General features: G+C 70.2%; 50 protein-coding genes, 5 tRNA genes and 1 pseudogene (1 of these 56 cut by a window edge). 20 read left to right on the forward strand and 36 right to left on the reverse strand.

The window, feature by feature from the left end; genetic code table 11:
- Positions 1 to 144: 144 nt before the first annotated feature.
- Complete coding sequence (locus tag ACFVYF_RS29815; RefSeq protein WP_389460314.1) at positions 145 to 1,620, reverse strand: hypothetical protein; 1,476 nt, start codon at positions 1,618 to 1,620, stop codon at positions 145 to 147.
- 446 nt (positions 1,621 to 2,066) lie between these two features.
- Here ACFVYF_RS29815 and ACFVYF_RS29820 point away from each other — a divergent pair, with 446 nt between their 5' ends.
- A complete protein-coding gene (locus ACFVYF_RS29820; RefSeq protein ID WP_389460316.1) occupies positions 2,067 to 2,729 on the forward strand; it encodes a bifunctional DNA primase/polymerase in 663 nt (220 codons plus the stop codon).
- A 243-nt stretch (positions 2,730 to 2,972) separates the two neighbouring features.
- Here ACFVYF_RS29820 and ftsY read toward each other — a convergent pair whose 3' ends face one another.
- Complete coding sequence (gene ftsY, locus ACFVYF_RS29825; RefSeq protein WP_389460318.1) at positions 2,973 to 4,187, reverse strand: signal recognition particle-docking protein FtsY; 1,215 nt, start codon at positions 4,185 to 4,187, stop codon at positions 2,973 to 2,975.
- 176 nt (positions 4,188 to 4,363) lie between these two features.
- Between ftsY and ACFVYF_RS29830 the strand changes: the two genes are divergently transcribed.
- Together ACFVYF_RS29830 and ACFVYF_RS29835 are read left to right on the forward strand one after the other, a co-directional pair.
- Positions 4,364 to 5,815, forward strand: coding sequence for a cytosine permease (locus tag ACFVYF_RS29830; protein WP_389460320.1), 1,452 nt, complete (start codon positions 4,364 to 4,366; stop codon positions 5,813 to 5,815).
- 87 nt (positions 5,816 to 5,902) lie between these two features.
- Complete coding sequence (locus tag ACFVYF_RS29835; RefSeq protein ID WP_389460322.1) at positions 5,903 to 6,883, forward strand: LLM class flavin-dependent oxidoreductase; 981 nt, start codon at positions 5,903 to 5,905, stop codon at positions 6,881 to 6,883.
- Between the two features lie 117 nt (positions 6,884 to 7,000).
- Here ACFVYF_RS29835 and ACFVYF_RS29840 read toward each other — a convergent pair whose 3' ends face one another.
- From ACFVYF_RS29840 to ACFVYF_RS29855, 4 genes are all read right to left on the reverse strand, one after another.
- Positions 7,001 to 8,413 carry a sugar porter family MFS transporter gene (locus tag ACFVYF_RS29840; protein WP_389460324.1) on the reverse strand — a complete coding sequence of 471 codons (1,413 nt, stop codon included), beginning with the start codon at positions 8,411 to 8,413 and terminating at the stop codon, positions 7,001 to 7,003.
- 310 nt (positions 8,414 to 8,723) lie between these two features.
- The gene (locus ACFVYF_RS29845) at positions 8,724 to 12,377 is read right to left on the reverse strand and encodes an AAA family ATPase (RefSeq protein ID WP_389460325.1); all 3,654 of its coding nucleotides are present in this window, start codon (positions 12,375 to 12,377) and stop codon (positions 8,724 to 8,726) included.
- A 204-nt stretch (positions 12,378 to 12,581) separates the two neighbouring features.
- Positions 12,582 to 12,782, reverse strand: a complete 201-nt coding sequence (locus ACFVYF_RS29850; RefSeq protein WP_389460327.1) for a hypothetical protein — start codon at positions 12,780 to 12,782, stop codon at positions 12,582 to 12,584.
- 380 nt (positions 12,783 to 13,162) lie between these two features.
- Positions 13,163 to 13,444, reverse strand: coding sequence for an acylphosphatase (locus ACFVYF_RS29855; RefSeq protein WP_383281508.1), 282 nt, complete (start codon positions 13,442 to 13,444; stop codon positions 13,163 to 13,165).
- A 142-nt stretch (positions 13,445 to 13,586) separates the two neighbouring features.
- On the opposite strand from ACFVYF_RS29855, the gene ACFVYF_RS29860 reads away from it, so the two are divergent.
- Positions 13,587 to 14,543, forward strand: coding sequence for a CAP domain-containing protein (locus tag ACFVYF_RS29860; protein ID WP_389460329.1), 957 nt, complete (start codon positions 13,587 to 13,589; stop codon positions 14,541 to 14,543).
- 164 nt (positions 14,544 to 14,707) lie between these two features.
- The gene (locus ACFVYF_RS29865) at positions 14,708 to 15,136 is read left to right on the forward strand and encodes a winged helix-turn-helix transcriptional regulator (RefSeq protein ID WP_389460331.1); all 429 of its coding nucleotides are present in this window, start codon (positions 14,708 to 14,710) and stop codon (positions 15,134 to 15,136) included.
- Here the strand turns inward: ACFVYF_RS29865 and mutM are convergent.
- From mutM to ACFVYF_RS29910, 9 genes and pseudogenes are all read right to left on the reverse strand, one after another.
- On the reverse strand, positions 15,133 to 15,993 hold the full coding sequence (gene mutM, locus ACFVYF_RS29870) for a bifunctional DNA-formamidopyrimidine glycosylase/DNA-(apurinic or apyrimidinic site) lyase (RefSeq protein ID WP_389460332.1): 861 nt from the start codon (positions 15,991 to 15,993) through the stop codon (positions 15,133 to 15,135). The two genes, ACFVYF_RS29865 and mutM, sit on opposite strands and share 4 nt — an antisense overlap.
- 64 nt (positions 15,994 to 16,057) lie before the next feature.
- The gene (gene rnc, locus ACFVYF_RS29875; protein WP_389460334.1) at positions 16,058 to 16,975 is read right to left on the reverse strand and encodes a ribonuclease III; all 918 of its coding nucleotides are present in this window, start codon (positions 16,973 to 16,975) and stop codon (positions 16,058 to 16,060) included.
- Between the two features lie 19 nt (positions 16,976 to 16,994).
- Complete coding sequence (gene rpmF / locus ACFVYF_RS29880; protein ID WP_028802425.1) at positions 16,995 to 17,168, reverse strand: 50S ribosomal protein L32; 174 nt, start codon at positions 17,166 to 17,168, stop codon at positions 16,995 to 16,997.
- Between the two features lie 2 nt (positions 17,169 to 17,170).
- Positions 17,171 to 17,824: a YceD family protein gene (locus ACFVYF_RS29885; protein ID WP_389460335.1), complete on the reverse strand. Its 654-nt coding sequence runs from the start codon at positions 17,822 to 17,824 to the stop codon at positions 17,171 to 17,173.
- Between the two features lie 149 nt (positions 17,825 to 17,973).
- Positions 17,974 to 19,029: an ATP synthase F0 subunit B gene (locus ACFVYF_RS29890; protein WP_389460337.1), complete on the reverse strand. Its 1,056-nt coding sequence runs from the start codon at positions 19,027 to 19,029 to the stop codon at positions 17,974 to 17,976.
- A 99-nt stretch (positions 19,030 to 19,128) separates the two neighbouring features.
- Positions 19,129 to 19,608 (reverse strand): pantetheine-phosphate adenylyltransferase, encoded by a 480-nt coding sequence (coaD, locus tag ACFVYF_RS29895; protein WP_389460444.1) that lies wholly within the window; start codon positions 19,606 to 19,608, stop codon positions 19,129 to 19,131.
- A 26-nt stretch (positions 19,609 to 19,634) separates the two neighbouring features.
- Positions 19,635 to 20,228, reverse strand: a pseudogene (gene rsmD / locus ACFVYF_RS29900) (16S rRNA (guanine(966)-N(2))-methyltransferase RsmD); the annotation flags it as partial.
- A gap of 147 nt (positions 20,229 to 20,375) precedes the next feature.
- Entirely contained in the window at positions 20,376 to 22,592 is a 2,217-nt protein-coding gene (gene recG, locus ACFVYF_RS29905; protein WP_389460339.1) for an ATP-dependent DNA helicase RecG, read from the reverse strand.
- Positions 22,593 to 22,761: 169 nt separating this feature from the next.
- Positions 22,762 to 24,639 carry a DAK2 domain-containing protein gene (locus ACFVYF_RS29910; RefSeq protein ID WP_389460341.1) on the reverse strand — a complete coding sequence of 626 codons (1,878 nt, stop codon included), beginning with the start codon at positions 24,637 to 24,639 and terminating at the stop codon, positions 22,762 to 22,764.
- A 258-nt stretch (positions 24,640 to 24,897) separates the two neighbouring features.
- Between ACFVYF_RS29910 and rpmB the strand changes: the two genes are divergently transcribed.
- Positions 24,898 to 25,083: a 50S ribosomal protein L28 gene (gene rpmB / locus ACFVYF_RS29915; RefSeq protein WP_107021922.1), complete on the forward strand. Its 186-nt coding sequence runs from the start codon at positions 24,898 to 24,900 to the stop codon at positions 25,081 to 25,083.
- A gap of 272 nt (positions 25,084 to 25,355) precedes the next feature.
- Here the strand turns inward: rpmB and ACFVYF_RS29920 are convergent, their stop codons facing one another.
- On the reverse strand, positions 25,356 to 26,321 hold the full coding sequence (locus ACFVYF_RS29920; protein WP_389460343.1) for a thiamine-phosphate kinase: 966 nt from the start codon (positions 26,319 to 26,321) through the stop codon (positions 25,356 to 25,358).
- Between the two features lie 298 nt (positions 26,322 to 26,619).
- Here ACFVYF_RS29920 and ACFVYF_RS29925 point away from each other — a divergent pair, with 298 nt between their 5' ends.
- Positions 26,620 to 26,853, forward strand: a complete 234-nt coding sequence (locus tag ACFVYF_RS29925; RefSeq protein ID WP_017947604.1) for an Lrp/AsnC family transcriptional regulator — start codon at positions 26,620 to 26,622, stop codon at positions 26,851 to 26,853.
- 20 nt (positions 26,854 to 26,873) lie between these two features.
- Complete coding sequence (locus tag ACFVYF_RS29930) at positions 26,874 to 27,365, forward strand: DUF3515 domain-containing protein (RefSeq protein ID WP_389460345.1); 492 nt, start codon at positions 26,874 to 26,876, stop codon at positions 27,363 to 27,365.
- 120 nt (positions 27,366 to 27,485) lie between these two features.
- Here the strand turns inward: ACFVYF_RS29930 and ACFVYF_RS29935 are convergent, their stop codons facing one another.
- The 3 genes from ACFVYF_RS29935 to ACFVYF_RS29945 form a co-directional block, all read right to left on the reverse strand.
- Entirely contained in the window at positions 27,486 to 28,643 is a 1,158-nt protein-coding gene (locus ACFVYF_RS29935; RefSeq protein ID WP_389460347.1) for a D-alanine--D-alanine ligase family protein, read from the reverse strand.
- 158 nt (positions 28,644 to 28,801) lie between these two features.
- Complete coding sequence (locus ACFVYF_RS29940) at positions 28,802 to 29,812, reverse strand: NAD(P)H-dependent glycerol-3-phosphate dehydrogenase (protein WP_389460348.1); 1,011 nt, start codon at positions 29,810 to 29,812, stop codon at positions 28,802 to 28,804.
- Positions 29,809 to 30,579, reverse strand: coding sequence for a lysophospholipid acyltransferase family protein (locus ACFVYF_RS29945; RefSeq protein WP_389460350.1), 771 nt, complete (start codon positions 30,577 to 30,579; stop codon positions 29,809 to 29,811). The genes ACFVYF_RS29940 and ACFVYF_RS29945 overlap by 4 nt, the downstream gene beginning before the upstream one ends.
- Before the next feature lie 144 nt (positions 30,580 to 30,723).
- Here ACFVYF_RS29945 and cofC point away from each other — a divergent pair, with 144 nt between their 5' ends.
- Positions 30,724 to 31,371, forward strand: coding sequence for a 2-phospho-L-lactate guanylyltransferase (gene cofC, locus ACFVYF_RS29950; protein ID WP_389460352.1), 648 nt, complete (start codon positions 30,724 to 30,726; stop codon positions 31,369 to 31,371).
- Positions 31,372 to 31,458: 87 nt separating this feature from the next.
- Positions 31,459 to 31,662, forward strand: a complete 204-nt coding sequence (locus ACFVYF_RS29955) for a hypothetical protein (protein WP_383281566.1) — start codon at positions 31,459 to 31,461, stop codon at positions 31,660 to 31,662.
- Positions 31,663 to 31,759: 97 nt separating this feature from the next.
- On the opposite strand, the gene ACFVYF_RS29960 is transcribed toward ACFVYF_RS29955, so the two are convergent.
- The 4 genes from ACFVYF_RS29960 to leuC form a co-directional block, all read right to left on the reverse strand.
- A complete protein-coding gene (locus ACFVYF_RS29960; RefSeq protein WP_383281569.1) occupies positions 31,760 to 32,422 on the reverse strand; it encodes an HU family DNA-binding protein in 663 nt (220 codons plus the stop codon).
- A gap of 138 nt (positions 32,423 to 32,560) precedes the next feature.
- Entirely contained in the window at positions 32,561 to 32,791 is a 231-nt protein-coding gene (locus ACFVYF_RS29965; protein WP_365428986.1) for a hypothetical protein, read from the reverse strand.
- Between the two features lie 277 nt (positions 32,792 to 33,068).
- Complete coding sequence (gene leuD / locus ACFVYF_RS29970) at positions 33,069 to 33,662, reverse strand: 3-isopropylmalate dehydratase small subunit (protein WP_389460355.1); 594 nt, start codon at positions 33,660 to 33,662, stop codon at positions 33,069 to 33,071.
- Positions 33,663 to 33,668: 6 nt separating this feature from the next.
- Positions 33,669 to 35,099 (reverse strand): 3-isopropylmalate dehydratase large subunit, encoded by a 1,431-nt coding sequence (gene leuC / locus ACFVYF_RS29975; RefSeq protein WP_389460357.1) that lies wholly within the window; start codon positions 35,097 to 35,099, stop codon positions 33,669 to 33,671.
- A 190-nt stretch (positions 35,100 to 35,289) separates the two neighbouring features.
- On the opposite strand from leuC, the gene ndgR reads away from it, so the two are divergent.
- Positions 35,290 to 36,006 (forward strand): IclR family transcriptional regulator NdgR, encoded by a 717-nt coding sequence (gene ndgR / locus ACFVYF_RS29980; RefSeq protein WP_028806673.1) that lies wholly within the window; start codon positions 35,290 to 35,292, stop codon positions 36,004 to 36,006.
- A 203-nt stretch (positions 36,007 to 36,209) separates the two neighbouring features.
- Here ndgR and ACFVYF_RS29985 read toward each other — a convergent pair.
- From ACFVYF_RS29985 to ACFVYF_RS30025, 9 genes are all read right to left on the reverse strand, one after another.
- A tRNA-Glu gene (locus ACFVYF_RS29985) sits at positions 36,210 to 36,282 on the reverse strand.
- Between the two features lie 20 nt (positions 36,283 to 36,302).
- Positions 36,303 to 36,374, reverse strand: a tRNA-Gln gene (locus tag ACFVYF_RS29990).
- A gap of 27 nt (positions 36,375 to 36,401) precedes the next feature.
- Positions 36,402 to 36,474, reverse strand: a tRNA-Glu gene (locus ACFVYF_RS29995).
- 62 nt (positions 36,475 to 36,536) lie between these two features.
- A tRNA-Glu gene (locus ACFVYF_RS30000) sits at positions 36,537 to 36,609 on the reverse strand.
- Between the two features lie 41 nt (positions 36,610 to 36,650).
- A tRNA-Gln gene (locus ACFVYF_RS30005) sits at positions 36,651 to 36,722 on the reverse strand.
- Between the two features lie 91 nt (positions 36,723 to 36,813).
- Positions 36,814 to 37,548: an HAD family hydrolase gene (locus tag ACFVYF_RS30010; protein WP_389460359.1), complete on the reverse strand. Its 735-nt coding sequence runs from the start codon at positions 37,546 to 37,548 to the stop codon at positions 36,814 to 36,816.
- Positions 37,549 to 37,655: 107 nt separating this feature from the next.
- Positions 37,656 to 39,131 carry a glutamate--tRNA ligase gene (gene gltX / locus ACFVYF_RS30015; RefSeq protein ID WP_389460361.1) on the reverse strand — a complete coding sequence of 492 codons (1,476 nt, stop codon included), beginning with the start codon at positions 39,129 to 39,131 and terminating at the stop codon, positions 37,656 to 37,658.
- Positions 39,124 to 39,900, reverse strand: a complete 777-nt coding sequence (locus tag ACFVYF_RS30020; RefSeq protein WP_389460363.1) for a fumarylacetoacetate hydrolase family protein — start codon at positions 39,898 to 39,900, stop codon at positions 39,124 to 39,126. The genes gltX and ACFVYF_RS30020 overlap by 8 nt, the downstream gene beginning before the upstream one ends.
- 198 nt (positions 39,901 to 40,098) lie before the next feature.
- Positions 40,099 to 40,287: a hypothetical protein gene (locus ACFVYF_RS30025; protein WP_389460365.1), complete on the reverse strand. Its 189-nt coding sequence runs from the start codon at positions 40,285 to 40,287 to the stop codon at positions 40,099 to 40,101.
- 594 nt (positions 40,288 to 40,881) lie between these two features.
- Here ACFVYF_RS30025 and ACFVYF_RS30030 point away from each other — a divergent pair.
- The 8 genes from ACFVYF_RS30030 to ACFVYF_RS30065 all read left to right on the forward strand — a co-directional run bounded on the left by ACFVYF_RS30030 (position 40,882) and on the right by ACFVYF_RS30065 (position 51,536).
- On the forward strand, positions 40,882 to 44,766 hold the full coding sequence (locus ACFVYF_RS30030) for a nitrate- and nitrite sensing domain-containing protein (RefSeq protein ID WP_389460367.1): 3,885 nt from the start codon (positions 40,882 to 40,884) through the stop codon (positions 44,764 to 44,766).
- A gap of 9 nt (positions 44,767 to 44,775) precedes the next feature.
- The gene (locus tag ACFVYF_RS30035; protein ID WP_010984127.1) at positions 44,776 to 45,189 is read left to right on the forward strand and encodes a roadblock/LC7 domain-containing protein; all 414 of its coding nucleotides are present in this window, start codon (positions 44,776 to 44,778) and stop codon (positions 45,187 to 45,189) included.
- Between the two features lie 111 nt (positions 45,190 to 45,300).
- Entirely contained in the window at positions 45,301 to 45,699 is a 399-nt protein-coding gene (locus tag ACFVYF_RS30040) for a DUF742 domain-containing protein (protein ID WP_389460369.1), read from the forward strand.
- Positions 45,680 to 46,258 carry an ATP/GTP-binding protein gene (locus ACFVYF_RS30045; protein WP_383281597.1) on the forward strand — a complete coding sequence of 193 codons (579 nt, stop codon included), beginning with the start codon at positions 45,680 to 45,682 and terminating at the stop codon, positions 46,256 to 46,258. Before ACFVYF_RS30040 ends, ACFVYF_RS30045 begins: the two co-directional genes overlap by 20 nt.
- 364 nt (positions 46,259 to 46,622) lie before the next feature.
- Positions 46,623 to 49,862, forward strand: a complete 3,240-nt coding sequence (locus tag ACFVYF_RS30050) for a nitrate- and nitrite sensing domain-containing protein (RefSeq protein WP_389460371.1) — start codon at positions 46,623 to 46,625, stop codon at positions 49,860 to 49,862.
- 10 nt (positions 49,863 to 49,872) lie between these two features.
- On the forward strand, positions 49,873 to 50,286 hold the full coding sequence (locus tag ACFVYF_RS30055) for a roadblock/LC7 domain-containing protein (protein ID WP_005479603.1): 414 nt from the start codon (positions 49,873 to 49,875) through the stop codon (positions 50,284 to 50,286).
- A gap of 94 nt (positions 50,287 to 50,380) precedes the next feature.
- On the forward strand, positions 50,381 to 50,974 hold the full coding sequence (locus ACFVYF_RS30060; RefSeq protein WP_389460373.1) for a DUF742 domain-containing protein: 594 nt from the start codon (positions 50,381 to 50,383) through the stop codon (positions 50,972 to 50,974).
- Positions 50,955 to 51,536 carry an ATP/GTP-binding protein gene (locus ACFVYF_RS30065; RefSeq protein WP_026248371.1) on the forward strand — a complete coding sequence of 194 codons (582 nt, stop codon included), beginning with the start codon at positions 50,955 to 50,957 and terminating at the stop codon, positions 51,534 to 51,536. Before ACFVYF_RS30060 ends, ACFVYF_RS30065 begins: the two co-directional genes overlap by 20 nt.
- Before the next feature lie 179 nt (positions 51,537 to 51,715).
- On the opposite strand, the gene ACFVYF_RS30070 is transcribed toward ACFVYF_RS30065, so the two are convergent.
- From ACFVYF_RS30070 to ACFVYF_RS30085, 4 genes are all read right to left on the reverse strand, one after another.
- Positions 51,716 to 51,910 (reverse strand): acyl-CoA carboxylase subunit epsilon, encoded by a 195-nt coding sequence (locus tag ACFVYF_RS30070; protein ID WP_383281605.1) that lies wholly within the window; start codon positions 51,908 to 51,910, stop codon positions 51,716 to 51,718.
- Between the two features lie 57 nt (positions 51,911 to 51,967).
- A complete protein-coding gene (locus ACFVYF_RS30075; RefSeq protein ID WP_389460375.1) occupies positions 51,968 to 53,560 on the reverse strand; it encodes an acyl-CoA carboxylase subunit beta in 1,593 nt (530 codons plus the stop codon).
- A gap of 154 nt (positions 53,561 to 53,714) precedes the next feature.
- Positions 53,715 to 56,045: a polysaccharide lyase 8 family protein gene (locus ACFVYF_RS30080; protein WP_389460376.1), complete on the reverse strand. Its 2,331-nt coding sequence runs from the start codon at positions 56,043 to 56,045 to the stop codon at positions 53,715 to 53,717.
- Positions 56,046 to 56,097: 52 nt separating this feature from the next.
- On the reverse strand, positions 56,098 to 56,595 hold the full coding sequence (locus ACFVYF_RS30085; RefSeq protein ID WP_389460378.1) for a hypothetical protein: 498 nt from the start codon (positions 56,593 to 56,595) through the stop codon (positions 56,098 to 56,100).
- 294 nt (positions 56,596 to 56,889) lie between these two features.
- Between ACFVYF_RS30085 and ACFVYF_RS30090 the strand changes: the two genes are divergently transcribed.
- On the forward strand, positions 56,890 to 56,922 hold the 5' portion of the coding sequence (locus tag ACFVYF_RS30090) for a YceI family protein (protein WP_389460380.1). 582 nt of this gene lie beyond the right edge of the window; the window shows 33 of its 615 coding nt (coding positions 1–33); the start codon lies at positions 56,890 to 56,892; its stop codon lies beyond the right edge, outside the window.

Raw genomic sequence — 56,922 nt, forward strand, 5'->3', positions numbered from 1 at the left:
CGGGGGGCAAACTCTTGGGTTTCTACAATCGCACGGGGCGGGGCCGGGGGTTCTTTTGCCGGGGTGGGGGGGCGGGGGGGGGGCCTTTGGGGCCGGGGCGGCCGGCCCCGGCGTACTGGGGCGGGCCGCTCGCGCGGCCCGCTGTCAGACCGCCTCGGCGGTCTCGGGCAGGTCGATGGCGAGCTGGTCGGTGAGGTCCACGACCTCGGCCAGCTCACCGAAATCGCGTACAGCCGTGTCGACGGTCTTTCGAATACGAGTGTTCACCCGCTCGGAGCGCACCTTCTTGGCGACCACCATGGCCTCCTTGGCCAGCACCGCGCTCCGCTCGGGCTCACGCTGGAGCAGATGCACCGTGGCCATGCCGATGAGATTGAGTGCGTACGAACGCTGGTGCTCGGTGTCCTTGGCGAAGAGGTCGACGGCCTGCTGCATCACGGGCTCCGCCATGGACGCGTAGGTGGGGCTGCGGCCCGCGACATAGGCGAGGTCGCGGTAGGAGTGGGAGTTCTCGCCGTGCAGCTCGGCCTCGGAGAAGAAGCGGACCCAGTCGGGGTCCGGGTCGTCCCACTCGTGGACGTCGGCGAAGGTGTCCTCGGCCATCCGGACGGCCCGCTTGCACTTTCCGGGCTGTCCCATGTTGGCGTAGGCGCGCGCCTCCATCGCATACAGCATGGCCTGGGTGCGCGGACTCGCGCAGTCCCGGCTGCCGTACTGAGCGAGATGGATGAGCTCCAGCGCGTCGTCGGGCCGCCCGAGGTGGATCATCTGGCGGCTCATGCTGGACAGGATGTACGACCCCAGCGGCTTGTCGCCCGCTTCCTTGGCGGCGTGCAGGGCGAGCACGAAGTACTTCTGCGCGGTGGGCTGGAGCCCCACGTCGTAGCTCATCCAGCCGGCCAGCTCGGCCAGCTCGGCCGCGACCTTGAAGAGCCGCTTGTTGGTGGCCTCGGGCTGGGGCTCCTGGAGCAGGTCCGTCACCTCGTGCAGCTGGCCGACGACCGCTTTGCGGCGCAGGCCGCCACCGCACTGGGCGTCCCACTGTCGGAACATCACCGTGGTGGACTCCAGGAGGTCCAGCTCGGGCCGGGAGAGCCGGCCGCCGCGGCGGGCGGAGGCGGGCGGTTCGGGCTCGCTGCGCGGGGCCGACGGGGTGGGCACGAGCCAGCGCTGCAGGGGCTCGATGAGGCTCGGGCCGGCGGCGAGGGCCAGTGAGCTCCCGAGGAAACCGCGCCGCGCCAGCATCAGGTCGCTGCGCGAGAACTCGCTGATCAGCGCCACTGTCTGCGGGCCGGTCCAGGGCAGGTCGACCCCGGACACGGACGGTGACTGATGAGGGGCGCGCAGGCCCAGGTCCTCTACGGCGACGACACAGCCGAAGCGCTCGGAGAACAGCTCGGAGAGGATTCGCGGGATCGGTTCCCGGGGGTTCTCGCCGTCCAGCCAGCGGCGGACGCGCGAGGTGTCCGTGGAGATGTGACTTGCGCCCAACTGGCGTGCTCTGCGGTTGACTTGACGCGCGAGCTCACCCTTCGACCAGCCGCTGCGCACGAACCACGAGCCCAACAGCTCATTGGGGCGCTTGTCAGCGTTCGTCCCGCCTCCGCCGTTGCCGCCCACTGGAACGCCCCCATCCCTGAGACCACTTGTACGCTGAGTGCGCCAAGCCCTATCAGAATGCCGGTAAATACGGCCGCCCGTCCGCTACTTCTCACCCTTCGAACGGGATACCGAGTTGCCTCCGGCATACCCACGAGTACATGCGTCCCCAGGACTCGTGCACTCAAAGTAATCCTACGATCACGGGTCCAGCCATGGCGATCGGGGAAACGCCACCATTCGCCACCCCTTCGAATGAACTCCCGCTCCCCTCCACGCGATTCACTTGACACATGACGGCCGGAGGTGGGCGGAGCGGTGTGCGCAGGGGCGCGCGCGGCCGAGCGCACCACCCCGGACACTTCCGCGCGCTGCCTGGACCGCGCAGGGCGGGGAAGCCGGAAACACAGAGTCACGTTCCGCATCCGTCACGTAACCACCCGCGCGCTGGACCCGTTGGAGGGGGCATGGGCTTCACGATCGGCGGCACTCGGGGGATTCGCGACATCCGGTCCGGCACACGTCGGCGCGGCCGCTCGTCGGAGTGCACCGCCGTGGCCGAGTTCACCGGACTGTGGGGCTGGGACGTGATCCCCGGTGCCCGGGCCGCGGGGGGTTCCTGCTCGTGCGGAAAGACCGACTGCCCCGCCCCTGGCGCACATCCGCTGGACTTCGCCTCGCCCGTCCCGGCCGGCGCCACCCTCGACCAAGTGTCCCAGGCCTGGGGTGAGTTCCCCGGCGCGGCGATGATGCTGCCCGTGGGCCGCGCGTTCGACGTGATCGAGGTCGCCGAGCCGGCCGGTCGCCGCGCGCTCGTCCGCCTCGAACGCATGGGGCTCCCGCTCGGCCCGGTCGCGGCGACTCCGGACGGCCGCGCCCACTTCTTCGTCGCCCCCGGCGCGGCGGCCGAACTTCCCGAGCTGCTCTACCGCATGGGCTGGGACGACGCCGCGCTCGACCTGCACGCCCTGGGCCCCGGCGCGTTCGTCACGGCCCCGCCCTCCGACCGCGGCGGCCTCGGTCCGGTCCGCTGGCTGCGCCCGCCCGAGCTGGACTCGGCGACGCGACCGCCGCAGGCACGGCTGCTCCTGGGGACGCTGGCCTACGTGGCCCACCGCTCGCGCGTGTAGCGCCGACCGGCACCGCACGCGAAGCGGCCCCGACCCCCTCGACCGTGTCACTCGGCGCCCGTTGCGCCCACCGGCACGGAACAGCGAAGCGCCGGCCGTCACCGCTCAACGAAGCGCCCGCCACCCCCTCGCACCGTGTCACTCGGCGCCCGTAGCGCCCCCGGCACCGCACACCGAAGCGCCCGCCCCCTTGCACCGTGGGGACGGGCGCCTCTTCGATCGCCTACCGGTCGCGGCAGGTGATCACTCTCCGATAAGGGCGTCAACGAACGCCTCCGGCTCGAACGGCGCCAGATCGTCCGCGCCCTCGCCCAGGCCCACCAGCTTGACGGGCACGCCCAGTTCGCGCTGTACGGCGATGACGATGCCGCCCTTGGCGGTGCCGTCGAGCTTGGTCAGCACGATGCCGGTGATATCGACGACCTCGGCGAACACCCGAGCCTGCACCAGGCCGTTCTGCCCGGTCGTGGCGTCGAGGACGAGCAGCACCTCGTCGAGCGGCGCGTGCTTCTCGACGACGCGCTTGACCTTGCCGAGCTCGTCCATGAGGCCGGTCTTGGTGTGCAGCCGGCCCGCGGTGTCGATGAGGACGACGTCCGCGCCCTCCGCGATGCCCTCCTTGACGGCGTCGAAGGCGATCGAGGCGGGGTCACCGCCCTCGGGGCCGCGCACGGTGCGGGCGCCGACGCGCTCGCCCCAGGTCTGCAGCTGGTCGGCGGCGGCGGCACGGAAGGTGTCGGCGGCGCCGAGCACCACGTTCTTGCCGTCGGCGACGAGCACGCGGGCGAGCTTGCCGGTGGTGGTGGTCTTGCCGGTGCCGTTGACCCCGACGACCATCACGATGCCCGGGGTGTCCAGGTTCGAGTCGGTCTTGACCTCACGGTCGAACTCGGGGACGAGGAGCGTGAGGAGCTCCTCGCGCAGCAGGGCGCGCAGTTCCTCGGGGGTCCGCGTGCCGAGCACCCGGACGCGCTCGCGCAGCCGCTCGACCAGTTCCTGGGTGGGCAGCACACCGACGTCGGCGGTGAGCAGCGTGTCCTCGATCTCCTCCCAGGTGTCCTCGTCGAGGTGCTCGCGCGACAGGAGCGTGAGCAGCCCCTTGCCGAGTGCGTTCTGGGAGCGGGAGAGCCGGGTGCGCAGGCGCACCAGGCGTCCGGCGGTCGGCTCCGGGACCTCGAGGGCGGGAGCCTCGGCCGGCGGCGCGGGTTCCTCGACGACGGGGGCCGACGGCTCCGGCTCGACGAGGGGAAGATCCACCTCCTCTATCGTGCGGCGCGGTTCGTCGCGCGGCGTCTCGGCCTCGTCGCCGACGTGCGGCTCGGCCGGCGGGGCGGTGAGGTCGGGCGCGGCGGGGGGCGGCGGGGGCAGCTGCTTCTTACGGCGAGTGCCGACCACGAGCCCGCCGAGCGCACCGATCACGACCACGGCGATGACTACAGCAAGGATGACGGTTTCCATAACCCACCCAGTATCGGCCATGGCTCTCGCGGTGACCCAGCCTGTGTTTTCCTCCAGGGCACATAAGCCGATCAGAGGAACCACTCGGCCTAAAGTACGATGATTCCTGCCCTTCGGCCCCCACTCCCCCCACCGGCTCCCCCGCCGAGCCGAGCGAGAGGTACGGACCCCGCTACATGAGCACCACCGCAGCATCCGATGGCGCCCTCGAAACCCGTGGCATAGAGCCGGTCCCCCGCGCCGAGCGCACCGCCAGGACCAGGGAACTGTTCCCCACCTGGGTCGCCGCCAACATCAGTGTCCTGCTGCTGACGATGGGCGCGAGCCTGGCCGTCACGTACGGGCTCAACTTCTGGCAGGCCCTCGCCGTCGGCGTCGCGGCGCCGGTCGTGTCGTACGGCCTGGTCGGGCTGATCGGCATCGCCGGCAAGCGCGGTGGCGCCCCCGGTATGGCCCTGTCCCGCGCGGTCTTCGGGCAGCGCGGGAATCTGCTCCCCGGCTCGCTGATCTGGATCGCCCGCTGGGGCTGGGAGACGATCAACGCGGTGACCGGCGCCTACGCCCTGCTCACCGTCCTGGACATCGTCCTCGGCATCAGGAGCAGCACGCTCCTGATCATCGTGACCCTGCTGTCCTTCGTGGTCACCACGTTCGCGATCTCGGGCCTGGGCATCAGCGCAGTCCAGAAGTGCAACAAGTGGGCGACGTACCTCTTCGGCGGCTTCTCCGTCCTCGTCCTCGGCTATCTGGTCGTGGACACGGACTGGGGCACGGTCTTCGACCGGCCGGCGGGTCCGACGTCCCTGATGATCACGGGTGTCGGCCTGATCGCCGCGGGCGGCATCAGCTGGGTGCCGTCGTCGCCGGACTTCACGCGCTATCTGCCGCGTACGGCGTCGTCCGCGGCGATCGTGCGCAACTCCATCGGCGGTGCCGGCATCGTCGTCCTGCCCATGGTCCTGATGGGCGCGGTGATGGCGGTCTCCACGCCGGACCTGGCCTCGGCGGCCGACCCGGTCTCGTTCCTCGGCGAGATCCTGCCGCTGTGGATCGCGGTGCCGTACCTGCTCATCGCCGTGGTCGGGATGCTGTTGATCAACGCGATGTCGATGTACTCGGCGGGCTTCACCGCGCAGACCCTCGGCTTCAAGGTGCCGCGCCACTGGGCGGTCTCGGTCAACGCCGTGATCTCGCTGGTCTTCGGCGGTGTCCTGATGCTGGTCGCCACCTCCTTCATGGGTTCCTTCATCGCCTTCCTCTCGCTGCTGGCGGTCGCGTTCTCGGCCTGGGTCGGCGTCTTCGGCGCGGACATGCTGCGCCGCGAGGAGTACGACGCCGAGGCCCTGCTCGACACCACCCGCACCAGCGCCTACTGGTACCGCGGCGGCTTCAGCCCGGCGGCGGTCGCGGCCTGGGCGGCGGGTCTCGGTTCGGGCCTGCTGTTCACCACGTCCGACTGGTTCACCGGGCCCCTGGCGTCGAACAACCCCGTCGGCGAGTACGGCCTCGGCTGGGTGGCCACCGTCGTGGTCTCCTTCCTGCTGTACGCCGTCCTGCCGAAGCTGGCGGTCGTCCCGGTCACCGCTCCGGCCGGCGCGCCGCAGGAGCCGGCGCCCGCGGCCGTCTAGACCGCCACACCCCTGGCCGTCTGACGCCCCGTCAGCTACCGTCCCCCTTCACCGGCACCCCGCCGCTCGGTGAAGGGGGACTTCTCCATGCCCGTAACGGTCGTACGTTTCAACCTCGTCGAGCCCGACGCCACGCCCGCGTCGCTGAGCGCCCGCTACCGGGCGGCGGTCGAGATGGCCGCGTACGCCGACGATCGCGGGATCACCACCGTGCAGACCGAGGAGCACCACGGCGTCGCCAACAACTGGCTGCCCGCGCCCTTCGCCTTCGCGGGCGCCGTCTTCGGTGCGACCCGGCACATCGCGGTCACCGTCTCGGCGGTCATCGGCCCGCTGCACGACCCGCTGCGCCTCGCCGAGGAGATCGCCGTCCTGGATCTGCTCAGCGGCGGCCGGCTCATCACGGTCGCGGGCATCGGCTACCGGCCCGAGGAGTACGCGCTCTTCGACGTCGAGTGGAAGCGGCGCGGCAAGCTCCAGGACGAGCTGCTGGAGACGGTGCTGAAGGCCTGGACGGGCGAGGAGTTCGAGTACCGCGGCCGCCGGGTGCGGATCACCCCGCGCCCCTTCTCCGACCCGCACCCCCTGCTGCTGGTGGGCGGCTCCTCGAAGGCGGCGGCACGGCGGGCGGCCCGCCTCGGGCTGCCGTTCTTCCCGAGCGCGCATCTGCCCGAACTGGAGGCGTACTACAAGGAACAGCTGATCGAGTACGGCACCGAGGGCTGGACCATGATGCCCTCGGCCGTCACACCGCTGCTGCACATCGCCGAGGATCCCGACCAGGTGTGGGCCGAGTACGGCGAGCACTTCCTGCACGAGGCGCGGACGTACGCCTCCTGGCAGTCCGGCGACATCCGCTCGGCGGTGAAGTCGGCGGCCACGACCGTCGACGAGCTGCGCGCCGAGGGCGTCTACCGGATCCTCACGCCCGGCCAGTGCGTGGAGCTGGGCCTGGACAGCCATGTCCTGCACCCGCTGTCCGGCGGGATGCCCGTCGACGAGGGCTGGCGCAGCCTGCACCTGTTCTGCGAAAACGTACTGCCCCGGCTCAAGGACCTCGAAGGCTGAGCCGGGGCGGTACGTCTCTTACGAGTACGAGGAGAGGGGCAGCGGGGACTTGGCCCTTCTCCCCGAGCTTCGGGGAGCCTGCGCGGGACTCCCGGGGAGTCCCGCGAAGCCGATGGGTCAGCCCATCTCCTCCAGGGACTTGCCCTTGGTCTCCTTCACGAACTTGAGCACGAAGGGGATGGAGAGGGCGGCCATGACCGTGTAGATCACGTAGGTCGCGGAGAGGTTCCAGTCGGACAGCGACGGGAAGCTCGCGGTGATGGCCCAGTTGGCGATCCACTGCGCGGAGGCAGCGACACCGAGCGCGGCGGCACGGATCTTGTTCGGGAACATCTCGCCGAGGAAGACCCAGACGACCACACCCCACGAGAGGGCGAAGAACAGGACGAAGACGTGGGCGGCGATCAGGGCGACCCAGCCCTGCGTGGCCGGCAGCTTGCCGTCGACGAGGTGGTAGGAGAAGGCCCAGGCCTCAAGGGCCAGACCGACGACCATGCCCACGGAACCGATGAGCGCGAGCGGCCGGCGGCCGACCCGGTCCACGAAGATCATGGCGATCACGGTGCCGATGATGTTGATGATCGACGTGGTGAACGAGTAGAAGAACGACTCCGACGGGTCGACACCGACCGACTGCCACAGCGTCGAGGAGTAGTAGAACGCGACGTTGATGCCGACGAACTGCTGGAAGACCGAGAGTCCGATACCGACCCAGACGATCGGCTTGAAGAAGAAGGTGCCGCCCAGCAGGTCCTTGAAGGTGGACTTGTGCTCGCGCCTCATGGCGAGCTCGATCTCGGCGACGCGGGCGTCCAGGTCGATGTGGTCGCCCTCGACCTCGGCGAGCACCTCACGGGCGCGTACGTCCTTGCCCGCGGAGATCAGGTAGCGCGGCGACTCGGGGATCGCGAAGGAGAGCAGACCGTAGAGCACGGCCGGGACGACCATCACACCGAGCATGACCTGCCAGGCCTCGAGGCCCATCACCTTGCCGCGCTGGTCACCGCCGGCGGCGTTCAGGATGCCCCAGTTGACCAGCTGGGAGATGGCGATGCCGACGACGATCGCGGCCTGCTGGAAGGAACCGAGACGGCCGCGGTACGCGGGAGGCGCGACCTCGGCGATGTAGGCGGGGCCGATCACGGAGGCCATACCGATGGCGAATCCGCCGATGATGCGCCAGAAGGCCAGGTCGTACAGCGCGAAGGGCAGCGCCGAACCCACGGCGCTGACCGTGAACAGCACGGCGGCGATCTGCATACAACGGATACGGCCGATGCGGTCCGCGATGCGGCCGGCGGTCGCGGCGCCGATGGCACAGCCGATCAGCGCGACGGCGATGACCTGGGCCAGGGTTCCGGAACCGATGTCGTAGCGGCTCCGGATCGCCTCTACGGCGCCGTTGATCACGGCACTGTCGTAGCCGAAGAGGAAACCGCCCATCGCGGCCGCTGCCGCGATGAAGATGACGTGCCCGAGATGATCGGGGTGAGCCGCCCTGGCTCCTGACTCCTGCGCTGTGCTGGTCACGTGAACTCCTCGGGCCACCGGCCTCACTGCCGGGGGTGGGGGCGAAGCCCTTCAGTGGTCCTACCAGTGGCGCATAACTTCGCGACACCCACCACCTGAAGGTAAAGGCAACGTTGCAGAGACTATGCCTTCATGTTTCGAAGTCAATAGTCGCCAACTGTGAATTTTTACCCCAAGCATCCTGCACTTGTGTTCAAGTCTTGAACACAACGCGGGGACATGGTCCGTCTACCCCGAGGAACGGAGGGCAAGCGGACGGACCTCCCGAAGGGGAGGTCGGCCAACGGATCCCGGGTGGGGCGGGGGCGCGTCAGCGCAGACGCTGGCTGATCACCTTCGACACACCGTCGCCCTGCATGGAGACGCCGTACAACGCGTCGGCGACCTCCATCGTGCGCTTCTGGTGGGTGATCACGATCAGCTGGGAGGCCTCCTGGAGCTCCTGCATGATCCGGATCAGGCGCTGCAGGTTGGTGTCGTCGAGCGCCGCCTCGACCTCGTCCATCACATAGAACGGGCTGGGCCGTGCCTTGAAGATCGACACCAGCATCGCCACGGCCGTCAGCGACCGCTCGCCGCCCGAGAGCAGGCTGAGCCGCTTGACCTTCTTGCCCGGGGGCCGGGCCTCGACGTCCACGCCCGTGGTGAGCATGTTGTCGGGATCGGTCAGGATCAGCCGTCCCTCGCCACCCGGGAACAGCCGGCTGAAGACGCCCTCGAACTGACGGGCCGTGTCCCGGAAGGCCTCGGTGAAGACCTGCTCGACGCGTTCGTCGACCTCCTTCACCACCTGAAGCAGGTCGATGCGCGTCTTCTTGAGGTCCTCCAGCTGCTCGCTGAGGAACTTGTGGCGTTCCTCCAGCGCGGCGAACTCCTCCAGGGCCAGCGGGTTGACCTTTCCGAGCTGCTGGTACGCCCGTTCGGCCGACTTGAGCCGTTTCTCCTGCTCGGCACGGTGGAACGGCCGGGGCTGGTTGCGCGGGTGCTCGGGATCCTCCGGGAGTTCCTCGCCCTCGGCGGGGAGCGAGGGCGGCACCGGCTGCTGCGGGCCGTACTCCTCGACCAGACCTGCCGGTTCGACGCCGAGCTCCTCCAGCGCCTTCGACTCCAGCTGCTCGATCCGCATCCGCTTCTCGGCGCCGAGCACCTCGCCGCGGTGCACCGAGTCCGTCAGCTTGTCGAGCTCGGCCTTGAGGTCACGTCCCTCGGTGCGGGCCTGGGTCAGCTCCTGCTCGCGCCGGGCCTTGGCGGCGTCCGCGGCGGTGCGCTCCTCGTCGGCCCGGGCGAGTGACACCTCGACGTGCGCGAGAAGCTGCCGCGCTCCGGAGGCGACGGCCTCGGCGACCGCCGCCTCGTGCCGCAGCCGGGCCCGGCGCTGCTCGGCACGCGCGCGTGCCTCGCGCTCGGCCCGCGCCGCCCGGTCCAGCCCGTCGGCCCGCCCCGCAAGTCCCTTGACCCGCTCCTCGTGCGTACGCACCTGGAGCCGGGCCTCCATCTCGGTCTGCCGTGCGTTGGCGCCGTCGGCGGCGAGCCGGTCGCGTACGGAGGTGTCCGGCTCCTCCTCCACCGGCATCTCCTCGGCGACGGCGAGCCGTTCGGCGAGTTCCTCGGCCTCCTCGACGGCACGGTCGAGGGCGTCCTGCGCCCGGGCGGCAGCGGCGGCACTCCGCTCGGCCTCTCCCGCCGCGCCGCGCGCCTGCCCCGCCAGCCGCCCCAACTGCTGTGCGACGGAGGACTTCGCCCGCTCGGCGGTCCGGCGCCGCTCCCCCGCCTCCTCGACGAGGGCGGCCCGTTCCGCGCGCTGTTCGGCGGCCCGGTGCTGTGCCTCCCCGAGCTCCTCGCAGCGCACGGCCAGCTCCTCGAGCTCCGCCGCCGCCTGGTCGACGGAGGCCTGCACCTCCAGCAGGCTCGGGGCCCCGGCGGACCCGCCGTGCGCGAAGTGCGCCCCCAGCAGGTCGCCGTCGGCGGTCACCGCGGTCAGCTCCGGCCGCGCGTAGACGAGGTCCTCGGCGTCTTCGAGGGTTCCGACGACGACGATCCCGCGCAGCAACCGCCGTACGGCGGGCATCAGTTCGGCGGGACCACGGACGAGGTCGGCGGCGAGCGGGGGACCACTGGACTGAGGCTGCGGGCTTACGTCGCCGGTCGCGCCGGAGGCAGGCGCTGTGGAGGCGGTCGCCGCCGCCGCGGACCGCGCCCCGTCCGGGCCGGTGCCCTCGCCGGGGCTCGTGGCCGGCGTCTCGGGTGCTCCGGACAGCAGCAGCGCCGCCCGGCCCGCGTCCTGCTTGCGCAGCAGACGGATGGCCTCGGCCGCCGCGGCGGGGGTCGTCACCGCGATCGCGTCCGCCGCCGCACCGAAGGCCGCAGCGAGCGGGACCTCGAAACCGGGGGCCACCGAGAGCAGTTCGGCGGCCGGGCCGAGCAGACCGGTGAGCCGGTCCCGGGCTCCCAGCAGGGCGCCCGTGCCGTCCTTGCGGCGCAGTCCGAGGGCGAGGGCCTCGTGCCGTGCCTGGGTGGCGGCGCGTCTGCGTTCGGCGGCCGTCGCCGCCTCACGGGCGGCGGTGAGACCGGTTTCCGCCTCGGCGAGCGCTTGTTTCGCGGCCTCGTGCCGCTCCGTCAGCTCCGCGTCGTCCGCGTCGAGCCCGTCGACCTCGGCCTGCAGCTGCTCGTACTCCTCCTGCGCCGCGACCGCGCGCTCCTGGGCCTCGTCCCGGGCGGCGGCCAGCCGGTCGATCTCGGCCTGGGCGGAGGCGGCCCGGGAACGAGCGGCGTTGACCTGGCCGTTGAGCCGGGCCAGCCCCTCGCGGCGATCGGCGATGGCGCGGGCCACGTCCTTGAGCCGGCGTTCCTCGACGGTGAGGTCGCGCTCCAGCTGGGCGCGGTGCGCGACCGTGTCCTCCAGCGCGTGCTCGGCGGCCTCCAGAGCCGCTTCGAGCTCGGCCTCCTGCTCGCGGATCCGGGCGGCCTCGCGCTCCAGGTCCTCGGGGTCGCGTCCGCGCCGTTCCTCGTCGGGTGCGGAGGTGGCGCTCTTCACGCGCGCGTCGGCCAGCGAGATCGTGCCCCGCACCCGCTCGGCGAGCTGCGAGAGTTCGTACCAGGTCTGCTGGGCGCGCTGGAGACGGGGGGTGAGCCGGCGGACCTCGTCCTCCAGGAGCGCCTCGCGCTGCAGCGCCTTCCTCAGCTCGGCCTCGGCGGCGTCCTTACGTTCCTTGAGCGCGGCTTCGTCGGCGACCTCGGCCCGCAGCGCCTGCCGCAGCCGTACGAGATCGTCGGCGAGCAGCCGGAGCCGGGCGTCGCGCAGGTCGGCCTGGATCACCGCCGCCCGGCGGGCCACCGCGGCCTGCCGTCCGAGGGGCTTCAACTGCCGCCGCAACTCGTCCGTCAGGTCCTGGACGCGGGCCAGGTTCGCCTGCATCGCGTCCAGCTTCCGCAGCGCCTTCTCCTTGCGCTTGCGGTGCTTGAGAACGCCCGCGGCCTCCTCGATGAAGGCCCGGCGGCCCATCGGATCGGCGTGCAGGACGGAGTCGAGCTGGCCCTGGCCGACGATGACGTGCATCTCGCGGCCGATGCCGGAGTCGGAGAGCAGTTCCTGGATGTCGAGGAGCCGGCAGGTGTCGCCGTTGATCTGGTACTCGCTGCCGCCATTGCGGAACATGATCCGCGTGATGGTGACCTCGGCGTACTCGATGGGCAGCGCGCCGTCGGAGTTGTCGATGGTGAGCGACACCTCGGCCCGGCCGAGCGGCGGCCGCCCGGTCGTGCCGGCGAAGATGACGTCCTCCATCTTGCCGCCGCGCAGCGACTTGGCCCCCTGCTCGCCCATGACCCAGCTCAGCGCGTCCACGACATTGGACTTGCCCGAGCCGTTCGGACCCACGACACACGTGATGCCCGGCTCGAACCGCAGCGTGGTCGCCGAGGCGAACGATTTGAACCCGCGCAGGGTGAGGGCCTTGAGGTGCACGCCGCCGGACTCTACCTTTCGCGCCCTGTCTCACTCCATGAACGCGCGGTTTCACCCATGAACGTGCAGGGCACACCATCCGTTAAAGAGAGTGAAGAGCGCGGGGGGCAAGAAGAAGGGACGCCGAAGAGGCGTCCCTTGCAAATCTGACTTAGCGGTTGATGGGGCTGCCCCAATCACTGCTGTCGTGGAGCGGTGCAGCGATCAGGTGAGCGCAGGCTCCGCCTGGGGTACGTCGATGCTCTCAAAGGGGTCGTGAGAAGCGGCAGCCGCGAGCGCGTCGTTCTCGGCCTGAATCCGTACCAGCTCGGATTCGAGGTCCTGGACGCGCTGCTGGAGCCGTCGCATCTCGGCGATGAGCCGCGGGTCGGAGCCGCCGACGTAACCGAGAAGCGCCTTTGCCATGATGGATGGTCCTCCACACTGAGTGACCGACCGAAGCGGTGTGGGTCGTGAGGGAATCGCACCCGCGATGCTTGACACTCTTGAGTTCTTGCTGCCGTTCCTACATGCCAAACAGCTAAGGTGCGCGGGGCTTTCAGCGTCTCACCAAAAAGTTTGACGGTCAACACGATCACACCCCGTATTGGCGGGCAACCCTGGGGCGCGCGGCCCGGAACGGGCGGCGCTGCTACTCCTGCGGGGCCCTGAGGGCGTGGAGATCATCGTTAACCGCGGAGCCTGCCACGACGAGCCGTTCTTGGCAACCACCAGCACCTTTCCGCTCCCGGCAGGTGCCGCCGGCGTGTCCTGAGGGTCCGGTGCGGGGGTTTCCGGCGCCGCCGTCAGCGGATGGCGAAGCCGTCGTAGATCCCGCGGGGCGTGTCCCATATCTCAGTGACTCCGTCCACACGCCCGGGTGTGTCGTCCCCGTGCAGCCAGTCCAGCAGCCCCTCGCAGTCGATCCGGGGCCCTTCCGCGACCACTTGGACCCGTCCGTCGTCCAGATTGAGAGCAAAACCACTCAGCCCGCCGATCTCCAGCGCCTTGGCCCGCGTGAACCAGCGGAAACCCACTCCCTGGACCCGTCCGCGCACCCAGGCGACGAGCCGTACATCCTCGTTCATGGGTGAACGCTAACGGGACAAAGTCTCTCTGGACACTTCCTCCCCTCGCGCCATGGGGTACCGTCCCGACCCAATGAGTCTCATATGAAACTCACTCGTTCGAGTGAGTGATGCTGACCGCGAGAATGAGGAAGGCCAAGAGATGGGACGCCACCGACGCTCCGACGCCGGCCGCGCCGCCACAAGCCGCGCCACCGGGGTCACCGATACACATCGGTCACACACGGAAAGCTACGGGCCGGAGAACCTGTACGGCTATGCCGCCGTGGCCGACCTCCCGCACGGCGCCGCCGCCCGCTCGCACCGCAAGAAGAAGGCCGCGACGCCCGTGCGCACCGGTCTGCTCGGCGTCTCCGCCGCGGTCGCCCTGGGCACCGCCGCGATGGCCTCCGGCGTACTGCCCGGCACTGACGGCTACTCCCTCGGCGGCGGCAACGGCTCGGACAAGGTCCAGGCCGCCAACACCCCGTCGAACCTGGAGACCGAGCAGGGCGGCACGTCGGGTGCCGCGGACGACCGCGAGGACGACGGCTCCACGAGCCGCGGCTCCGAGCGCTCGGTCTCGCCCTCCGCCGCCCCGACGACGAAGACCCCCCAGAAGCCGTCGGCGACGCCCTCCAAGAAGCCGTCCGCCAAGCCCGAGAAGCCGCAGGCGACCAAGAAGCCCAGCCACGCGGCCCCGAAGGCACCCGAGACCACCGCCCCCGCGACGGTGTCCGCGGAGACCGCGGCCGAGGCCGAGGTGCTGCGGCTCGTCAACGAGGAGCGGGCCAAGGTCGGCTGCAGCGCGGTGGCGGCGAACAGCGGACTGTCCCAGCTGGCCTCCGCGTTCAGCAAGGACATGGCCGCGCGTGACTTCTTCGACCACACCGACCCGAGCGGGGCCTCCCCCTGGGACCGGGCGGCGAAGGCCGGCATCACCGACCTGGGCGGCGAGAACATAGCCCGCGGCCAGGCCACCGCCGAGGCGGTCATGGAGGCCTGGATGAACAGCCCCGGCCACCGCGCGAACATCCTGAACTGCGACTTCAAGACGCTGGGAGTCGGCGCGCACTTCGCCTCCGGCGGCCCCTGGTGGACGCAGGACTTCGGCTACTAGCAAGCTCACCGGTGGACGTAAACGCTTGCGCAAGCGTTTACGTCCACCGATGCGTTTACGCCCTTCACCTTTCGCCTCACCCTTGCCTTGTGACAGCCGTGGCTCGCTAACTCATGGTTAGTGCCCCCCTTTGGTTAGCGCTGCGTCGGAGTATGCTCGCGGTCATGGAACCCAACGCACAGGCCGACGCGGTCACCGAAAGCGGCGAGTGTCCCGACCTGGCGTACGACGTGTTCGCGCGCAGCTGTCCGTCCCGCGGCACGCTGGAGCACGTCACCGGCCGCTGGGGCTCGCTCACCCTCGGAGCCCTGCACGAGGGCACGTTCCGCTTCAACGAGCTGCGCCGCCGCGTCGACGGCGTCAGCGAGAAGATGCTCTCCCAGACGCTGCACGCCCTGGAGCGCGACGGTCTGGTGCACCGCGAGGCGCAGCCGACGAACCCCCCGCGTGTGGACTATGAACTGACGCCGCTCGGGCGCGAGGTCGCCGAGCGGCTGCTGACCCTCATCCGCTTCGTGGAGGGCCGGATGGACGACGTACTGGAGTCGCGGGAGCGCTACGACACGGCGCGCGCGGCAAAGGCAGACGTCTAAGACGTGATGCGCGGCGCCCGCTGGCACTTCGGGCAGAAGTAGCTGGAGCGGTTCATCCAGGCGCGCCGCCGCATCGGAGTGGCGCAGCGCCGGCACGGCAGTCCCTCACGGCCGTACGCGTCGAGCGAACGGTCGAAGTAGCCCGACTCGCCGTTCACGTTGACGTACAGGCTGTCGAAGCTGGTGCCGCCCACGCTGAGGGCCGCGTTCATCACGTCCCGTACGTGGCCGAGGAGTTCGGCCGTGCGCGGGCGGGTGAAGGTGGCGGTGGGTCGCTCGTAGTGAATCCGCGCGCGCCAAAGCGCCTCGTCCGCATAGATGTTGCCGACGCCGCTGATCAACGACTGGTCGAGCAGGGCCCGTTTGACGGTCGTACGGCGTCGGCGCAGCGCCTCGTGGAAGGCGCCGTCGTCGAAGAGCGGGTCGAGGGGGTCGCGCGCGATGTGGGAGATGACGTCCGGCAGGCCGTCCGGCGTCGTCTCGTGCAACGAGAGGCCGCCGAAGGTGCGTTGGTCGACGAAGCGGAGCTCGGTGCCGAGGGCGTCGGCGAACCGGACACGGATGCGCAGATGTTTCTCGTCGGGGGCCTCGTACGGCTGCACCAGCAGCTGACCGCTCATGCCGAGGTGGGCGAGGATCGCGGTGCCGGTGGTCTCCAGCGGCAGCCAGAGGTACTTGCCGCGGCGGCTCGGGGTGCCGACGCGCTGCCCCTTGAGCCGGTGTGCGAAGTCCTCGCCGCCCGCGGTGTGGCGCCGGACGGCACGCGGATGCAGCACCTCGGCCTCGGCGACGGTCCGGTGGGCGACCCACCGCTCCAGTCCGCGCCGTACGACCTCGACCTCGGGCAGTTCAGGCATATCGGGCTCCCCCACGCACCATAGCGCCCGCCCCTTGCGGGGCGGGCGCTCGGTCGACTTGTTGTCAGGCGGACGTCGAGGAGGCGTCGGCGTCCGCCTCGACGTGCTCAGCGGCGCCGGCATACCGGGCGGCCTCGGCCGCCTGAGCCGTTTCAGCGGCCCGGGTGACCTCGGCCGCCTGAGCGGCTTCGGCTGCCTGGACCTTGACTGCCTGGGCGGCCTCGGCGGCCGCCGCCTTCACACGTTCGTCCGCGGCGGAGCGGATGGAGCGCCACGCGGACTCCGCGGCCTGCTGCTCCGCCTCCTTCTTGCTGCGGCCGGTGCCGGTGCCGTACGAGACGCCTCCGACGCGGGCGGCAGCAGTGAAGGTCTTCTCGTGGTCCGGGCCCGTCTCCGAGACCAGGTACTCGGGAACGCCGAGCCCCTCGGTCGCGGTGAGCTCCTGGAGACTGGTCTTCCAGTCCAGGCCCGCACCCAGATTCGAGGACTTCTCGATCAGCGGATCGAAGAGCCGGTGGACGAGTTCGCCCGCCGCTTCCAGACCCTGGTCGAGATAGACCGCGCCGATCACCGCTTCAAGGGTGTCGGCGAGGATGGATGCCTTGTCCCGGCCTCCCGTGCCTTCCTCGCCCCGGCCGAGCCGGATGAAGGAGCCGAGTTCGAGGCCGCGGCCCACTTCCGCCAGCGCACGCGAATTGACCACCGCGGCCCGCAGCTTGGCCAGTTGGCCTTCTGGGAGGTCGGGGTGGGTGCGGTACAGCGTGTCCGTCACCACGAGGCCGAGGACGGAGTCCCCGAGGAACTCCAGGCGCTCGTTGGTGGGCAGGCCGCCGTTCTCGTACGCGTAGGAACGGTGGGTCAGCGCACGCACCAGAAGGGCGGACTCCAGCTTGTAGCCGAGCCGCCCTTCCAGAAGCGTGTGGGACGAGGCTGTGTTGTCCGCCTTGTTCTTGGCGTTTGCATCCGCCTTGGCGTCAGACATCAGACCTCTCACCGGCCGCTCAGACCTCGAGGACCTGGCGCTTGTTGTAGGTGCCGCAAGCAGGGCAGGCGATGTGCTGCTGCTTGGGCTCGTGGCAGCGCTCGCACGCAACCAGGGTGGGGACCGCAGCCTTCCACTGCGACCGGCGGTGGCGCGTGTTGCTGCGCGACATCTTCCGCTTCGGAACAGCCACGGCTACTTCTCCTGCTTCTCGTCGACGTGCGCTGATGGAAGCGCGCCGCCGCTCAACTCGTCCTTCTCGCCGTCTCCGGATGAACCAGCGAGTCCCTGCAGTGCCGCCCAACGGATGTCGACGGCGTCGTGGTGGTGGTCCGGGTCGTCCGCGAGCCGGGCTCCGCACTGGGAGCACAGGCCGGGGCAGTCGTCCTGGCACACCGGCTGCATCGGCAGTGCGAGCACCACCGCATCACGCAGCACGGGTTCGAGGTCGAACAAGCCGTCCTCGATGAAAAGCCTGTCCTCGTCGTCCTCGGCGTCGTCGGCCGGCTCCGCTTTGACACGGCCCCGGTCGTCGGCGTCAGGGTACGAGAACATCTCCTGGAAGTCCGCTGCGAGCTGCTGCTCAAGCGGCTCCAGACACCTTACGCACTCCCCCTCAGCCGATGCACGGGCGGTGCCTGTGACAAGCACCCCTTCCATGACCGACTCGAGCCGGAGTTCGAGCTTCACCGGAGCGCCTTCCGGCACTCCGATGACACCCTGCAGACCGAGGTCCTTGGGAGCGTCGATCGTGCGGGTCAGGCGCTGCAGCGCACCAGGACGCCGACCCAGCTCGTGTGTGTCGAACACGAGGGGGTTTCGGTGGTCGAGGTGGGCGTTCAGAACCATTCCTGCTTTCGATCTTCGATGCTTGTTCGATGCTCGGGGGGCGCCGCCCCGATGTTCCGGGCAGCGGTGATCGCGGACGTACGCGCGACCGAAGAGCCAGGATACTGGACCTTTCGCTCACGGCCCAATCCGGTGCCCGCTCCCCGCGCTCACTGGCCGCCGCGCCCCTGTTCGTACGCCCGCAGCTGCTCCGCGCTGATCATGCCGGTGTCGAAGAGGCTGGTCTCGTCGAGCGCGTGCGTCTGCTGCTGGTACGCCTGCTGCTGCGCCTGGTCGTACGCGGCCTGCTGGGCCTGCTGGTCGTAGGACTGCTGCGGGTACGCGGCGTACGGATCGGCCTGCTGATAGCCGTAGGCGTCCTGCTGGACGTACTGCTGCTGCTGATACCCGTAGGGATCGGGCTGCTGCTGGTACGCGTACTGGTCCTGCTGCCCGTAGGACGGCTGGACCGGCACCTCGGGGACCGGCGCGGGCTGCTCGGGGGCCTCCGCTACGGCGAGGCCGGCGAGGTAGTCGGAGTCGTTGGTGTGCTGGACGGGCGCGCCGTCGTCGTCCGTGAGGAGCCCCAGGTCGTCGCTGGCGATCCGGCCGTGCAGCTTCTGGCGGCCGCGGCCGACGGCCTCCAGGGTCTTGGCGAGGACGGCCTCGAAGGCGCCGAGCTTGACGTCGACGTAGTCGTCGGCCGTGCGGCGCAGCGTCTCCGGGTCGTGGCTGCGCTCCGGGGCGTCCTCGTCCTCGTATCCCTGCTCGTCGACGCCGGGGCCGGTGCCGAGGAGCTTCTCGCGGCCGCGGCCGACCGAGCCGAGGGTCTTGGTGAGGACGACCTCGAAGTTGGCGAGCTTGGAGTCGACGTAGTCGTCGGCCTCGGCGCGGATCTCCTCGGCCTCCTGGCGGGCCTCGGCGAGGATCCGCTCCGCCTCGTTCTGGGAGCGGCGGGCGACCTCGGTGTCGGAGATCAGGGAACCGCGCTCCGCGTGGGCGGTCTCGATGATCCGCTCGGCCTCCTGGCGGGCCTGCTCGACCAGCTGTTCCCGGCCGCCGATCAGCTCCTGCGCCTGGGCGAGGGAGCCGGGCAGGGCCTGGCGCACCTCTTCGAGCATCGAGAGCAGCTCGGCGCGGTTGACCACGCACGAGGCCGACATGGGCATGGAACGGGCGCTGCCGACCGCCGAGACGATCTCATCGAGCTTCTTCTGCACGTCCACCGTGTGCTCGCCACTCTCTACAGCTGTGATGGAGACGGACGGATCGACTGTACGACCACACCCGCCCCGCCCGACACCGGGTGACGCACTGTCAGGCGCTCAGCTCTTTCCGAGCCGCTCCTTGAGTGCCTCCAGGACGATCTCCGGCACCAGGTGGGAGATGTCGCCGCCCCACTGGGCGACCTCCTTCACGAGCGAGGAGGAGAGGAAGCTGTAGGTCGGGCTGGTCGGGATGAACAGCGTCTCGACACCCGAGAGGCCGTTGTTCATCTGGGCCATCTGGAGTTCGTAGTCGAAGTCGCTGACCGCGCGCAGACCCTTGACGATGGCGGGGATGTCGCGCTGCTTGCAGAAGTCGACGAGGAGGCCGTGGTAGGCCTCGACCTGGACGTTGCCGAACTCGGCGGTGACCTCGCGGATCAGCTCGATCCGCTCCTCGACGGTGAACAGGCCCTTCTTCGACTGATTGATCATCACCACGACGTGCACGACGTCGTAGAGCCTGGAAGCGCGGGCGATGATGTCGAGGTGTCCGTTGGTGATGGGGTCGAACGACCCGGGACAGACGGCGCGGCGCAACTGTGGTCCCTCGCTCTCCGGTCCGGTCATCGTGCGTCTTCGCACGTAGAGGCGGCGCGACCGTACCAAAACGTTCCCTCGCCGTAACGCCGGGACCGGAGCGCTGCGAAGCCGTCCGGCCACCGGAATTCCCCGCCTCTGGTGCTGCGCTCCACGGTGACGAGGGCTTCGTCCGCGAGCCAGCCCCTGGTGCGGAGTGTGAGGAGGATCTCGCCAAGATCGCCGTCCGGGACGACGTACGGGGGATCCAGGAAGACCAGGTCGTACGGGGTCGCGGGCGCCGCTTCCTGGACGATCTGTTCCGCTTTGCCCGGCCTGACCTCGGCGCCGGGCAGACCGAGCGAGCTGATGTTCTCGCGGATGACGCGGGCCGCCTTGGCGTCGGCCTCGACGAGCAGGGCGTGTCCCGCACCGCGGCTGAGTGCCTCCAGGCCGACGGCGCCCGAGCCGGCGTACAGGTCGAGGACGCGCTCGCCGTCCAGGGGGCCGCCGAGCAGGGACTGCCAGGTGGAGAAGAGGCCCTCGCGCGCACGGTCGGAGGTGGGCCGCGTGCGGGTTCCCTGCGGGACGGCTAGGCGGCGTCCGCCGGCTGTGCCGGCGATCACGCGGGTCATCTGGGGTCCTTGTTCGAGGGGCGGTTACGGATCCAGTCTGGCAGGCGGGGGCGGGGGGTGCTGTGCGGTCGCTGCCCTCGCCCCTTGTCGCTGGGCTCACTACTCGTCGCTGGGCTCACTGCTCGTCGCTGGGCTCACTGCTCGTCGCTGGGCTCACCCCTTGTCCAGGTACTGCTCCCTGTCCTCGTCGAGCAGGGCCTGGAGGGCCGTGCGCAGTCCGGGGAGGTGCTCGAGCTCCGGGTCCCCGGCGACGACCGCGGCCGCCTCCTCGCGGGCCTCGGCGATGATCTCCTCGTCGTCGATGACCGTGAGCATGCGCAGCGAGGAGCGGACTCCGGACTGGGCCTGGCCGAGGACGTCGCCCTCGCGGCGCTGTTCCAGGTCGATGCGGGAGAGCTCGAAGCCGTCGAGCGTGGACGCCACCGCGGTCAGTCGCTGGCGCGCGGGGCTCGCCTCGGGCATCTCGGTGACCAGGAGGCAGAGACCGGGCGCGGAACCACGGCCGACCCGGCCGCGCAGCTGGTGCAGCTGGGAGACGCCGAACCGGTCGGCGTCCATGATCACCATCGCCGTCGCGTTCGGTACGTTGACCCCGACTTCGATCACCGTCGTCGCGACGAGGACGTCCGTCGCGCCGGCGGCGAAGCGGCGCATCACGGCGTCCTTGTCGTCGGGCGCCATCCGGCCGTGCAGGACTTCGACCTTGAGCCCTTGGAGCGGGCCCTTGACGAGTTGGGCGGCGACATCGAGGACGGCGAGCGGCGGCCGCTTCTCGGCCTCGTCCTCGGGGGACTTCTTCTTGGCGCCCTTCTTGGACTCGTCCTCCTCGTCACCGATGCGGGGGCAGACGACGTACGCCTGGTGGCCGTTCTCCACTTCTTCGCGCACGCGCTCCCACGCGCGCGCAAGGAAGTGCGGCTTGTCGGCGGCCGGGACGACATGGCTGGCGATCGGCGAACGCCCGGCGGGGAGCTGGTCGAGGACCGAGGTCTCCAGGTCGCCGAAGACGGTCATCGCGACCGTGCGCGGAATGGGGGTGGCGGTCATGACCAGGAGGTGCGGCGGCTGCTTGCCCTTGCTGCGCAGGGCGTCGCGCTGCTCCACCCCGAACCGGTGCTGCTCGTCGACGACGACCAGGCCCAGGTCGTGGAACTGGACCTTGTCCTCGATCAGCGCGTGCGTGCCGATGACGATGCCGGCCTCGCCGGTGACCAGATCGAGCAGCGCCTGCCGGCGCGCGGCCGTGCCCATGGAGCCGGTGAGCAGCACGACCTTCGTCGAGTGCTCGATGCCGCCGAGGGTGCCGCCCTCGGCCAGCTCGCCCATCATCTCCGTGATCGACCGGTGGTGCTGCTGGGCCAGGACTTCGGTCGGCGCCAGCATCGCGGACTGCCCGCCGGCGTCGACGACGGCGAGCATGGCGCGCAGGGCGACCATCGTCTTGCCCGAGCCCACTTCTCCCTGGAGCAGCCGGTGCATCGGGTGCTCGGTCGCGAGGTCGTCGAAGATCTCCTTGGAGACCTTCTGCTGGCCCTCGGTGAGGGTGAAGGGCAGCTTGGCGTCGAAGGCGGTGAGGAGACCGTCGGGCGCGGGCCTGCGGGCCACCGCGGGGAGTTGGGCGTCCGCGTACCGCCGGCGGGCCAGGGCTACCTGGAGGACGAAGGCCTCGTCCCACTTGAGGCGGGCGCGGGCGTCGGCGATGTCCGCCTTGGTGTGCGGGCGGTGGATCTTCAGGAGGGCCTCGGGGAGGGCGACGAGGCCCCGGCCGTCCCGGAGGGATTCGGGGAGCGGGTCGAGTGCCTCCTGGGCGCTCGGCAGGACCGTCTGCACGGCTTTGGCGAGCTTCCAGGACTCCAGCTTGGCGGTGGCGGGGTAGATCGGGATGAGGGATCCGGCCCAGGTGCCGACCGTCTCGGCCGCTTCGTCGCCGTCGCCGCGCAGCAGCTCGTATGCCGGATGGGCCAGCTGGAGGCGGTGGTTGAAGACCGAGACCTTGCCGGAGAACATCGCGCGCGTGCCCGGCAGGAGGTCCTTGTGGGGTTTGTGCACGCCGTTGCCGAAGAAGACGAGCTGGAGGCGGCCGCTGCCGTCCGTGATGGTCACTTCGAGGCGCTGGCCCTTGCCCCGGGGCGCCTTGGACGAGGCGAAGGTGAGCAGGCGCGCGTCGGCGACCTGGGCGACCACTGTCGCGTGCTCGTCCATGGGCAGGTCGGCGAGGTGGGTGAGCTGCCCGCGCTCCTCGTACCTGCGCGGATAGTGGTGCAGCAGGTCGCCGACCGTGTGCAGGCCGAGGTGCTCGGCCATCACCTTCGCGGTGGCGGGTCCGAGCGTCTTCTTCAGTGGTTCTTCGAGCGCGGGCACGAGATCCATTGCACACCACAGGACTGACAACGCCGTATACGTCCTGGAAATCCGCTGGTCAGTCGGGTCGTTCCAGGCCTGCCATGGCGCGCCCTCCGCTTCGCGGTCACCCCGGGGCTGAAATGCCCTCCCGCGGCCGAGGGCCAGGGGGACGGTTCAGTCCTCGGGCTCGGAGCGCCTACTCCACCCCGATCAGCAGCAGCGCCCCCTGCCGGCCGCCCCGGTACACCACCGTGTCGACCGCCAGATAGGACTCCCGGACACGGGCTTCGAGGTGCGGGGCGATGGAGTCGGGGGCGTCGTCGCCGAGGACGAGGGTGACCATCTCGCCGCCGGCGGAGAGCATGCGGTTGAGGACGGTCTCGGCCGTCTCGGTGAGGTCGGATCCGATGACCGCGACGTCCCCGTCGATGAGGCCGAGGATGTCGCCGGCCTGGCAGATCCCCGCCATGGTCCAGGACTGCCGTTCCGCGACGGCGAGTTCGGCGTACCGGGTCGCGCCCGCGGCCGAGGTCATCGCGACGACGTCCTCGTCGAAGCGGCGGTCCGGTTCGTGCACGGCGAGCGCGGCGATCCCCTGGACCGCGGAACGGGTCGGGATCAGCGCGACCCGGACACCCTCCGTACGCGCCTGCTCGGCGGCCGCCGCGGCCGTATGACGCAGCTCCGCGTCGTTCGGCAGCAGCACCACCTCGTGCGCGTGGGCCCGCCGTACCGCCTCGACGAGCTCCCCGCTGGCGGGCGGCTCCCCCGGCCGCGCGAGCACGGTGGTCGCCCCGGCCTCCGTGTACAGCCCGGCCAGTCCCTCGCCGGGCACGACCGCCACCACGGCCCGCTGCACCCGCTCCCGAGGCGGCCGCCGCACTCCGGCGCCCCCTGTGTGGACGTCTCCGAGTCCGAAGTGCGTGATCCGGATCCGGTGCGGCCGGCCCGCCTCGATGCCCGCCTCCACGGCGGCACCGGCGTCGTCGACATGCACGTGGACGTTCCACAGCCCGTCCCCGCCGACCACGACGAGCGAGTCCCCCATCCGGTCGAGGCGGTCGCGCAGCCGGGCCACGGCCACGTCGTCCGCCTCCAGGAGATAGATGACCTCGAACGCGGGACCGTCCTTGCCCGGGGTCCCGTCGGCACACGCCTCGGGCTGGACTCCCCCGGCGTCGGCCACCTCGCCCCCGCGCGCGTGGAGCTCGTCGAGCCCGGCGTCGCGCACGCGTGTGTGGAGGTCGTCCCAAGCAGCCGAAGAGGTCGCGTCCATCGCGTGCCGGGCCGGCACGGGGACCGACGCGTTGCCGCCCGGCGCCTCCCCGGTGAACGTCTCCACCAGCGCCGCAAGCACGACCACAAGACCTCGTCCGCCGGCGTCGACCACACCCGCGCGTTCCAGGACGGCCAGTTGCCCGGGCGTCGCCGCCAGGGCCGCCCGCGCACCCTCGTATGCCGCCCGCGCCACCGTCCCGCAGTCGCCCTCCGCACCCGTGGCGGCCTCGGCCGCGGCCGAGGCGACGGTGAGAACCGTGCCCTCTACGGGATGCGCGACGGCCAGCCGGGCGGAGTCGGCCGCGTGCCGCAGCGCGAGCCGCAGTCCCTGCCCGTCCGTGTGAGAGGCGTCACGGCCGCCGACGGAGTCCCGGCCGACGGCACCGCCCTTGCCGCTGTCGTCCGCGAGCACCTGAGCCATGCCGCGCAGCAGCTGGGCGAGGATCGTCCCCGAGTTCCCCCGGGCACCGATCAGCGCTCCGTGCGCCATCGCCCGCGTCACCTCGGCGAGAGAGGGGCCGCCGGCCCGTACGGAAGCGGAGTCGTCCGCGGCCTCCCCGGAGACCGCGTCCTGCCCGGCGCCCCCGGAGACCGCGTCGTGCCCCGCGAAGACCGCCTCGACCGCCGCGGCCGCCGACTCCACGGTCAGATACAGGTTCGTCCCGGTGTCCCCGTCGGCCACGGGATAGACATTGATGGCGTCGATCTCCTCGCGCGCCCGCCCCAGCGCCTGAAGAGCGAGACCGCACCAGGTCCGCACCGCGAGAGCGTCCAATGTCTGCGGCACCTGCGGCACCTGGGCCTCCTCGAGCTGCTGGACGTGGGACGCAGCGTAGACCCAGAGTGGGTTACCGGCGGTAGGGGGCCTGACGGGAGCCGGGCCGGGGCCCGGGGCAACCATGGTAGTTTCGTTCTCCGGACGCAGTCGTTGTATGCTGCTCCAGTTGCCCGATCTGATCGGGCCTTCCCCCTGGCACCGCCACTCAGATCCTAGATCTTGATCCCGGCATGCCGGGATCCACCGTAAGAGCATCTGAAGTCTTTGGAGTGACCCGTGGCTGCCAACTGCGACGTCTGTGGCAAGGGGCCGAGCTTCGGCAACAGCATCTCGCACTCTCACCGCCGTACGTCCCGTCGCTGGAACCCGAACATCCAGCGCGTCCGTACCGTCGTGAGCGGGACGCCGAAGCGCGTGAACGCTTGCACCTCGTGCATCAAGGCCGGCAAGGTTTCGCGCTGACACCACGCCAAGCGCGCGGCCATGCCGGTTCGCTGCTCTGAGCCGGTCCACCTCACCGTGGACCGGCTTTTTGCTGTGCCCGCGCCCGCCTGACGCGAGCGGGGGCCGGCACCGGGGTCGCACTCGTCGGCGCGTATGTCCTGGCCGGTGAACCGGCCCTCGCCGGCTCGCGCCTTCTGGCGGCTTCTTCAAGAAGCTCACCGAGAAGGCGGCCACCGGCATCCAACTGCGGAACTACCCGGTCGCGTAAGCGACATCACCGGCCCGGGGCATCACGACTCGATGTCCCCGAAGTGATCCCAGCCGCCCTTGCTGGTCCAGGGCGCCCCGTCGACCGTCACCTGCGGCAGCGCCGACGGATTGAGCACCTCGCCGATGATCTTCCACCGGGCCGGCAGCTTCACGTCCGGCGGGAAGGTCGCCACGATCGCGTGGTCCTCGCCGCCGCTGAGCACCCACTGGATCGGGTCGACACCGACGGCCTGCCCGATGTCGTTCATCTGCGAGGGGATGTCGATGTCGCCGGAACGCACGTCGATGCGCACCTTGCTGGCCTCGGCGATGTGCCCGAGGTCCGCGATCAGCCCGTCGCTGACGTCGGTCATCGAGGTCGCGCCGAGCCCGGCGGCCGCGGGACCCGCGTGGTACGGCGGTTCGGGGCGCCGGTGGGCCTCGACGAAGGCGCGCGGCGAGCGGAAGCCGCGCGAGAGCACCGCGTACCCGGCCGCGGACCAGCCCAGCCAGCCGGTGACGGCGACCACGTCGCCGGGCTGCGCCCCGCCCCGGGTCACCGGCTCGTGGTTGCGCAGATCACCGAGCGCGGTGATCGCCACGGTGATCGTGTCACCGCGCACGACATCGCCGCCGACCACGGCCGCGCCCGCGACCTGGCACTCGTCACGCAGGCCGTCCATCAGCTCGGAGGCCCAGGTGGCGGGGAGTTCGGCGGGGACGACCAGGCCGAGGAGCAGCGCGGTCGGTACGGCACCCATCGCGGCGATGTCCGCGAGGTTCTGCGCGGCCGCCTTGCGCCCGACGTCGTACGCCGTGGACCAGTCGCGGCGGAAGTGCCGCCCTTCCAGCAGAATGTCGGTGCTCGCCACGACCCTGCGGTCGGGCGCGGCCACCACCGCAGCGTCGTCGCCGGGGCCGACCCGGACCGCCGGGGTGGTGGTGAGACGCGAGGTGAGTTCTCGGATGAGCCCGAACTCCCCCAGCTCGCCCACGGTTCCCTTCACCGGTTCTCACCTGTTCCTTTCATCCCGGCCGACCCCTTCCAACCTGCTTCTCGGCCGGGGGTCCGGGGGCTGTCCCCCGGGAAACACAGCATCGTCGTACTGCTCCCTCTGCCACGACCGGTGCCCGGTCGCGAGCCGTCTCTGTACTCGGTACGGTCGAGTCGACCGTCAACTTGTGCAGTCCGTGCACCTCGGCGCGCAAGCCACGGCCCCCGCAGGTCTCCCCGCGGCGAGCGGCGACGCGATACCGTGGCGTTCCTTTTCCCCACATGATCCTCGTGGCCGCCCTGGAGGTTCCGTGGTACAGGCGTACATCCTGATTCAGACGGAGGTCGGCAAGGCGTCGACCGTCGCTGACACGATCAGCAAGATCCCGGGGGTGATTCAGGCCGAGGACGTGACAGGACCGTACGACGTGATCGTGCGCGCCCAGGCCGACACAGTCGATGAACTCGGCCGCATGGTGGTCGCGAAGGTCCAGCAAGTGGACGGCATCACGCGTACTCTGACCTGCCCGGTCGTGCACCTCTAGCCCCCGTCTACCCTTGGCCGGTGAACTTCTTCCGTCACCGGCTCAACACTTTCTTCGGGCTGCCCGTGCTCGCACTGCTGATCGCTGCCACGGGCTGCTCCTCAGCAGACGACAACGCCTCGGCTGCGGTTCCCAGCCCGGACCCGAAGGTCACCGAGCTGTGCCAGAACCTGGACAAGGTGCTGCCGAAGAAGGTCGACGGCCTCGGCCGGGAGGATCCCGAGCCCCGGTCCGCGCTGACCGCGGGCTGGGGAAGCCCGGCGATCATACTGCGCTGCGGTGTCGAACGGCCCGCCGAGATGCTCGACCCGAAGGCGTCCACCACCGAGGTGAACGGCGTGGGCTGGCTGGTGCAGGAGCACGACGACGGCTCCTACGTCTTCACCACCAGCCTGCGCAGGGCATACGTCGAGGTCCGGCTCTCCGCGGGGCAGGCGAAGAAGGGCGCCGGTTCGCTTGTCGACCTCGCGAAGCCCATCAAGAAGGCGGTCCCCGAAGGGATCGCCGACTGACGTACGGGTGGACGGCAAGGAGCCGTCCGGTCGATCACGGCGGAGACGCGGGGTGTGGCACGCACATCTGCGACGACAAAGCGCCGCGGCTTCCCTCCACCATGATCGGCCGGACAGGTCCTAGCGCAGTCCCGTCGACCGCCGCAGTGCCGCCTGCACCAGGCGGTCCACCAGTTCCGCGTACTCGACCCCGCTGGCCTGCCACATCTGCGGGTACATCGAGATCGGTGTGAAGCCGGGCATGGTGTTGACCTCGTTGATCACGAACTCCCCGTCCTCGGTGAGGAAGAAGTCCGCGCGCACCAGCCCCTCGCAGGACACGGCGTCGAAGGCCTCGACCGCGAGCCGCTGGACCTCGGCTGTCTCCTCGGGCGTCAGCGGGGCGGGCACGATGCCGGGCGTCGAGTCGATGTACTTCGCCTCGAAGTCGTAGTACGCGTGCGACTGCGCCGGCGGGATCTCGGCGGGCAGGCTGGCCCGCGGGCCGTCCTCGAACTCCAGGACCCCGCACTCGATCTCGCGGCCGCGCAGCAGCGCCTCCACGATGATCTTCGGGTCGTGGCGCTGTGCCTCCGCGATCGCCTCGTCCAGACCGCCGAGGTCGTCGACCTTGGTGATGCCGATCGAGGAACCGGCGCGGGCGGGCTTCACGAACAGCGGCCAGCCGTGCTCGCCCGCGAAGTCGACGATCTTCTTGCGGGCGCCGGGCCGGTCGAGCTCCCACTGGCGCGGCCTGATCACCACGTACGGGCCCACCTTCAGCCCGAAGGAGGTGAACACCCGCTTCATGTACTCCTTGTCCTGGCCGACCGCCGAGGCGAGCACGCCCGCGCCGACGTACGGGACTCCGGACAGCTCCAGGAGGCCCTGGAGGGTGCCGTCCTCACCGTAGGGGCCGTGCAGCACGGGGAAGACGACGTCGACCTCGCCGAGCGCCTTGGGGACCGAACCGGGCTCGGAGTAGACGACTTCGCGGCTGGCCGGATCGACGGGGAGCACCACGCCGCCCTCACTCGACTCGGCGAGCTGGTCGACGCTCGGCTGCTTGCGGTCGATGATCGCCATGCGTTCCGGCTCGTCCGCCGTGAGCGCCCAACGGCCGTCCTGGGTGATGCCGATCGGCAGTACGTCGTACTTCGTACGGTCGATGGCGCGCAGGACGGCGCCGGCCGTGACCACGGAGATCCCGTGTTCGGAGCTGCGCCCGCCGAAGACGACGGCCACGCGCGGCTTACGAGGCGGCTGCTCGGGGCTCTGGGGGAGGTTCTCGGTGCTCATATCGCGTTGAGCGTACCCGGTGGTAGGCGGTGAGTCAGCGCCCCACGGCGGCCGTTGCTCAGCGTCGCACGGGCGGTCGCGGAGCGTCGCCCCACCGGTAGGGCGTTGGCGCAATCGGTGCCGGCCGGCCGGGTGTGGGCCGGCGTGTTCGGCGTCGGTCAGCGCACTTCCGGCTTGGCGCTGCGCGACATCAGCTCCTTGAGGGCGACGACCGGCGGCTTGCCCTCGTGGACGATGTCCACGACCGTCTCCGTGATGGGCATGTCGACACCGTGCCGGTGCGCCAGATCCAGCACGGACTGACAGGACTTGACGCCCTCGGCGGTCTGCCTGGTGACCGCGATGGTCTCCTGCAGGGTCATGCCCTTGCCCAGGTTGGTGCCGAAGGTGTGGTTGCGCGACAGCGGCGAGGAGCAGGTGGCCACCAGGTCGCCCAGGCCCGCGAGTCCGGAGAACGTCAGCGGTTCGGCGCCCATGGAGAGGCCGAGCCGGGTGGTCTCGGCGAGGCCGCGCGTGATGAGCGAGCCCTTGGCGTTGTCGCCGAGGCCCATGCCGTCCGCGATGCCGACGGCGAGACCGATCACGTTCTTGACGGCACCGCCGAGTTCGCAGCCGACCACGTCGGTGTTGGTGTACGGGCGGAAGTACGGCGTGTGGCAGACGCCCTGGAGTCGCCGGGCGACGGCTTCGGAGCTGCAGGCGACCACGGCGGCGGCCGGCATGCGTGCGGCGATCTCCCGTGCGAGGTTGGGTCCGGTGACCACGCCGATCCGGTCCGCGCCGACCTTGGCGACGTCCTCGATCACCTCGCTCATCCGCATGGCGGAACCGAGTTCGACGCCCTTCATGAGCGAGACGAGGACCGTGTCGGGGGCGAGCAGCGGCGCCCACTCGGCGAGGTTGCCGCGCAGCGTCTGCGAGGGCACGGCGAGCACGGTGAAGTCGGCGTCGCGCGCGGCCTCGGCGGCATCCGCGGTGGCCCGCAGATTCGCCGGGAGTTCGACGCCCGGGAGGTAGTCCGGGTTCGTACGCGTGGAGTTGACCGCTTCGGCGAGTTCGGCGCGGCGCGCCCACAGGGTGACGTCGCACCCCGCATCGGCGAGCACCATCCCGAAGGCCGTGCCCCACGATCCGGTCCCGAAGACGGCCGCCCTGACCGGCTTGCTCACGCGCCCTGCCCCTCTTCCTGTTGTGCCTTCTGCTTCGCCGCGGCCCTGCGGCGCTGTTCGATGCGCACCGTGCGCGGGTCGTACGGCTTCTCGGGCGCCTTCTCGCCCCGGAGTTCCTCCAGCAGCGTGGTGATGGCGGCCATGATGACCTCGGTGGCCTCCTTGAGGACGTCCGGGCTCATCTCCTTGCCGTAGAAGCTCGAGAGGTCGACGGGCGGGCCCGCGAGGACGTGGCTGGTCTTGCGCGGAAGGATGTTGGGCTTCTTGGCGTACGGCGGCAGCAGTTCGTTGGCGCCCCACTGGGCGACCGGAATCACCGGGCACTTGGTCTGCAGGGCGACCCGGGCGGCACCGGTCTTGCCGGTCATCGGCCAGCCGTCGGGATCGCGGGTGAGGGTGCCCTCGGGGTAGAACGCCACGCATTCGCCGCGCTCCACGGCGTCGATCGCGGCCCGGAAGGCGCTCAGCGCGTCGGTGCTCTCCCGGTAGACGGGGATCTGCCCGGTGCCGCGCATGGCGGCCCCCACGAACCCCTTCTTGAAAAGCGCGGCCTTCGCCAGGAATCGAGGAACCCGCCCGGTGTTGTACTGATAGTGCGCGTACGCGAAGGGATCCACATGGGAATTGTGGTTCACCGCGGTGATGAATCCTCCCGCAGCCGGAATGTTCTCCATTCCGCGCCAGTCCCGCTTGATCAGAACCACCAGGGGCGGTTTGCACAGGACCGCTGCGAAGCGGTACCAGAAGCCGATTCTGCGGCGGGACACGCGGACACCTTCCTCTTGGGCCTGGGGGCCCGCACAAGTGTCGCCCCGGGCCGCCGGTCTGTCGAGAACACCGTACGCCCCGGGCACGGGCCCTCCCCGGGCACCGGGTGACAATGGGCGCGACAAGGGAGGGACGGAGCGCTTGTGCAGTGGACCTTGCTGGTACCCCTCAAAGCCCTGGCGCGAGCCAAGAGCAGGCTTGCGGACACCGCCGGGGACGGACTGCGCCCCGGGCTCGCCCTCGCGTTCGCGCAGGACACCGTGGCAGCCGCGCTGGCCTGCGCCGCGGTGCGGAGTGTGGCGGTCGTCACGGACGATTCGCTGGCCGGGCGGGAGCTGGCCGCCCTGGGCGCCCGAATCGTCCCCGACGAGCCGGAGGGCGGCCTGAACGCCGCTCTGGCGCACGCGGCCTCGGTCGTACGCTCCAGAAGCCCCGAAAGCGCCGTGGCGGCCCTGAATGCCGATCTTCCGGCGCTGCGCCCGCTGGAATTGGCCCGGGTACTGGACGCGGCCGCGGAATTCCCCCGCTCTTTTCTCCCCGATGCCGCCGCAATCGGCACCACTCTGCTGGCCGCCGTTCCGGGCCGGGAATTGCTGCCGGCATTCGGCACGGCGTCCCGCGCCCGCCACCGGGCCTCGGGCGCCGTGGAACTGGGCCTCGACGCCGTGGACTCCGTACGTCAGGACGTGGATACGGGCGACGATCTGCGGGCGGCCCTGGCGCTGGGCGTGGGCCCGCGCACGGCCGCGGCGGCCGCACGGCTGCTGATCCCCGGGCAACCCGGCTGCTGATCCCGGACGCCCCGGCTGCCCGGCCCGGGCGAACCAGGCGCCGGTCCCGGCAAGTGCGCCGCCGTAACAGGCCCTAGGCTTCCCCTCATGCAGGCGACCGCGTACACCTACGACCCCGAGACCCGCAGCGGCCAGGTGCTGCTCGACGACGGCACGCCCGTGCCCTTCGACGCGCCGGCGTTCGACGCGGGCGGACTGCGGCTGTTGCGTCCCGGTCAGCGGGTGCGCGTCGACGTCGAGGGCGACGGCGAGGCCCGCCGGATCACCCTCGTCACCCTGCACACGTTCTGAGCGGGTGCCGGGTGCGGTGCGACCGCCCCTGAACGCGCCGCGGGCCGGGCTCCCCGTGGGAGTCCGGCCCGGTGCGTGAGGTGCCCTGGCGCCCCTACTACCTGCGGGCGGTGGCCTTCTTGGCGGTGGTCTTGCGCGCCGTCGACTTCTTGGCGGGGGCCTTCTTGGCCGTCGCCTTCTTCGCCGGGGCCTTCTTGGCCGTCGCCTTCTTGGCGGTGGTCTTCTTCGCCGTCGCCTTCTTGGCGGTGGTCTTCTTGGCGGTGGTCTTCTTCGCCGTCGCCGTCGTCTTCTTCGCCGTGGCCTTCTTCGCCGTGGCCGTGGTCTTCTTCGCCGGCGTCGCCTTCTTGGCGGTGGTCTTCTTCGCCGTCGCCTTCTTGGCGGTGGTCTTCTTGGCCGCGGCCTTCTTGACCGTCGCCGAAGCCGCACCGGTCAGGCTGCCCTTGGGCGCCTTCTTGACGGAGACCTCGCCGCCGCGCGGGAGCTTCTTCGAGCCGCTCACCAGGTCCTTGAAGCCCTGGCCGGCACGGAAGCGCGGCACGGAGGTCTTCTTGACCCGAACGCGCTCCCCGGTCTGCGGGTTGCGGGCGTAACGGGCCGGACGGTCGACCTTCTCGAAGGAGCCGAAGCCGGTGACCGAGACCCTTTCCCCGCTGACAACTGCACGGACGATGGCGTCCAGTACGGCGTCGACCGCCTCGGCGGCCTGCTGACGCCCGCCGACCTTGTCCGCAATCGCTTCTACGAGCTGCGCCTTGTTCACGTCTTCCCCTTCGGAGACATTGCCAGAACGAAAGTGTTCAAGCTTTTTCGCACGTTAGGCAGATATATACCGCAAATCAAACACGAAACGGGCTAATCACCCTTGTGCCGCAACGAACTCGGACTGTCGTGGAGTAACTCAGCGTTCCTCTTCGAGGAATCGACCCTCGTCGAGGTCGGTGGTGAACCGCTCCAGACGCCTTGTCGCATCGGCGAGATCGTGCTTGGCCGCGGCCGTAATGACCAGCAGCTTCCGGGTCAGCGCCATCCGTACGCCCTCCGGGACTTGCAGTGCGCGCACTCTTGTGTGCGCTTCCTTGAGTTGGGCCGCGACTGCCGCATAGAGCTCGAGTTGGCCGTCGTGTCCCATGCACAGATTGTGCCATCTGGGGCGAGTTGTCGCCTGCGCAGGGGGCAACTGCGGCCTCCGACGGCCTCTCGAACGCTTCGGCGCGACGCGGCTTCGAAGTGCGCGTACCCCGCCAAAGTCCGCCGTAACGTGGGCAGTTGACGGCTCCGGCGGCGAGCGGCGCGGCCACCCGGAGGCAGATACAGCTGTACCCCCAACCGTCCACGATTGGGGGTACAGAGGGGTGTTGCGGTGGCTGAAATCAGCCGTGCGATCGCCCGTGCGGGGCGCTCGCGCGTCAGACCTGCACGGTCTGCGGCTTGTAGGCGGGGCGCTTGGCCTCGTACGCGGCGATGTCGCCCTCGTTCTGGAGGGTGATGGAGATGTCGTCCAGGCCGTTCAGCAGCCGCCAGCGGGCGTTCTCGTCGAGTTCGAAGGAGGCGGTGACGCCCTCGGCGCGCACCTCGCGGGCCTCCAGGTCGACGGTGACCTCGGCCGCCGGGTCGCGCTCCGTCAGCTCCTGCAGCGCGTCCACGATCTTCTGCTCCAGAACCACGGTGAGCAGGCCGTTCTTGAGCGAGTTGCCGCGGAAGATGTCGGCGAAGCGGGAGGAGATGACGGCCTTGAAGCCGTAGTTCTGCAGCGCCCAGACCGCGTGCTCGCGCGAGGAACCGGTGCCGAAGTCGGGTCCGGCGACCAGCACCGTGGCGCCCTTGCGCTCGGGCTGGTTGAGGACGAAGGACGGATCCTTGCGCCAGGCCTCGAAAAGGCCGTCCTCGAAGCCGTCCCTGGTCACCTTCTTGAGCCAGTGAGCAGGGATGATCTGGTCGGTGTCCACATTGCTGCGGCGCAGCGGGACAACCCGGCCGGTGTGCGTGGTGAATGCTTCCATGACTGATCAGACTCCAGCGGGCGTACGAGCTTCGGCGTCGGACAGGTCGGCCGGCGAGGCCAGATGGCCCAGCACGGCGGTGGCGGCGGCGACCTGCGGCGAGACCAGATGCGTACGGCCGCCCTTGCCCTGCCTGCCCTCGAAGTTGCGGTTGGAGGTGGACGCGGAGCGCTCACCGGGGGCCAGCTGGTCGGGGTTCATGCCCAGGCACATCGAGCAGCCCGCGTGCCGCCATTCGGCGCCGGCCTCCTTGAAAACCACGTCCAGACCCTCGGAAACGGCCTGCAGACCGACCCGCGCGGAGCCGGGGACGACCAGCATCCGTACCCCGTCGGCGACTTTGCGGCCCTCGACGATCGCGGCCACGGCACGCAGGTCCTCGATACGGCCGTTGGTGCACGAACCTACGAAGACGGTGTCGACCTTGATGTCGCGCAGCGGCTGTCCGGCGCTCAACCCCATGTATTCCAGGGCCTTTTCGGCGGCGAAGCGCTCCGAAGCGTCTTCGTACGAAGCGGGATCGGGGACGGATGCCGAAAGCGGCGCGCCCTGGCCCGGGTTGGTGCCCCAGGTGACGAACGGCGCCAGCGCGGTGGCGTCGATGACGACCTCCGCGTCGAATTCCGCGTCGTCGTCGGACTTCAGGGTCTTCCAGTACGCCACCGCGGCGTCCCAGTCCTCGCCCTGGGGGGCGTGGGCGCGGCCCTTGATGTACTCGAAGGTGGTCTCGTCCGGGGCGATCATTCCGGCCCGGGCGCCCGCCTCGATCGACATGTTGCAGATGGTCATCCGGGCTTCCATCGAGAGCTTCTCGATGGCCGAGCCGCGGTATTCCAGGATGTAGCCCTGGCCGCCGCCGGTGCCGATCCGGGTGATGATCGCCAGGATCAGGTCCTTGGCGGTGACGTCCTCGGGCAGCTCGCCGTCGACGGTGATGGCCATGGTCTTGGGGCGGGCCAGCGGCAGCGTCTGGGTGGCCAGCACATGCTCGACCTGCGAGGTGCCGATGCCGAACGCCAGCGCGCCGAAGGCGCCGTGCGTGGAGGTGTGCGAGTCGCCGCAGACCACGGTGGTGCCCGGCTGGGTCAGGCCCAGCTGCGGTCCCACGACGTGGACGACGCCCTGCTCGACGTCGCCCAGGGAGTGCAGCCGTACGCCGAACTCCGCGCAGTTCTTGCGCAGCGTCTCCAGCTGGACCCGGGAGACCGGGTCCGCGATGGGCTTGTCGATGTCGAGGGTCGGGGTGTTGTGATCCTCGGTGGCGATGGTGAGGTCGAGACGGCGCACGGGTCGCCCGGCCTGGCGGAGGCCGTCGAAGGCCTGCGGGCTGGTCACCTCGTGCAGGAGGTGCAGATCGATGAAGAGGAGGTCGGGCTCGCCCTCGGCGCGCCGGACGACATGGTCGTCCCAGACCTTCTCCGCGAGTGTCCTACCCATCGCTTTCCCTCCGGCCGGCCTGTGTGGCGCCGGCCCAACTAGAGATTTCCGGGGCGGCAGCGTTCGTACCCCTCGTACCGGACGTCTTCCGCCGGGCCCGTTGGTCCTCGGGCCGCTGTGTCTACAAGGGTGGCGCGTTCCCGGGAAAATTGAACTTGCGTTTCACAGAGTGAGACGCGAGTATCGTTTCATGGACAACAGTAGCGGCGTAGGAGTTCTGGACAAGGCAGCCCTTGTCCTGAGCGCCCTGGAGTCCGGTCCGGCCACCCTCGCAGGGTTGGTCGCGGCGACCGGGCTGGCACGACCCACGGCACATCGCCTCGCCGTGGCCTTGGAACACCACCGCATGGTGGCGCGCGACATGCAGGGCCGTTTCATTCTCGGCCCCCGGCTCGCCGAGCTCGCGGCGGCGGCCGGCGAGGACCGCCTGCTGGCGACGGCGGGACCGGTGCTCACGCATCTGCGGGACATCACGGGCGAGAGCGCGCAGCTCTACCGCCGCCAGGGCGACATGCGCATCTGCGTCGCCGCGGCCGAGCGCCTGTCCGGCCTTCGGGACACCGTCCCGGTCGGCTCCACGCTCACCATGAAGGCCGGCTCCTCGGCCCAGATCCTGATGGCCTGGGAGGAGCCGGAGCGCCTGCACCGCGGCCTCCAGGGCGCCCGTTTCACGGCGACGGCCCTCTCGGGCGTACGGCGCCGGGGCTGGGCCCAGTCGATCGGCGAGCGCGAGCCGGGCGTCGCGTCCGTCTCCGCCCCCGTCCGCGGCCCGTCGAACCGCGTGGTCGCCGCGGTCTCGGTCTCCGGACCGATCGAGCGCCTGACCCGCCACCCGGGCCGGATGCACGCCCAGGCGGTCATCGACGCCGCCGGCCGCCTCTCCGAGGCCCTGCGCCGCACGGGCTGACCCGCGCCGGGGAGAGGGCCGCCTCAACGCCGCGGCAGGCCCTCCCCCGGACGGCGAACGCCGGACGACGCACGACGGATTACGGACGACGGGCGACGCATCGCGGATGCCGCACGGCGGATGATGAACTCACCGCGCCGCACACGGAGTTGACGCACAAAAAACGATGGCCCCTCACCGAAGTGAGGGGCCATCGATGCGCGTACCCCCGACCGGATTCGAACCGGCGCTACCGCCTTGAGAGGGCGGCGTGCTAGGCCGCTACACAACGGGGGCAAGGACCACAAGTGATCCAGCTGGGCTACCAGGACTCGAACCTAGAACAACGGAACCAGAAACCGTCGTGTTGCCAATTACACCATAGCCCAATGGTGGTCTAGACCAGACCATCCAAGTACCCCCGACCGGATTCGAACCGGCGCTACCGCCTTGAGAGGGCGGCGTGCTAGGCCGCTACACAACGGGGGCCCTAGCGATCCTGCATGAGAGTCAGCGGGTGCGACCCGGACTGTCCCCCTGGGAAGGATCTGTACCCCCGACCGGATTCGAACCGGCGCTACCGCCTTGAGAGGGCGGCGTGCTAGGCCGCTACACAACGGGGGCCTTGCAGAGTTGGCCTCTGCGATGCAGATAAGCTCTGCGAGCTGGCCTACCAGGACTCGAACCTAGACTAACGGAACCAGAAACCGTCGTGCTGCCAATTACACCATAGGCCACTGAAACGCAACCCCCTACGGGGATTCTGTTTTAGTTTGCGCCTCCGGGTTCCGGCCTTTCGGCCCGCTCTCCGGCGGCGCAGGAAGAACATTACCCGAAGGTGGACGGCGCTCCAAAACGGGTATCCGCGCCGAGGATCGCGGGGAGTTCGGCCAGCGAGGCGATCCGGCGCGGGCCGCCGGACGCGGCGACCGTGACGGTGTGAGCGCTGTCACGGTCGATCCAGATCGAGAGCAGCCCGGCGTCGGAGGCACCGCGGCCGTCGATCTCCGGATGGTCACCGACGTACGCGACCTGGTGCGGGGGCAGCCCGAGCGCGTCGCAGGCCGCGTGGAACGCCTCCGCGGCGGGCTTGGAGACACCGAGCTCGGCCGCGCACAGGATCGCCTCGAAGCGGTCGTGCACACCGAGGACGCGCAGCTTGCGATCCTGCACCAGGAGACTGGAGTTGGACAGGACCGCGTGCCGGTGGGTGCCGGCCAGGGCGTCCAGGACGGGCAGTACGTCGGGGAAGAGGGCCCAGACCGCTTCGTAGTGGGCGAGATAGCGGTCGAACCAGGCGTCGGCCTCGGCGTCGGTCAGCGACCGTCCGAGGAAGACGCGAACGCGGTCGCGGCGCTGGCCCACCCAGTCGGTCTCGCCCGCCGAGAACCGCGCCCACTGCTGGTCGGTGATCTCCCGCCAGCGCGCGAGGCCGCGCTCGACGGTCTCGTACCGCTCCAGGAGTCCCTCGGCCGCCAGATGCCTGCGCATCCCCGCCCGGTCGGCGGCCGTGTAGTCGAAGAGCGTGTCGTCGATGTCCCAGACCACGGCCCTGATGCTCATGAGCCGACGGTAACTCCGGACGGGCGTCCGTGTCCGCCGCTCGTACGGGAACGAAACAGGGGCGGCGTCCGGTCCGGACGCCGCCCCTGTTCGCACAGGTCGTACGGTTACGCGGCCAGCTTGGCCAGGGCCGCGTCGACGCGGGCCAGGGTCTTCTCCTTGCCCAGGATCTCCAGGGACTCGAAGAGCGGCAGGCCGATCGTGCGGCCGGTGACGGCGACCCGGACCGGGGCCTGGGCCTTGCCGAGCTTCAGACCGTGCTCCTCGCCGGCGGCCAGGACGGCCTCCTTGAGGGACTCGGCCGAGGACCAGTCGGCGGCCGCCAGCTTCTCGCGGGCCGTGCGCAGCAGGGCGTCGCTGCCCTCCTTCATGGCCTTCGTCCAGGACGCCTCGTCGAAGACCGGCTCCGGGAGGAACAGGAAGTCGACGTTGTCCGTGATCTCGGAGAGGACCTTGAGGCGGGTCTGGGCGTGCGGTGCGATCGCGTCGAAGAGGGACTGGTCGAAGTCCGCCTCGGCCCAGGGGGCGAACGGGGGCTTCAGCCACGGCGCGCAGCGCTCCGCGAAGTCCTTCACGTCGAGCAGCCGGATGTGGTCGGCGTTGATCGCCTCGGCCTTCTTCAGGTCGAAGCGGGCCGGGTTGGGGTTCACGTCCGCGACGTCGAACGCGGCGACCATCTCGTCGATGCCGAAGATGTCGCGGTCGGCGGCGAGCGACCAGCCCAGCAGGGAGAGGTAGTTGAGCAGGCCCTCGGGGAGGAAACCGCGCTCCCGGTAGAGGTTCAGCGACGACTCCGGGTCACGCTTGGAGAGTTTCTTGTTGCCCTCGCCCATGACGTACGGCAGGTGGCCGAAGGCCGGGGTCTCCTTGGCGATGCCCAGCTCGGTCAGCGCCTTGTAGAGGGCGATCTGCCGCGGGGTGGAGGAGAGCAGGTCCTCGCCGCGCAGGACGTGGGTGATCTCCATCAGGGCGTCGTCGACGGGGTTCACGAGCGTGTAGAGCGGGGCTCCGTTGGCTCGTACGATCCCGTAGTCCGGGACGTTCTCCGGGAGGTAGGTGATCTCGCCGCGGACCAGGTCCGTGAAGGTGATCGCCTCGTCGGGCATGCGGAAGCGGACGATCGGGGTGCGTCCCTCGGCCTCGTACGCGGCCTTCTGCCCGGCGGTCAGCTCGCGGCAGTGGCCGTCGTACCCGGAGGGCTTGCCGGCGGCGCGGGCGGCGTCGCGGCGGGCGTCCAGCTCCTCGGTGGAGCAGTAGCAGTAGTACGCGTGCCCGGCGTCCAGGAGCTTCTGCGCGACGTCCTTGTAGAGGTCCATGCGCTGCGACTGGCGGTACGGCGCGTGCGGGCCGCCGACCTCGGGGCCCTCGTCCCAGTCGAAGCCCAGCCAGCGCATCGAGTCGAGCAGCTGCTGGTACGACTCCTCGGAGTCGCGGGCCGCGTCGGTGTCCTCGATGCGGAAGACCAGAGTGCCTTCGTTGTGCCGGGCGAACGCCCAGTTGAACAGGGCGGTGCGGACCAGGCCCACGTGGGGGTTGCCGGTCGGGGACGGACAGAAACGTACGCGGACGTTCGCGTTAGCCACGCTTGATCACCCTGTTGGTGAGAGTGCCGATGCCTTCGATGGTGACGGCGACCTCGTCGCCGACGTTCAGGGGGCCGACCCCAGCCGGGGTGCCCGTGAGGATCACGTCGCCAGGGAGCAGCGTCATGGCCTCGGTGATGTTGACGATCAGATCCTCGATCGAGTGGATCATCTCGCTGGTGCGGCCGAGCTGGCGCTGCTGCCCGTTGACCGTGAGCTGGATGGTGAGGTCGCTCGGGTCGAGGTCCGTCTCCACCCAGGGGCCGAGCGGGCAGGAGGTGTCGAAGCCCTTGGCCCGCGCCCACTGCTTCTCGCGCTTCTGGACGTCACGCGCGGTGATGTCGTTGGCGCAGGTGTAGCCGAGGATGACGTCCTTGACGCGCTCGCGCGGGACCTCGCGGCACATGCGGCCGATGACGACCGCCAGCTCCGCCTCGTGGTGCAGGTCGTCCGAGAAGGAGGGGTAGGCGATCTCGTCGCCGGAGCCGATCACGGAGGTCGACGGCTTGAAGAAGGCGAACGGGGCGTCGGGCACCTCGTTGCCCAGCTCCTTGGCGTGGTCCGCGTAGTTGCGGCCGAAGGCCACGACCTTGTTCGGGAGCACGGGCGGCAGCAGCCGGACCTTGCTCAGCGGGACCTTCGTACCGGAGAGCTCGAAGTCCGTGAACGGGATGCCCTTGATGATGTCGAGGACGAGCTCGTCCGGCTTGTCGCCCTCGACCGCGCCGAACGCGACGTTGCCGTCGATGGAGAATCTGGCGATGCGCACGGGATCGTTGCGCCCCTCACTGAGCTGGCTGGAGTCTGACGCTCCAGGCTAACGCGGCAAGGGGCGGGCGCCTCGCGCAGATCCGCGGGGGCCGGCCCACCGGAGTGACGCGGGCACCCGGCCGGAGCGGGCGGACTGCCGTCGCCGGGTGGCCGGAGTGCGGTCGCCCGAGTGAGCGGACCGCGGTCCGGGCGCGTACTACTCCGCGAAGGCCACCGCGACGGGGGCTTCCATCAGGACGGTGCGACGGGGATTGGCGGTCTGCATGGGAAGGTCGACGGAGTGCTCCGGCTGCTCCGGCGTCTGCAGCTCCTCGGAGTCGGTGAGGTGCGCCAGCGTCGTGCGCCGCGGGTTGGCTATGTTGTGGAACATCATCGTCGTCTTCACTGTTGTTCGTGACCTTGTCGGTGCGGGCGCCGGGCGGGCCCCAAGGGCCGTCGCACAAGCGCTGGTTGTCGGATTCGCCATCCCTGTAAAGCGTCAGGCTAAACATCCAATTCCCTGGCGAGGACGTGAAGACGCCATGATTTCCGTGTGAGTTTGCTCACGGCGTAGTGGGCAAAACGGTCAATTCAGGCCCCCACCTCACCCCGGCGAAACGGACATTGCTCTACTGAAGGTCGCATTCCGCTCCTGATCATGTCGACTGGGACACCCGCCCCTGCCCGGCGGTTCGTAGGCATGCGCCCCATATGGACGGGGTCGCTTTCTACGTCTCGTGACGCGCCACTCACAAGGTGTCACGGAGGTCACAGCCTGACACTCGGGCCTTGTTGGAGATCCGGCACTGTGCTGGAATTCCACGGACCGCCGCGGGATCGATCCGGCGCGCAAGGGCGCAACGCAGCGCCGGGTGGCGGCGGAAAGGGGGAGCAGCGCCGGTCACTCACGACCACCAGGGGGCGCACTGCGCCCCTGAACGACGCCGACACCGCCTCGCCGTTTCACGGAGAGGCGCCTGGTCCAGAGGTTGCGACGCTAGTGCAGGGACGTTTCAAGAGGGATGGCAGCGCTTCGGCGGAGTCGGAGCCGCACGGCGGGACTGGCCCGATGGCAGCCGGCTCCTCGCCCCAGCACGCCCAGAACCAGGGACCGGGAGAGACCGGCGGCAGCGGTGAGCGTTCCGCGCGCTCCGGCACGGCGGGTTCCGCCAAGCCGGCCGCGAAGCCGCAGGGCCCGGAAGGCCCCGGCTCGCGAATAGCGCTGCGCAACTGGCGTATTTCCACCCGTCTGGTGTCGCTGCTCGCGCTCCCCGTGGTCGCCGCGACCTCGCTCGGCGCGCTGCGCATCAACCAGTCCATGGACTCCATCCAGCAGCTCGACAACATGAAGCTGCTGACGGACATGACCAAGCAGGCGACCGAGCTCGCGGCCGCGCTCCAGGACGAGCGCGACCAGTCGGCCGGTCCGCTCACGCACGGCGCCACACCCTCCGACTTCACCGTCAAGGGCGTCCGCGAGAAGACGGACACCGCCCGCACCGCGTTCCTCCAGGGCACCCAGGAGATCGACGACGCGAGCGGGAACGGCCAGCTGACCGGCGTCCGCGACAGCATCGTGGGTATCGCGAGCGAGCTGGGCAGCCTCAGCACGGTCCGCAACAACGCCTTCAACGACCCCAAGAACTCCACGCAGACCGTCGAGGCGTACCACCGCCTGATCTCCCAGCTGCTCGACCTCTCGCAGGACATGGCCGAGGCGACCAGCAACCCGGACATGATCCAGCGCACCCGCGCGCTGTCGGCCTTCTCCACCGCCAAGGAGTACGCCTCCGTCCAGCGCGCCGTCATCGCGGCCGCGCTGCCCGCGAGCGACACGACGTTCGGCTCGCTGTCCGAGAACGACCGGCAGTACGCGCTCTCCGCGGAGAGCAGCCAGAAGTCCGAACTCGAAAGCTTCGACAACATCTACGGCGACGGCGCCGAGGACCTGACGAAGCCCATCGACGGCAACAACCCGACGATCGTCGCCGCGGACACCTACGCGGACCGGGTGCTCGGCACGGACAGCGGTATGCGCTCGCAGGACAAGCGCTCGTACAAGGACTGGGTCGACGACGACTCGGCCAAGATCGAGCAGATGTCCAAGATCGAGCTCACCCTGCTCAACCAGATGGAGCAGAAGGCCCGTGAGCTGCGCAGCGAGTCCGAGCGCGAAGCGATCATCTCCGGTGCGCTGATCCTGCTCGTCCTCGGTGTCTCGCTCGTCGGCGCCTTCGTCGTGGCCCGGTCCATGATCCGCTCGCTGCGCCGCCTCCAGGACACCGCGACCAAGGTCGCCCAGGACCGGCTGCCCGAGCTGGTCAAGCAGCTCTCGGAGTCGGACCCGCAGGACGTCGACACCTCCGTCGAGTCGGTCGGTGTGCACTCCCGGGACGAGATCGGCCAGGTGGCCGCGGCCTTCGACGACGTGCACCGCGAGGCCGTCCGGCTCGCCGCCGAGCAGGCCCTCCTGCGAGGCAACGTCAACGCGATGTTCACCAACCTCTCGCGCCGCTCGCAGGGCCTCATCCAGCGCCAGCTCTCGCTCATCTCCGAGCTGGAGTCGCGCGAGGCCGACCCGGACCAGCTGTCCTCGCTGTTCAAGCTCGACCACCTCGCGACCCGTATGCGCCGTAACGGCGAGAACCTCCTCGTGCTCGCCGGTGAAGAGCCCGGCCGCCGCTGGACCCGCCCGGTCCCGCTGGTCGACGTGCTCCGCGCCGCCGCCTCCGAGGTGGAGCAGTACGAGCGCATCGAGCTGTCCTCCGTGCCGACCACCGAAGTGGCCGGCCGTGTGGTCAACGACCTCGTGCACCTGCTCGCCGAGCTGCTCGAGAACGCGACCTCGTTCTCCTCGCCGCAGACCAAGGTCAAGGTCACCGGTCACGCGCTGCCCGACGGCCGCGTGCTGATCGAGATCCACGACACCGGTATCGGCCTCTCCCCCGAGGACCTCGCGGCGATCAACGAGCGGCTCGCCTCGCCGCCCACCGTGGACGTCTCCGTCTCCCGCCGCATGGGTCTGTTCGTGGTCGGCCGGCTGTCGCAGCGCCACGGCATCCGCATTCAGCTGCGCCCGTCCGACTCCGGCGGTACGACCGCGCTCGTCATGCTCCCCGTCGATGTCGCCCAGGGCGGCAAGAAGATTCCGGGCAACAAGGCGGGCCAGGGTGCCCCCGGTGTCGGCGGTCCGGCCGCCGCGCAGGCAGCCGCCGGTGTCGCCGCGGCACGCCGCGGCGCCCAGTCGGGCGGCCCGGCCCTCGGTGGCGCTCCCGCCGCCGGCGGCGGGCTCCTCGGCGCCCCGCCGCAGCGCGGCCAGGTGGGCGCGGGCCAGGGTCCGCGGGCCGCACTGCCCGGCAGCAACCAGGGCGGTCGCCCCGGAGCACCGGGTGGCGCGCGTGGACCGCAGGGTCTGCCGCCCCAGGGCAACCCGTCGCAGGGCAGGCCGGCTCCGGCCGGCGCCGGTGGCTACGGCCAGAGCGCGCCGGGCGCCCCGCAGGGTCTGCAGGCCGCCGGGACCGGCGTGCCCCAGGGCTACAACGAGCCCGGAACCGGCACCCGCCGGGGCGGGTTCGGCGACGGTGGATCCGGTACCCAGCAGGGCGGGTTCGGCGACGGAGGGTCCGGTACGCACCAGGGCAACCCCGCGGCCGCAGCCCCGCAGCAGCCCAAGGAGTCCCGTCGCCGCAGGCCGCAGCTGCCCGGCCGCGGTGGTGCGCGCGCCGAGCTGCCCGGTGGCAACCCGCAGCAGCGCGTGCCGAGCTGGAGCGACGAGAACGCCCAGCCGCCGGTGCCGCGCGCCTCGCTCGACACCCCGCGTGGCCACGATGAGCCGGACTCCCCGTCCTCGACCTCGCGGATGCCGCGCGTCGACGACCGCCAGGGCCCCGGTGCGACCTCGGAGATCCCCCGGATCGACGACCGCCAGGGCCCCGGCTCCACCTCGGAGTTCGCGCGCCCCGACTACAACGCCCAGCGCCCCGGCACGGCCGCCCCGCAGAACACCGGCGGGTTCGTCCGCCCGGACGTCTTCGGCACGCCGAACCAGCCCTCGCCGTCCTCGACAGGCCAGTTCGCGGCCCCCGGTTACGGCGCCTCCCAGGACCCCTCGTCCACCGGCCAGTTCGCGATGCCGGGCAACGGCAACCGCCAGGACCCCTCCAACACCGGCCAGTTCGCGGCGCCGGGCAACGGCAACCGCCAGGACCCGTCGTCCACCGGCCAGTTCGAGCGGCCGGGGGCCGGCAACGCGGGCGACTTCGGTGCGCCTCGTCAGCCGTACCCCCAGCGCCAGCAGGCGCCGCAGCAGCGACCCGTGCGTCCGCAGGAGCCCGAGGCGCTGCCGCCGGCGACGGGCCCCGGCGACGGGCGTACGCCGTTGTACGACACCCTGGAGACCAACTGGTTCCACCAGGGTCAGGACGGCCAGAGCACCGGTGGCCGGCCGGACGGAGTCCAGGGCGGCAACGGCACGCAGAGCAACGGCACCCGGCACAACGGCGCCCAGAGCGCCTCGCAGTCCTTCCAGCAGCAGGCGCCGCAGGCGCCGGTCGTACCTTCACGGCCGGCCGCCGCACCGGCCCCCGCACCCTCCTCCTGGCGCACCTCGCCGAACGACGACCTCGTCCGGCAGGCAGAGCGCGTCCGTCAGCCGTCGGCGGGCGGGGTCACCACCTCCGGCCTGCCGCGCCGGGTCCCGCGGGCGAACCTCGTCGCGGGCACGGCTCAGCAGCAACAGCACCAGCCCGGTCCGCAGGTCTCGCGTGCGCCCGATGACGTACGCGGCCGGCTGACCAATCTCCGTAGGGGCATCCAGCAGGGTCGCCAGGCCGGTACCGGCCAGACCGGCAGCTTCCCCAGCCCCACTCACCAGCAGGAGCACTAGTTGAGCCCGATGAGCCAGGCGGCACAGAACCTGAACTGGTTGATCACCAACTTCGTGGACAACACCCCCGGGGTGTCCCACACAGTGGTGGTCTCCGCCGACGGACTCCTTCTGGCCATGTCCGAAGGATTCCCGCGCGACCGCGCCGACCAGCTCGCGGCGGTCGCGTCCGGGCTCACCTCACTGACGGCCGGGGCATCCCGGATCTTCGAGGGTGGCACGGTGGCCCAGACGGTCGTCGAGATGGAACGCGGTTTTCTTTTCCTGATGTCCGTCTCGGACGGATCGTCGCTGGCGGTCCTCTCCCACCCCGAGTGCGACATCGGCCTTGTCGGCTACGAGATGGCACTGCTCGTCGACCGCGCGGGCGCTGTGCTCACGCCCGACCTGCGCGCCGAACTACAGGGCAGTCTGCTCCACTGACGTCTCTGGTTCCAGCGAACTCACGCAATCACCGTCCGGCCGCCACAATCCCCCCACCGGCCCTCTCTAGACGGCTCGACTGACCGACTTGCTGTCCCGCCCGGAGGATTCATGACCCCGCCCACCGCCTCTCATGATCCGTACGCACATACGTACGAGGAAGAGGGCGACCAGCCGCTGGTACGTCCGTACGCGATGACCGGCGGCCGGACCCGGCCGCGTTACCAGCTCGCCATCGAGGCGCTGATCAGCACGACGGCCGACCCGGCGCAGCTGATGGGGCTGCTCCCCGAGCACCAGCGAATATGCCACCTCTGCCGAGAGGTGAAGTCGGTGGCCGAGGTGTCGGCCCTGCTGTCCATGCCTCTGGGTGTGGCCAGGATTCTTGTCGCGGACCTCGCCGAGGCCGGACTCGTCGCCATCCACCAGCCTGGTGGCGACGAGAGCAACGGCGGCGCGCCGGACGTGACACTGCTCGAAAGGGTGCTCAGTGGACTTCGCAAGCTCTGACGGAGGGGGCCGCGCGACCACCTCCGCCAAGATCGTGGTGGCGGGTGGCTTCGGCGTCGGCAAGACCACGTTCGTGGGCGCCGTCTCCGAGATCAACCCGCTGCGCACCGAGGCCGTCATGACGTCCGCGTCCGCGGGCATCGACGACCTCACCCACACCGGGGACAAGACCACCACCACGGTGGCCATGGACTTCGGCCGCATCACCCTGGACCAGGACCTGATCCTGTACCTGTTCGGTACGCCGGGTCAGGACCGCTTCTGGTTCATGTGGGACGACCTGGTCCGCGGCGCCATCGGCGCGGTGGTCCTGGTGGACACCCGCAGGCTCGCCGACTGCTTCCCCGCGGTCGACTACTTCGAGAACTCGGGTCTGCCGTTCGTCATCGCCCTCAACGGCTTCGACGGACACCAGCCGTACAACCCCGACGAGGTGCGCGAGGCGCTCCAGATCGGCCCGGACGCACCGATCATCACGACGGACGCCCGGCACCGCGCCGACGCGAAAAGCGCTCTGATCACGCTGGTCGAGCACGCGCTGATGGCTCGCCTGCGGTAGCGGAGCGGTCACACAGCACTCAAGTCGGCAGCGCAATACGGAAGTTGTCGTAGATAACCTGGAGCCGACTGTGTCTTTTGACACGGTCGGCCTCAGTGTTCATAACGTTTCGACAGAGAAATCCACTGGCGCCGACACGCGTCGCGGTCAGTTGGTGTCACTGCGCTCATGGTTGCCCCGCCTTTTGGCGGGGCTCGCTCTTTATGCCCGTTTTATCTAGGGCCTGCATCACTCGGAATGTTCGGTTCCGAGTGTTTGGAAGAGCGCTGCCTGACGTGCTGGAATGCCTGAACTGCCCAGTAGACAAGGGCGCTGAGACACCGCGGCACAACGTAGGTGCCGACGCCGAGAGGTTGTTGGTCGAGTGAGGCGAAGCAAGAACGGTCCCGAGCCGTCGGCACGGGGCAACTTCACCCCGCCGCCGCGCGGAGCGGCGCCCGCACAAGTGTCCGGCCCGGAGCCCACTGCGGCGCCGGCTCCGAGCGGCGGACGTTTTTCCCCCCGCAACTGGCGCGTGCCGACCCGGCTGAACGCGATCCTGCTCATACCCGTGCTGGTCGGCCTGGTCATGGGCGGCTTCCAGGTGAAGGGCTCGGTCGACACCTGGCAGGAAGCCCAGGACGCCGAGAAGACCGCACGGCTCGTGCGGGCCTCGCTGACCTACGCCAACCAGCTCATCGAGGAGCGCGACGTCACCGCCGCTCCCCTGCTGTCCGGCGGCGGACAGAAGGACCCGACCGTCGTGAAGGCCCGGGCCGCCACGGACAAGGCCGCCGACGCATTCGACGAAGCCGCCCAGAACATGCCGCAGAAGGCTGGTCTGGAGCGCCGTCTCTCCCTCTTCCGCAAGGTCGAGCCCGGCCTGGACGGTCTGCGCAAGGCCGCGTACACCTCCAAGCTCCCCGGTGTGAAGACCGAGGAGAGCTATGTCCAGATCCAGCACCCGCTGATGGAGTTCGCCAACGAACTCGGTCTGGGCACCGGAAACATCACCAGCTACGGCCGCACCGTCTATGCGATCTCGCTGGCGAAGGCCGCGCTCTCCCTTGAGCGCTCCATCGGCATGCACCTGCTGGTCAAGCCCGGCCCCGGCGACGGCAGCCTGGCCAGCCAGCGGCTCGCCCTCTCCTCGTACGCGTACCTCGAAGGCATCTCCGTCGAGGAGTACGTCGGTGGTGGTACCGCGGAGGACGCGGCCACCCTCGACGCGGCCACCAAGAAGCTGAAGTCCGACGGCGCGGCCCAGGCCAAGGAGGCGGCCGCGGCCGCGGCGGCCAAGGGCCAGACCTACGTCCCGCCGCCGTCCGACCCCACCCAGATGGTCTCCGGGCTGGCCACCCTCCAGTCCACGGAGCCCGCCGCCCGCCAGACGCTCGCCGCGAAGGGCATCACCGCCGAGAACTGGTGGGCGGTCAACACGGGCAAGTTCAACGCCTACCGCACGATCGAGTCGAACCTCGCCGACAAGGCCGTGACGGAGGCCGCCGGCATCGCCGACGACGCCAAGCGGTCCACCTTCATCACCGGTGCCGCGGTCGTCGTCGCCCTGCTCGCCGCGTTCATCCTGGCCGGCATGGTGGCCCGCCAGATGAGCCGCTCCATGCGCCAGCTGCGCAACGCGGCGTTCAGCGTCGCCGAGCAGCGCCTGCCGATGCTGGTCGACCAGCTCTCGCGCACGGATCCGGGCCGCGTCGACACCCGGGTGCAGCCGATCCCGATCACCACCACGGACGAGATCGGCGAGGTCGCCCGCGCCTTCGACCAGGTCCACCGCGAGGCCGTCCGGCTCGCCGCCGAGCAGGCCCTCCTGCGAGGCAACATCAACGCGATCTTCACCAACCTCTCGCGCCGCAACCAGTCGCTGATCGAGGGCCAGCTGACCCTGATCACCGACCTGGAGAACAACGAGGCCGACCCGGACCAGCTGGAGAACCTCTTCCGGCTGGACCACCTGGCGACCCGTATGCGCCGCAACGGCGAGAACCTCCTGGTCCTCGCCGGTGAGGAGCCGGGCCGCCGCTGGGACCAGCCGGTGCCGCTGGTCGACGTGCTGCGTGCCGCCTCCTCCGAGGTGGAGCAGTACGAGCGCGTCGAACTGTCCGGTGTCCCGGAGGCCGAGATCCACGGCCGCGCCGTGACCGACCTCGTGCACCTGCTCGCCGAGCTCCTGGAGAACGCCACCACGTTCTCCTCCCCGCAGACCAAGGTCCGCGTCACCGCGACCCGGCTGCCGGACGGCCGCATCATGGTCGAGATCCACGACAAGGGCATCGGCCTCACCGCCGAGGACTTCGCGGACATCAACCACAAGCTGGCCAACCCGCCGACCGTGGACGTCGCGATCTCGCAGCGCATGGGCCTGTTCGTGGTCGGCCGGCTGTCCGACCGGCACGGCATCCGCGTCCAGCTGCGTCCCTCGGGCGAGCAGGCCGGTACGACCTCGCTCGTCATGCTCCCCGACGCGATCACCCATGGTGGTGGCGGCGAGCAGCAGCTCCAGCGCGACGAGTTCACCGTCTCGCAGATCATGCCGGAGCAGCAGTCCTTCCAGCCCGAGCCCTTCCAGGCCCAGGAGCCCCTGCGGACGGCCGCCGAGCTCGGCTTCGACGACAGCCGCTACACCGAGGTTCCCGACGACATCCGGGAGCTGGACCCCGTGGGCCGCTCGCTGATGCGTGAGGAGCGCCGCGCGGCCCTGGAGGCCCAGGCACAGGGCCAGGAGGCCATCGAGGCCCCCCGGTACCAGGACGACTTCGACGCGCAGCAGCCCGCCTACGACAACGGCCAGCCGTCCTACGACAGTCCGCAGCCGTCGTACGAGGCCGGAGCTGCCTACGACAACGGGCAGAGCCCCTACGAGGAGCAGCAGGCGGCGTACGACCAGCAGACGGCGTACGAGGGGCAGCAGCAGCCTGCGTACGACGAGACGTACTTCGCGCCGAACGGCGGCTATCCGGAACCCGCTTACGCGGAGCCGGCGCAGGACGAGCGCCCGGCCGGCCACACCGCCGCCCCGGAGACGTTCTCGGCCTTCGAAGAGCAGACCTACCAGGACGACTGGCCGCGCCAGGACAGCTACCAGAGTGGGTACCGGTCCGATTACGCTCCGGAAACGGAATCCACACAGGCCGCTGACGCAAGTGAGCAGGACCGCGTAGGCTTCACCCGTCCGGGTCCGGCCCCTTCCGCCGCCCACGCGCTGACCGATGCCGGGCTGCCCCGCCGCGGATCCACCGCGAGCGGCAATGACGGCCGACAGCGCGCGGCCCAGGATCCGGCTCCGGCCCCGGCCCCGGTCGCGCAGAGCAACGGTGACTGGCGCTCGTCGAACGACGACCGGTGGCAGCGCGCCGAACAGCTCAAGAAGCCGAAGGCGGGCGGGGTCACCTCGTCCGGTCTGCCGCGGCGGGTACCCAAGGCCAACCTGGTCGAGGGCACCGCGGAATCGACCCCTCAGGGCGGCCCCCAGGTCTCCCGCGCTCCCGAGGACGTCCGGGGCAGGCTGAGCAACCTGCGCCGGGGCGTGCAGCGGGGGCGGAACGCAGGCAGTGAGACGAACGGCCAGGGCCTCGGCCCTGACAGCACCTACAACCAGGAGCGTTAGTGTGAGCCCGATGAGCCAGGCGGCGCAGAACCTGAACTGGTTGATCACCAACTTCGTGGACAACACCCCCGGGGTGTCCCACACGGTGGTGGTCTCCGCCGACGGACTCCTTCTGGCGATGTCCGAAGGCTTTCCCCGCGACCGTGCCGATCAGCTGGCGGCCGTCGCATCAGGTCTGACCTCGCTGACCGCGGGTGCCTCCCGCATCTTCGAGGGCGGCAGCGTGAACCAGACGGTGGTGGAGATGGAGCGGGGATTCCTCTTCATCATGTCCGTTTCGGACGGTTCGTCGCTGGCGGTCCTCGCACACCCCGAGGCGGACATCGGTCTCATCGGGTACGAGATGGCGCTTCTGGTGGACCGTGCGGGTACGGTCCTGACCCCGGATCTCCGTGCGGAGCTCCAGGGGAGCCTTCTCAACTAACAGACGGACGGTGCGTTTTGGCGTTCCGTGGCCGTAAGGTTTCGGGACGCGGTCCCTCAGTGATGGGTGCCCGGCACAGTCGGAGGAGGAGAAAGTGGCAACACCCCCAGGCGGTTCGTCTTCGGGCAACTGGTCGTACGGTCCCGGCCAGGGGCAGGGCGGCCAGGGTGACGGTTCGCAGAACCCGAACCGGTTCAACTTCCCCTCCGCGCCGAGCCACCGGCGGCAGCAGCCGTACGCCCCGCAGGGTCCCGGGCCCTCGCCGTACGACCAGCCCGCGGCGCCGCGTATCCAGCCTGTGCAGCCGCAGCGACGCACCCCCGAGGCGGCGCCCGCGGGCGCCGCGAGCAATCCCCTGGTGCGCCCGTACGCCATGACGGGCGGCCGTACCAGGCCCCGCTACCAGCTCGCCATCGAGGCGCTGGTGCACACCACAGCTCAACCGCACCAGATGCAGGGCCAGTTGCCCGAGCATCAGCGGATCTGCAATCTCTGCCGGGAGATCAAGTCGGTCGCCGAGATCTCGGCGCTCCTCACGATCCCTCTCGGCGTGGCCAGGATTCTCGTCGCCGACTTGGCGGAGGCGGGCCTGGTCGCCATCCATCAGCCCGGCGGCGACGAGAACGCCGGCGGACAGCCAGACGTGACTTTGCTCGAAAGGGTGCTCAGTGGACTTCGCAAGCTCTAGCGGAGGGCCTTCCCGCTCCACCACGTCCGCGAAGATCGTGGTGGCGGGCGGCTTCGGCGTGGGCAAGACCACGTTCGTCGGGGCCGTCTCGGAGATCAACCCGCTGCGCACCGAGGCCGTCATGACGTCCGCGTCCGCGGGCATCGACGACCTCACCCACACCGGAGACAAGACGACGACGACCGTCGCCATGGACTTCGGCCGCATCACCCTGGACCAGGACCTGATCCTGTACCTGTTCGGTACGCCGGGTCAGGACCGCTTCTGGTTCATGTGGGACGACCTGGTCCGCGGCGCCATCGGCGCCATCGTGCTGGTCGACACCCGGAGGCTCGCCGACTGCTTCCCGGCTGTGGACTACTTCGAGAACTCGGGCCTGCCGTTCGTCATCGCCCTCAACGGCTTCGACGGCAACCAGCCCTACAACCCCGACGAGGTGCGCGAGGCGCTCCAGATCGGTCCGGACACCCCGATCATCACGACGGACGCCCGGCACCGCGCCGACGCCAAGAGCGCGCTGATCACGCTCGTGGAGCACGCCCTGATGGCGCGCCTGCGCTGACCCGCCGCGACGCACCGCCCCCGTTCGCACAGATGGGCCCCTCCGGTCACCGGAGGGGCCCATTTGTGTGGGGCGACGCCTAGTGCCGTCCAGGCCGTCAGAGGGCCCGGCAGACAGGAAAGTGGCCCCCTCCGACGGATCGGAGGGGGCCACTTTCACAACGCTGCTGCCGGCGTGGACTAGCCGTGCCAGCTGTGCGGGGCCCGGAAGCCGGGCTCGCGCTCCAGGCGGCGCCAGCCGGCCTTGAGGCGGCCGCGGTGGGCCGGGGCATCGGCGGGGGCGGTGGCGGCGCGAGCCAGGAGGATGGCCGTGATGGCGGCCACTTCCTCGGGCTCGGCGTGGCCCTTCTCGACGCGGATGTCAGGGGTGTTCATAGGTGTCAGTCTCCGTGAGAGAGGTTTCCGCGGTGGTACCGCGGAGGATCCGCAGGGTTACTGCGGGGGGTTGCCGTGCTTGCGGGAGGGCAGGTCCGCGTGCTTGCTGTGCAGCATCGCCAGGGAGCGGATGAGGACCTCGCGGGTCTCCGCCGGGTCGATGACGTCGTCGACCAGGCCTCGCTCCGCCGCGTAGTACGGGTGCATCAGCTCGGACTTGTACTCCTTGACCATGCGGGCCCGCATGGCCTCGGGGTCCTCGGCCTCGGCGATCTGCCGGCGGAAGATGACGTTGGCGGCACCTTCGGCGCCCATGACGGCGATCTCGTTCGTCGGCCAGGCGTACGTGAGATCGGCGCCGATGGACTGCGAGTCCATGACGATGTACGCACCTCCGTAGGCCTTGCGCAGGATCAGGGAGATCCTCGGCACGGTCGCGTTGCAGTACGCGTACAGCAGTTTGGCGCCGTGGCGGATGATTCCGCCGTGCTCCTGGTCGACGCCCGGGAGGAACCCGGGAACGTCCAGAAGCGTCACGATCGGGATGTTAAAAGCGTCACACATCTGGACAAAGCGCGCAGCTTTTTCGGAGGCTTCGATGTCCAGGACACCCGCGAGACTCTGCGGCTGGTTGGCGACGATGCCGACCACCTGGCCGTCGAGACGGGCCAGCGCGCAGATGATGTTGCGGGCCCAGCGCTCGTGGATCTCCAGGTAGTCGCCGTCGTCGACGAGTTCCTCGATCACCTTGGTCATGTCGTACGGGCGGTTGCCGTCCGCGGGGACCAGGTCCAGCAGGACCTCCGAGCGGCGGTCGGCGGCGTCCTCGGAGGCGACCGTCGGCGGGTTCTCCCGGTTGTTCTGCGGGAGCATCGACAGCAGGTAGCGCACCTCGGCGAGGCACGTCTCCTCGTCGTCGTAGGCAAAGTGGCAGACGCCCGACGTCTCGGCGTGCACGTCCGCGCCGCCGAGGCCGTTCTGGGTGATCTCCTCGCCGGTGACCGCCTTGACGACGTCCGGTCCGGTGATGAACATCTGCGAGGTCTCGCGGACCATGAACACGAAGTCCGTCAGCGCGGGGCTGTAGGCCGCGCCGCCGGCGCACGGGCCGAGCATGACCGAGATCTGCGGGATGACACCGGACGCCCTGGTGTTGCGCTGGAAGATGCCGCCGTAGCCCGCGAGGGCGGAGACACCCTCCTGGATACGGGCGCCCGCGCCGTCGTTGAGGGAGACCAGCGGCGCCCCGGCCGCGATGGCCATGTCCATGATCTTGTGGATCTTCGTGGCGTGGGCCTCGCCCAGCGCGCCGCCGAAGATGCGGAAGTCATGGGCGTAGACGAAGACCGTGCGGCCCTCCACCGTGCCCCAGCCGGTGATGACACCGTCGGTGTACGGCTTCTTGTTCTCCAGGCCGAATCCGGTCGCCCGGTGCCGGCGCAGCTGTTCGACCTCCTGGAACGTCCCGGGGTCGAGCAGCAGCTCGATGCGCTCCCGGGCGGTCAGCTTGCCCTTGGCGTGCTGCGCCTCGGTCGCCTTCTCGCTGGGCCCACGCAGCGCCTCCGCACGGATCGCGTGCAGTTCGGCCACACGCCCGCGTGCGTCCGTGGGTTCGCCCCCGGTGGGTTCAGCCTCGTCCAAAACGGTCATGTACCGACCTTACGAAGTCCACCAAGGAAAGCGGGCCGTCGACTCCGTACAGTCTCCGGGCCGTTTTACTGGTACCCCTGAACAGAACCACAGCCGCATGCAGGCGATCTGACTGCTCAGGGGCCTGTTGGCTTGTAGGGGTCACACAAAGAGGTCAGCTGAGAGTCACCTCACATTCGTGAGTGGCACATGCCATCCCTGGAGTGACGCGCAGCCGCAATTGGCGGCCCGTGGCGAGTACATCGACCGACGGATCCGCTCGCACGACTCCGCTCACCGGCCGGTCCCAGACGATCTCCAGGGCCCCTCCCGTGCGCGGCGGCTCGCTGACGCAGAGCGTAGCGGTGCGGCCGCCGCGGCGGACCAGCACACTGGCGCCCGCCGAGGCGGTGAGCGGACCCGCGGTGCCGCCCTCCCAGAAGTTCGCCGCGGTCAGCCCCAGGGAGTCGACCCGGACGGCCTGGACGCGGGCGTCATTGGCGAGGACGTGCAGCCAGTGGCGGTCGGCGGCGCGGGCGGCGACGGCGCGCGAGGAGGCACCGGGCATCAGGACATAGGCGTACGTGGCGCCGGCGGGGTCGGTGCCGTGGTCGAGCCAGAGCGTCTGCCAGCGCCGGGTGCGCCGCTCGGCCGTGCTCGTGGTGTTGATGTCGGCCCAGGCGCCGGTGCGGTCCTCGCGCAGGGTGCGCAGGGCCGTCGTACCGCCGCGGCCGGGGAAGACCCAGCCGCCGTGGCCTTCCAGATGGGCCCAGTCGCGGGTGTGCGTGAACCGCCGGCTGCCGTGCTCGCCGAGGTTGCGGTTGTCCACCACCGTTTCGACGGGCACGCCGTCGGTGGCGGTGATGCCCGCGCCCAGACAGATCACGGAGTCCGCGACGCAGAACCACGACTTGCGGGCCTCCAGGGTCGATCCGAGCCCCTTGAGGTGCTGGCCGACGGCCGCGAAGGTGCCGTCCGTGGTCCCGCCGGTCCAGCGCACCGCGGGCTTGGGCTCGCCCCACTCGCCACCCGCCCGGTCGGCGAGCCGCCGGGTGGAGACGGTGGTCCCGGGCAGCCGGTACCAGTCCACCGTCGGCCAGTACCAGTCCGTGTACTGGCCCGAGTCCCCCGCCCACCACAGCAGCATCCCGGCCCCCGTGTGCCAGCCGCGCGGGTTCTCGCCGTTGCCGCACTCGTAGTGGGCGATCCGTTCCGAGGCCATGGAGAGGTGCGCGGCGAAGCCGGGGCCGCGGTGCACGGCCCGGTCCATGGCGGCGTAGAGCCGGTGCCCGGCGGGCTCGGGAGCGGGTGCGGTGGCGGAGCCGGCGATGGCGTGCAGCCGCGCCAGGTCACCGACCCCGAACTGGGGAGCCGTCAGGACCGGCGTCACGGTGTCCCGGGCGATCCACCCCTTGATCCGCCCGTGCCAGCGCTCCCGCTCGTCCGGGTCGGCACCCGCGGCCAGCAGCGCGATCGCGGCGATCAGCCCCTGGCCGTGGAAGTGGTCGCTGCGCATGACGTGCCGGTCGTCGCTCTTGAGGTAACCGCGGCTGATGGCCCGCCCGTTGACGCCGTCCATCACCAGACCGTCGTGGATCAGGGGCGCGTACGCGTGCTCGACGCTGTCGAGGACGATCCGCCGGTCCGGGTCGGTGACCTCCCAGGTGGATCCCGCGAGGAGCGCGAAGAGCCGGCCGAGTCCGTCGAGCATGACCTGTCCGTACGTCCCCGAGTAGGCGACCCAGGTGTGCTGGACGAACGAGCCGTCCGCGTAGAGCCCGTCCCCCTTGGTCACGTACGGGAAGACGGGCGAGAGGGCGTCCCGGGCGAGCGCGATCTTGCCGGGGTCGCGGCCGAGGATGCCCCGCAGCGCCACCGAGCGGCACAGGTCGACACGGTTGGCGCCGGTCGAGGTGCCCGTGTAGTCGCCGAGCATCGCGTCCGGGACGAAGTGGTCGACGGCGGCGCAGGCGGCGGCGCGCCGGGTCTCCGTCAGCTCGTCGTGGAGGGCCGCGACGATGTCCATGAGCAGGCGGGGGCTGCCGATCTGCCACTCCCACCAGTTGCCGTAGCGGGTGGTGGAGGGGTTGTAGACCGTGGCCGTGAGGTGGTCGAGGCCTCGGAGCACGGCCGCGAGCAAGGCCGCGTCGCCGGTCGAGCCCGTGCCGTCCTGGACGTACGCCTGGGTCATCGTCCACAGCCTGCTGTAGCTCTGGGTGATGCCGGCCGGTGGGTCGAAGGGCTGGCCGGGCCACAGGGAGGTGGCCGTCGGCGCCATGGTCGCGCGGAAGCCGCGGGCGAGCTCACCGGTCTCGCGGAGCCGGGCGGCGTACGGCTCGGCGGCGGGGTCGTAGCCGGCGCCGAGGGCGATGCCCAGCCAGCGCAGGCGCAGGGTGTCGTACTCGTCGGCCGCTTCCGCGGCGGCGGCCGCGAGGGGTGAGGCGGTGACGGTGGCCGTCAGGGCCGCCGCGAGCAGGAACGTACGGCGCGTGGGAGTCATGCCCATGCCGTCTACCACCTCACCCTCCGCAGGGGAACCAGGCGTCGCGGTACGGCTGTCAGCAGCCGCCGCAGTTGTAGTAGAGGACGTCCCAGTGGTTGCCCTCGTCCGCGTAGATGTTGCCGGAGCCGGACTTGTACTGCGGTGCGCCGTCGCCGCGCAGGCCGATGTAAGTGAAGTTGTTCTTGATGTAGTTGGTGACGCAGGTGCTCTTGGCGTAGTCGAGCTTGTAGCCGTTCCAGTGCGAGTAGGTGCCGCTCGCGTGGCCGGTCTCGGTCCCGCCGGTGATGTTGAGCGCGCAGCCGGTCGCCCCCTTGAGGGTCTGGGCGCCCTGGGCGGTGGCGAGGTTGAGCTGCTCGAAGGACGTACAGGTGGAGTTGTTGCGGTCGGAGCAGTTGCCGGAGGAGGACCAGGTGATGCCGACCTGGCGGAACATCGAGGTGGCCGTGGCGTGGCTGATCTTGGTGACGGCGAAGGCGTCGCCGGCGCTGCCGACGACGGCGACGCCGGGAGCGACGACGAGGGCGAGAGCGGTCAGGGCGGAGCGGATTTTCATGGGTGTCCTTCCTGCTGATGACCGGGCTTCCTGAGGGGCGGCTGTGCAGGTGGAGCAAGGCGATGGTGCCCGAGGTCTACGCGTGTCCACCAGAGGGCGAACGGTGAACGACCGGTGAGCACCTGAGACCCGCCGCGCAAAACGCTCCGTAACGGCATGAACACGCGGGCGATGATGTTGAAAATTGAACGGAATAGGTCTACGGTCGGTCTTGTTGACCTCGTTGAAAGTTAAACAGACTCCGTGGTCGCGGTTTCCGGAAGGGAGCGCGACCCGTCCCCCAAGGAGCACGACATGGGCATCTTCGGACGCAAGACCGACACCGAC

This window comes from Streptomyces sp. NPDC058274, from assembly GCF_042881375.1.
Lineage (GTDB): Bacteria > Actinomycetota > Actinomycetes > Streptomycetales > Streptomycetaceae > Streptomyces.

Coding starts and splice junctions, on each gene's coding strand:
- ACFVYF_RS29820 (WP_389460316.1), top strand. CDS start 2,067: ATGGGCTTCACGATCGGCGGCACTCGGGGGATTCGCGACATCCGGTCC.
- ftsY (WP_389460318.1), bottom strand. CDS start 4,187: ATGGAAACCGTCATCCTTGCTGTAGTCATCGCCGTGGTCGTGATCGGT.
- ACFVYF_RS29830 (WP_389460320.1), top strand. CDS start 4,364: ATGAGCACCACCGCAGCATCCGATGGCGCCCTCGAAACCCGTGGCATA.
- ACFVYF_RS29835 (WP_389460322.1), top strand. CDS start 5,903: ATGCCCGTAACGGTCGTACGTTTCAACCTCGTCGAGCCCGACGCCACG.
- ACFVYF_RS29850 (WP_389460327.1), bottom strand. CDS start 12,782: ATGGCAAAGGCGCTTCTCGGTTACGTCGGCGGCTCCGACCCGCGGCTC.
- ACFVYF_RS29855 (WP_383281508.1), bottom strand. CDS start 13,444: ATGAACGAGGATGTACGGCTCGTCGCCTGGGTGCGCGGACGGGTCCAG.
- ACFVYF_RS29860 (WP_389460329.1), top strand. CDS start 13,587: ATGGGACGCCACCGACGCTCCGACGCCGGCCGCGCCGCCACAAGCCGC.
- ACFVYF_RS29865 (WP_389460331.1), top strand. CDS start 14,708: ATGGAACCCAACGCACAGGCCGACGCGGTCACCGAAAGCGGCGAGTGT.
- mutM (WP_389460332.1), bottom strand. CDS start 15,993: ATGCCTGAACTGCCCGAGGTCGAGGTCGTACGGCGCGGACTGGAGCGG.
- rnc (WP_389460334.1), bottom strand. CDS start 16,975: ATGTCTGACGCCAAGGCGGATGCAAACGCCAAGAACAAGGCGGACAAC.
- ACFVYF_RS29885 (WP_389460335.1), bottom strand. CDS start 17,824: ATGGTTCTGAACGCCCACCTCGACCACCGAAACCCCCTCGTGTTCGAC.
- recG (WP_389460339.1), bottom strand. CDS start 22,592: ATGGATCTCGTGCCCGCGCTCGAAGAACCACTGAAGAAGACGCTCGGA.
- ACFVYF_RS29935 (WP_389460347.1), bottom strand. CDS start 28,643: ATGAGCACCGAGAACCTCCCCCAGAGCCCCGAGCAGCCGCCTCGTAAG.
- ACFVYF_RS29955 (WP_383281566.1), top strand. CDS start 31,459: ATGCAGGCGACCGCGTACACCTACGACCCCGAGACCCGCAGCGGCCAG.
- ACFVYF_RS29965 (WP_365428986.1), bottom strand. CDS start 32,791: ATGGGACACGACGGCCAACTCGAGCTCTATGCGGCAGTCGCGGCCCAA.
- leuD (WP_389460355.1), bottom strand. CDS start 33,662: ATGGAAGCATTCACCACGCACACCGGCCGGGTTGTCCCGCTGCGCCGC.
- leuC (WP_389460357.1), bottom strand. CDS start 35,099: ATGGGTAGGACACTCGCGGAGAAGGTCTGGGACGACCATGTCGTCCGG.
- ndgR (WP_028806673.1), top strand. CDS start 35,290: ATGGACAACAGTAGCGGCGTAGGAGTTCTGGACAAGGCAGCCCTTGTC.
- ACFVYF_RS30010 (WP_389460359.1), bottom strand. CDS start 37,548: ATGAGCATCAGGGCCGTGGTCTGGGACATCGACGACACGCTCTTCGAC.
- ACFVYF_RS30035 (WP_010984127.1), top strand. CDS start 44,776: ATGAGCCAGGCGGCACAGAACCTGAACTGGTTGATCACCAACTTCGTG.
- ACFVYF_RS30040 (WP_389460369.1), top strand. CDS start 45,301: ATGACCCCGCCCACCGCCTCTCATGATCCGTACGCACATACGTACGAG.
- ACFVYF_RS30055 (WP_005479603.1), top strand. CDS start 49,873: ATGAGCCAGGCGGCGCAGAACCTGAACTGGTTGATCACCAACTTCGTG.
- ACFVYF_RS30070 (WP_383281605.1), bottom strand. CDS start 51,910: ATGAACACCCCTGACATCCGCGTCGAGAAGGGCCACGCCGAGCCCGAG.
- ACFVYF_RS30075 (WP_389460375.1), bottom strand. CDS start 53,560: ATGACCGTTTTGGACGAGGCTGAACCCACCGGGGGCGAACCCACGGAC.
- ACFVYF_RS30080 (WP_389460376.1), bottom strand. CDS start 56,045: ATGGGCATGACTCCCACGCGCCGTACGTTCCTGCTCGCGGCGGCCCTG.
- ACFVYF_RS30085 (WP_389460378.1), bottom strand. CDS start 56,595: ATGAAAATCCGCTCCGCCCTGACCGCTCTCGCCCTCGTCGTCGCTCCC.